The 57,671-nt window shown below is 52.0% G+C and carries 46 protein-coding genes and 2 tRNA genes (2 of these 48 only partly in view); 34 read left to right on the forward strand and 14 right to left on the reverse strand.

Going from position 1 to position 57,671, the window contains the following annotated elements:
• Positions 1 to 617, forward strand: the 3' portion of a protein-coding gene (locus tag C3F13_14310) for a quinolinate synthase NadA (protein PWB51603.1). It extends 436 nt beyond the left edge of the window; the window shows 617 of its 1,053 coding nt (coding positions 437-1,053); its start codon lies off the left edge, out of view; the stop codon is at positions 615 to 617.
• A 17-nt stretch (positions 618 to 634) separates the two neighbouring features.
• Positions 635 to 2,266 carry an L-aspartate oxidase gene (gene nadB / locus C3F13_14315; GenBank protein PWB51604.1) on the forward strand — a complete coding sequence of 544 codons (1,632 nt, stop codon included), beginning with the start codon at positions 635 to 637 and terminating at the stop codon, positions 2,264 to 2,266.
• 106 nt (positions 2,267 to 2,372) lie between these two features.
• Here nadB and C3F13_14320 read toward each other — a convergent pair whose 3' ends face one another.
• Together C3F13_14320 and C3F13_14325 are read right to left on the reverse strand one after the other, a co-directional pair.
• The gene (locus tag C3F13_14320; GenBank protein ID PWB51605.1) at positions 2,373 to 4,295 is read right to left on the reverse strand and encodes a glycosyl hydrolase family 35; all 1,923 of its coding nucleotides are present in this window, start codon (positions 4,293 to 4,295) and stop codon (positions 2,373 to 2,375) included.
• 163 nt (positions 4,296 to 4,458) lie between these two features.
• Positions 4,459 to 4,923 carry a hypothetical protein gene (locus C3F13_14325; protein ID PWB51606.1) on the reverse strand — a complete coding sequence of 155 codons (465 nt, stop codon included), beginning with the start codon at positions 4,921 to 4,923 and terminating at the stop codon, positions 4,459 to 4,461.
• A 131-nt stretch (positions 4,924 to 5,054) separates the two neighbouring features.
• Between C3F13_14325 and C3F13_14330 the strand changes: the two genes are divergently transcribed.
• The 8 genes from C3F13_14330 (at position 5,055) to C3F13_14365 (ending at position 15,703) form a co-directional block, all read left to right on the forward strand.
• Positions 5,055 to 5,342 (forward strand): hypothetical protein, encoded by a 288-nt coding sequence (locus C3F13_14330; GenBank protein ID PWB51607.1) that lies wholly within the window; start codon positions 5,055 to 5,057, stop codon positions 5,340 to 5,342.
• Positions 5,343 to 5,411: 69 nt separating this feature from the next.
• Entirely contained in the window at positions 5,412 to 5,795 is a 384-nt protein-coding gene (locus C3F13_14335; protein ID PWB51608.1) for a hypothetical protein, read from the forward strand.
• 146 nt (positions 5,796 to 5,941) lie between these two features.
• Positions 5,942 to 9,151 carry a 6-hydroxy-D-nicotine oxidase gene (locus tag C3F13_14340; GenBank protein PWB51609.1) on the forward strand — a complete coding sequence of 1,070 codons (3,210 nt, stop codon included), beginning with the start codon at positions 5,942 to 5,944 and terminating at the stop codon, positions 9,149 to 9,151.
• Between the two features lie 208 nt (positions 9,152 to 9,359).
• Positions 9,360 to 9,803, forward strand: a complete 444-nt coding sequence (locus C3F13_14345) for a hypothetical protein (protein PWB51610.1) — start codon at positions 9,360 to 9,362, stop codon at positions 9,801 to 9,803.
• Positions 9,804 to 9,997: 194 nt separating this feature from the next.
• Positions 9,998 to 10,900 carry a hypothetical protein gene (locus C3F13_14350; protein ID PWB51611.1) on the forward strand — a complete coding sequence of 301 codons (903 nt, stop codon included), beginning with the start codon at positions 9,998 to 10,000 and terminating at the stop codon, positions 10,898 to 10,900.
• Between the two features lie 15 nt (positions 10,901 to 10,915).
• Positions 10,916 to 11,128, forward strand: coding sequence for a hypothetical protein (locus C3F13_14355; protein ID PWB51612.1), 213 nt, complete (start codon positions 10,916 to 10,918; stop codon positions 11,126 to 11,128).
• A gap of 108 nt (positions 11,129 to 11,236) precedes the next feature.
• Complete coding sequence (locus tag C3F13_14360) at positions 11,237 to 11,719, forward strand: hypothetical protein (protein PWB51613.1); 483 nt, start codon at positions 11,237 to 11,239, stop codon at positions 11,717 to 11,719.
• A gap of 525 nt (positions 11,720 to 12,244) precedes the next feature.
• Entirely contained in the window at positions 12,245 to 15,703 is a 3,459-nt protein-coding gene (locus C3F13_14365; GenBank protein PWB51614.1) for a DUF3372 domain-containing protein, read from the forward strand.
• A 280-nt stretch (positions 15,704 to 15,983) separates the two neighbouring features.
• Here C3F13_14365 and C3F13_14370 read toward each other — a convergent pair whose 3' ends face one another.
• The 6 genes from C3F13_14370 to C3F13_14395 form a co-directional block, all read right to left on the reverse strand.
• Positions 15,984 to 17,225, reverse strand: a complete 1,242-nt coding sequence (locus C3F13_14370; GenBank protein PWB51615.1) for a hypothetical protein — start codon at positions 17,223 to 17,225, stop codon at positions 15,984 to 15,986.
• Between the two features lie 41 nt (positions 17,226 to 17,266).
• On the reverse strand, positions 17,267 to 18,412 hold the full coding sequence (locus C3F13_14375) for a hypothetical protein (protein PWB51616.1): 1,146 nt from the start codon (positions 18,410 to 18,412) through the stop codon (positions 17,267 to 17,269).
• A gap of 410 nt (positions 18,413 to 18,822) precedes the next feature.
• Positions 18,823 to 19,986 carry an RNA helicase gene (locus tag C3F13_14380; GenBank protein PWB51659.1) on the reverse strand — a complete coding sequence of 388 codons (1,164 nt, stop codon included), beginning with the start codon at positions 19,984 to 19,986 and terminating at the stop codon, positions 18,823 to 18,825.
• Positions 19,987 to 20,415: 429 nt separating this feature from the next.
• Positions 20,416 to 20,487, reverse strand: a tRNA-Met gene (locus C3F13_14385).
• 56 nt (positions 20,488 to 20,543) lie between these two features.
• Complete coding sequence (locus C3F13_14390) at positions 20,544 to 20,936, reverse strand: hypothetical protein (GenBank protein PWB51617.1); 393 nt, start codon at positions 20,934 to 20,936, stop codon at positions 20,544 to 20,546.
• A gap of 79 nt (positions 20,937 to 21,015) precedes the next feature.
• Positions 21,016 to 21,100: transfer RNA gene (locus C3F13_14395), tRNA-Leu, on the reverse strand.
• 82 nt (positions 21,101 to 21,182) lie between these two features.
• Between C3F13_14395 and C3F13_14400 the strand changes: the two genes are divergently transcribed.
• The 4 genes from C3F13_14400 to C3F13_14415 all read left to right on the forward strand — a co-directional run bounded on the left by C3F13_14400 (position 21,183) and on the right by C3F13_14415 (position 27,147).
• Positions 21,183 to 23,555 (forward strand): hypothetical protein, encoded by a 2,373-nt coding sequence (locus C3F13_14400; GenBank protein PWB51618.1) that lies wholly within the window; start codon positions 21,183 to 21,185, stop codon positions 23,553 to 23,555.
• 183 nt (positions 23,556 to 23,738) lie between these two features.
• Positions 23,739 to 24,845, forward strand: coding sequence for a hypothetical protein (locus tag C3F13_14405; protein PWB51619.1), 1,107 nt, complete (start codon positions 23,739 to 23,741; stop codon positions 24,843 to 24,845).
• Positions 24,846 to 24,884: 39 nt separating this feature from the next.
• The gene (locus C3F13_14410; protein ID PWB51620.1) at positions 24,885 to 26,006 is read left to right on the forward strand and encodes a hypothetical protein; all 1,122 of its coding nucleotides are present in this window, start codon (positions 24,885 to 24,887) and stop codon (positions 26,004 to 26,006) included.
• Positions 26,007 to 26,274: 268 nt separating this feature from the next.
• Positions 26,275 to 27,147: a hypothetical protein gene (locus C3F13_14415; protein PWB51621.1), complete on the forward strand. Its 873-nt coding sequence runs from the start codon at positions 26,275 to 26,277 to the stop codon at positions 27,145 to 27,147.
• A gap of 122 nt (positions 27,148 to 27,269) precedes the next feature.
• On the opposite strand, the gene C3F13_14420 is transcribed toward C3F13_14415, so the two are convergent.
• The 3 genes from C3F13_14420 to C3F13_14430 all read right to left on the reverse strand — a co-directional run bounded on the left by C3F13_14420 (position 27,270) and on the right by C3F13_14430 (position 33,767).
• Complete coding sequence (locus tag C3F13_14420; GenBank protein ID PWB51622.1) at positions 27,270 to 30,485, reverse strand: DNA gyrase subunit A; 3,216 nt, start codon at positions 30,483 to 30,485, stop codon at positions 27,270 to 27,272.
• A gap of 159 nt (positions 30,486 to 30,644) precedes the next feature.
• A complete protein-coding gene (locus C3F13_14425) occupies positions 30,645 to 32,372 on the reverse strand; it encodes an amidohydrolase (protein PWB51623.1) in 1,728 nt (575 codons plus the stop codon).
• An 18-nt stretch (positions 32,373 to 32,390) separates the two neighbouring features.
• A complete protein-coding gene (locus C3F13_14430; protein ID PWB51624.1) occupies positions 32,391 to 33,767 on the reverse strand; it encodes a tyrosine phenol-lyase in 1,377 nt (458 codons plus the stop codon).
• 164 nt (positions 33,768 to 33,931) lie between these two features.
• Between C3F13_14430 and C3F13_14435 the strand changes: the two genes are divergently transcribed.
• Both C3F13_14435 and C3F13_14440 read left to right on the forward strand, forming a co-directional pair.
• The gene (locus tag C3F13_14435) at positions 33,932 to 34,570 is read left to right on the forward strand and encodes a hypothetical protein (protein ID PWB51625.1); all 639 of its coding nucleotides are present in this window, start codon (positions 33,932 to 33,934) and stop codon (positions 34,568 to 34,570) included.
• A gap of 63 nt (positions 34,571 to 34,633) precedes the next feature.
• Positions 34,634 to 35,278, forward strand: coding sequence for a hydrolase (locus C3F13_14440; GenBank protein ID PWB51626.1), 645 nt, complete (start codon positions 34,634 to 34,636; stop codon positions 35,276 to 35,278).
• 75 nt (positions 35,279 to 35,353) lie between these two features.
• Here the strand turns inward: C3F13_14440 and rny are convergent, their stop codons facing one another.
• Together rny and C3F13_14450 are read right to left on the reverse strand one after the other, a co-directional pair.
• Positions 35,354 to 36,883, reverse strand: a complete 1,530-nt coding sequence (rny, locus tag C3F13_14445) for a ribonuclease Y (GenBank protein PWB51627.1) — start codon at positions 36,881 to 36,883, stop codon at positions 35,354 to 35,356.
• A 54-nt stretch (positions 36,884 to 36,937) separates the two neighbouring features.
• Positions 36,938 to 37,588 carry a RecX family transcriptional regulator gene (locus C3F13_14450; protein PWB51628.1) on the reverse strand — a complete coding sequence of 217 codons (651 nt, stop codon included), beginning with the start codon at positions 37,586 to 37,588 and terminating at the stop codon, positions 36,938 to 36,940.
• Between the two features lie 697 nt (positions 37,589 to 38,285).
• On the opposite strand from C3F13_14450, the gene C3F13_14455 reads away from it, so the two are divergent.
• The 5 genes from C3F13_14455 to C3F13_14475 all read left to right on the forward strand — a co-directional run bounded on the left by C3F13_14455 (position 38,286) and on the right by C3F13_14475 (position 43,393).
• The gene (locus tag C3F13_14455; GenBank protein PWB51629.1) at positions 38,286 to 38,855 is read left to right on the forward strand and encodes a hypothetical protein; all 570 of its coding nucleotides are present in this window, start codon (positions 38,286 to 38,288) and stop codon (positions 38,853 to 38,855) included.
• Entirely contained in the window at positions 38,848 to 39,714 is an 867-nt protein-coding gene (modA, locus tag C3F13_14460; GenBank protein PWB51630.1) for a molybdate ABC transporter substrate-binding protein, read from the forward strand. The genes C3F13_14455 and modA overlap by 8 nt, the downstream gene beginning before the upstream one ends.
• Before the next feature lie 3 nt (positions 39,715 to 39,717).
• Positions 39,718 to 40,533, forward strand: coding sequence for a molybdate ABC transporter permease subunit (modB, locus tag C3F13_14465; GenBank protein PWB51631.1), 816 nt, complete (start codon positions 39,718 to 39,720; stop codon positions 40,531 to 40,533).
• Between the two features lie 137 nt (positions 40,534 to 40,670).
• Positions 40,671 to 42,926, forward strand: coding sequence for an NADP-dependent malic enzyme (locus C3F13_14470; protein ID PWB51632.1), 2,256 nt, complete (start codon positions 40,671 to 40,673; stop codon positions 42,924 to 42,926).
• A 41-nt stretch (positions 42,927 to 42,967) separates the two neighbouring features.
• Positions 42,968 to 43,393 carry a hypothetical protein gene (locus tag C3F13_14475; protein PWB51633.1) on the forward strand — a complete coding sequence of 142 codons (426 nt, stop codon included), beginning with the start codon at positions 42,968 to 42,970 and terminating at the stop codon, positions 43,391 to 43,393.
• 153 nt (positions 43,394 to 43,546) lie between these two features.
• Here the strand turns inward: C3F13_14475 and C3F13_14480 are convergent, their stop codons facing one another.
• A complete protein-coding gene (locus C3F13_14480) occupies positions 43,547 to 44,950 on the reverse strand; it encodes an aminotransferase (GenBank protein ID PWB51634.1) in 1,404 nt (467 codons plus the stop codon).
• Positions 44,951 to 45,117: 167 nt separating this feature from the next.
• Between C3F13_14480 and mraZ the strand changes: the two genes are divergently transcribed.
• From mraZ to C3F13_14545, 13 genes are all read left to right on the forward strand, one after another.
• Positions 45,118 to 45,567 carry a division/cell wall cluster transcriptional repressor MraZ gene (gene mraZ, locus C3F13_14485; protein PWB51635.1) on the forward strand — a complete coding sequence of 150 codons (450 nt, stop codon included), beginning with the start codon at positions 45,118 to 45,120 and terminating at the stop codon, positions 45,565 to 45,567.
• Between the two features lie 51 nt (positions 45,568 to 45,618).
• Positions 45,619 to 46,545: a 16S rRNA (cytosine(1402)-N(4))-methyltransferase gene (locus tag C3F13_14490; GenBank protein ID PWB51636.1), complete on the forward strand. Its 927-nt coding sequence runs from the start codon at positions 45,619 to 45,621 to the stop codon at positions 46,543 to 46,545.
• A 145-nt stretch (positions 46,546 to 46,690) separates the two neighbouring features.
• On the forward strand, positions 46,691 to 47,221 hold the full coding sequence (locus C3F13_14495) for a hypothetical protein (GenBank protein PWB51637.1): 531 nt from the start codon (positions 46,691 to 46,693) through the stop codon (positions 47,219 to 47,221).
• Entirely contained in the window at positions 47,218 to 49,113 is a 1,896-nt protein-coding gene (locus tag C3F13_14500; GenBank protein PWB51638.1) for a hypothetical protein, read from the forward strand. Before C3F13_14495 ends, C3F13_14500 begins: the two co-directional genes overlap by 4 nt.
• Positions 48,974 to 50,569 (forward strand): UDP-N-acetylmuramoylalanyl-D-glutamyl-2, 6-diaminopimelate--D-alanyl-D-alanine ligase, encoded by a 1,596-nt coding sequence (locus tag C3F13_14505; protein ID PWB51639.1) that lies wholly within the window; start codon positions 48,974 to 48,976, stop codon positions 50,567 to 50,569. Before C3F13_14500 ends, C3F13_14505 begins: the two co-directional genes overlap by 140 nt.
• Positions 50,566 to 51,561 (forward strand): phospho-N-acetylmuramoyl-pentapeptide-transferase, encoded by a 996-nt coding sequence (locus C3F13_14510; protein PWB51640.1) that lies wholly within the window; start codon positions 50,566 to 50,568, stop codon positions 51,559 to 51,561. Before C3F13_14505 ends, C3F13_14510 begins: the two co-directional genes overlap by 4 nt.
• Positions 51,562 to 51,578: 17 nt before the next feature.
• On the forward strand, positions 51,579 to 53,021 hold the full coding sequence (gene murD, locus C3F13_14515; GenBank protein ID PWB51641.1) for a UDP-N-acetylmuramoyl-L-alanine--D-glutamate ligase: 1,443 nt from the start codon (positions 51,579 to 51,581) through the stop codon (positions 53,019 to 53,021).
• The gene (locus C3F13_14520) at positions 52,994 to 54,274 is read left to right on the forward strand and encodes a hypothetical protein (protein PWB51642.1); all 1,281 of its coding nucleotides are present in this window, start codon (positions 52,994 to 52,996) and stop codon (positions 54,272 to 54,274) included. Before murD ends, C3F13_14520 begins: the two co-directional genes overlap by 28 nt.
• 220 nt (positions 54,275 to 54,494) lie before the next feature.
• Positions 54,495 to 55,376 (forward strand): UDP-N-acetylglucosamine--N-acetylmuramyl-(pentapeptide) pyrophosphoryl-undecaprenol N-acetylglucosamine transferase, encoded by an 882-nt coding sequence (locus C3F13_14525; GenBank protein PWB51660.1) that lies wholly within the window; start codon positions 54,495 to 54,497, stop codon positions 55,374 to 55,376.
• 9 nt (positions 55,377 to 55,385) lie between these two features.
• On the forward strand, positions 55,386 to 55,925 hold the full coding sequence (locus C3F13_14530) for a hypothetical protein (GenBank protein PWB51643.1): 540 nt from the start codon (positions 55,386 to 55,388) through the stop codon (positions 55,923 to 55,925).
• Positions 55,922 to 57,355 (forward strand): UDP-N-acetylmuramate--L-alanine ligase, encoded by a 1,434-nt coding sequence (gene murC / locus C3F13_14535; protein ID PWB51644.1) that lies wholly within the window; start codon positions 55,922 to 55,924, stop codon positions 57,353 to 57,355. The genes C3F13_14530 and murC overlap by 4 nt, the downstream gene beginning before the upstream one ends.
• Positions 57,348 to 57,569 (forward strand): hypothetical protein, encoded by a 222-nt coding sequence (locus C3F13_14540; protein PWB51645.1) that lies wholly within the window; start codon positions 57,348 to 57,350, stop codon positions 57,567 to 57,569. Before murC ends, C3F13_14540 begins: the two co-directional genes overlap by 8 nt.
• A protein-coding gene (locus C3F13_14545) for a UDP-N-acetylenolpyruvoylglucosamine reductase (protein PWB51646.1) crosses the window boundary here: on the forward strand, positions 57,566 to 57,671 show its 5' end (the start). The gene runs 857 nt beyond the window's last position; the window shows 106 of its 963 coding nt (coding positions 1-106); the start codon lies at positions 57,566 to 57,568; the stop codon falls past the right edge of the window. The genes C3F13_14540 and C3F13_14545 overlap by 4 nt, the downstream gene beginning before the upstream one ends.

A 57,671-nucleotide genomic window follows, 5' to 3' on the forward strand; every position in this document is an offset into this window, starting at 1 on the left:
AAGTGGATATTTGCTGCACTTCCAGCAATGCCAAGGCAGTGGTTGAGTCACTCCATTCGGACACGGTCATCTTCCTTCCGGATGAATACCTGGCGCGCAATGTGGCCAAGGAAACTGGTCGACATATTGTTTTCCCCACCTTGCAGGACGGAAAAAACTCGACCACGCTGGATTACCAGCAGGTAGGCAACCATGACACGATGGTTGGCTGGCGTGGGCGCTGTGAGGTGCACGAGAAATTCACCGTCAAGGATATCGAAGCTGTGCGTAAGCAATTCCCCGAGGTGGTCATCCTTTCCCACCCAGAGTGCAGCCCGGAGGTCGTGGCAGCTTCCGATTTTTCAGGGGGCACGAATGCCATGATCCGCTATGTAAAGGAAACCAATGCACCCCAATATCTGGTGCTGACTGAATGTGCCATGGGCGATAATATCGCCGCGGCCAACCCGGAGAAAGATATGCTCAGGCTGTGCTCGGTACGCTGCCCGCATATGAACCAGATCACCCTGGAAGACACCTTGAAAAGCCTGCAACTTAACCAATATGTGATTTACATTCCTGAAGATATCCGAGTGAGGGCGGCGCAGGCTGTTGAGCGCATGATTGCCATCGGGTAGAGGGGGAGGTTGAGGAGATGCAAACCGATGTATTAATCATTGGCTGCGGTATCGCTGGTGCAACGGCAGCCATTCGTTTGTCGCGGGATACCCAACGCCAAATCACCGTAATCACGCGTGCCGAAGAGGCTCTCGACAGCAATTCGAGCTATGCCCAGGGAGGCATCGTCGGGAGGGGGACTGACGATAGTGTCGAGTTGCTTGAAGAAGATGTGCTTACGGCGGGGGCGGGGCTGTCATACCCGCCGGCTGTCCGACTGTTGGCTGAGCGTGGCCCCGAGCTGCTACAGGATGTGATCATCGGGCAAGCAGGCCTGGAATTTGACCATGATGAACAGGGTCACCTGGTTATGGGATTGGAAGCAGCCCACACGCGCCGGAGGATTCTGCATGTGGGAGACGGCACCGGTGAAGCCATCATGCAAGCGCTGCTAAAGAAGCTGGAAGGCATACCGAACATCACCTTGCTCACCAAGCATACCGTGGTAGACCTGATCACCTTCCCACACCATGCCACCGATCCCCAGGCAGTATACCAATCACTCACCTGCCACGGGGCGTATGTGTTCGACCAGGAAACCCGCAAGGTAATCCCAATCCTTGCCCGTAAAACCGTTCTGGCCACGGGTGGTGTGGGGCAGATCTACCTGAACACCACCAACCCGACCGGAGCACGCGGCGATGGTGTGGCAATGGCCTACCGGGCTGGGGCGAATATCATCAATTCTGAATATGTACAATTTCACCCCACCGCGCTGAGTAGCTCGGATGCTACAAAATTCCTGATCAGTGAAGCCGTGCGTGGTGAGGGGGGCATCCTGCTCACTCCACAGGGGAAGCCCTTCATGGCTAAATACGCCCCTGAATGGAAAGACCTGGCCCCGCGTGACATCGTAGCCCGGGGGATCTATTCGGAGATGGTGGATAAAGGCTACCCATACGTCTTGCTCGACATCGCCTCGCATAAACCTGCCAAGTTTATCCGCGAACGCTTCCCGCATATCTATGCTTTCTGCAAGAATCAGCGGATCGACATCACCCGCCAGCCAATCCCGGTGGTGCCAGCCGCACATTACTTCTGCGGCGGTGTGCAGGTGGACTTGACCGGTCGCACGAGCATTCCCAACCTGTATGCGGTGGGCGAAGTGAGCTGCACCGGCGTGCACGGAGCTAACCGGTTGGCGAGCACTTCCCTGCTGGAAGGATTGGTTTGGGGGGTGCAGGCAGCTGAAGATATCCGCGCTCAATCGCCAGCCTTGCTGCTAAATGACCAGGATGTACCGGAATGGAACGATAGCGGGCTGATCTACGAGCCTGATCCGAACCTGATCCACGCAGATATGTACAGCGTGCGGAACCTGATGTGGCATTATGTGGGTCTCGTGCGCAGTGAATATCGGCTGAACCGGGCGATACGTGATCTTCGCCAGCTCTGGCTGGACATCGAAGAGTTTTACCGGAAAACCCGCCTGAGCGACGAGCTGATCGGCTTGCGCAACAGCGTGCAAACAGCCTTGATCGTGGCATATGCTGCTCACCGAAACAGGTATAGTCGCGGTTGCCACTACCGCGAAGACAGCCACCCCCAGGCTAAAACCGCCACATCTCCCGAAGCAGCCAACGTCAAGCTCAGTGGCGGGCTGGGCTAGGAACCCAATCCACGCATAGAAACCCCGGACATCCCGATGCCCGGGTAGGTTGATCAGCAACCCTGAAGCAAGGTTGCTGGAATACCCGATATATTGAATCGGATCTTTATGGTTTTATTGTGATTCTCTCCACCGATTTTTTCTCACCTGGCCAATAGAGCAGGCGCTGGCTGGAGCGCTTTATTTCGTAGCGTCCATCACTCACCCGTACACTGTAACCGTGCGGGTATTGATAATTAGGCACGAAGATTTCGGTGGGGGCGGTGATCTGGGGATCAGGCCGGAAGGCCATATGGAAAACACGCCTGCGTGGGTTGAAACCTGAACTTATTAGCTTTCCCGCCGTGGCAACTGGATAGGGGCGTACCACGGCTTGTAAGGCACGACCGCCTGAGTTGATATCCCGCGGGTTACTGCGTTGGTCTGGGCTGTAGATCGACAGGTCTTCGTCGTTCCACTGGTCACCATGCAGGTTGGTATTATCGGGGGAGTAATTCCACAGGCTGTAATTGAGCAGGTTATCTTCCACCGCTTGCATGCTGCGTTGGAGAGCCTTCAGCTGGATGCTGAAGTCACCCGTCTGATAGGCGTGTTTCTCGTGCAGGTCGTAAGGGATGCCAAATTCACCCAAAACGAATGGCACGCCGCTCAGGCGTCCCTCAGCCTGCTGCTTGAGCGTGGCAAGCTGTGAACGATATGATCGGCGGATGCCTGGCGGTGTAAAAACTGCCCGCCGGCTCAGGCTGTTGACTCCAATCCAGGGGGTGTACTCCTTTTTTACCAGCACGAAGGCATCGTACCAATGCGGCGCGTAGACCACCTCCGTGGCTTCCTGGGCATCCATGACATACGGCGGCTGGTCCGGTTCGGTCTCGATGAAAATCAAAGCACCAGGGTGTACATCATGAATAGCTGCAGTGAATCGGCGGTTAAATGGCCGGTAGTAATCCTCCGCAAAGCTGACTGATTTGCCATTTACCTGGGCGAAGTAGTCAGGTCGCAGCAGGTGAGGCTCACCTGCTGCATCAAAGTCCCATACACCGTGTTGTTTCCAGATACAGTCGTATCCCGGAAGCCAGGCATGCGAGCCGAATTCGTTCAGGCGGCGCGTTCCTGTTTTCTTCAGGCTGGCCAGGCCGATCGACCAGACATCAACCTCTTGCGAGATGCCTGCAGCTAGAAGCATCGATTGGTAGGGAGTCGGAGATAGGTCAAGCGAAACCGATCCATCGAGCGAATTGAGGTCCTTCCAACCAATGAAGCCACTGGATGGCTCGTTCAAGCTATCGTAGCCAAGCACATTAGGCTGGTCTTTCACGCGCACAGCCACCTGGCTGATTGCATCGATGTAATGGCGTTGCAGGTACTCCTGTGCGGGCTCACCTTCGATCATGGTCTGGGGAGCAAAGTCATTCCCGGCGAAGAAGAGGGTGAACATGGTGGCGCAGGCGAGCTTTGATGTATTGGTATGCCAGGCCATGCGTGGGTAGGGCGAGGGATGGGTGGCGTGCACCAGCGCTGCGCCTGTTTCGGTGAAGTGGGTGATATCCAACCCCACGGCTTCGAGTGTCCAGCCTGGTGCGCCATCACCGCCCGAGAACCGGCTCCACACATCTTGGTGAGGGTCAATGAACAGGTAAAAACCGTATTGAGCGGCTTTTCTGACTACTTCAACCAGGTAGTCAAGGTAAGCGGAATCGTATATCCCTGGCCCCGCATGCTCGATGCCTTCCCAGGTGACCACCAGGCGTAGGAAATTAAAACCCCATTCACGCAAGCGTTCCAGGTGTTCATCTGCATGGGCTATAGGGAATGGACGGCCGATAAAAGACACCTGGCGATGATCAAAAAAACCTTCTTGAGTGTATGTAGCCCCAGGAGGCGTATAGGGCACTTTGCTGCTGCCTGCCAGGTTGACACCGCGCAGCATGACCTGGCGTCCGAAGTCATCATTAAAATCCGTCTTATTTACGAAGATACCCATAGCTGCTCCGGTCATCTTGATGAGAAGACTAAACCAGCCACACATCCTGGCAAGGTCAGTCTTTCCATCTCTTGATTGATTCAGTTGACATTTACTCGAGGAGATTATATACGAAGTTTTATTCTACATGGCGGATACAGGCGCGAAGACCTACCCCGAATACACGGAATTCTGCTGGGCAATAATGGAACTACTCAAGTTGTATCGGTTACGCTGGCTCGCGGATGAATAAGTGGGCGATGAACGATACCAGGCTGACAATGACCGATCCCCAAAATGCGCCCCATGGAACCTGGACAACCAGGCCAATTCCCAACAGGCTGCATATCCATGATGAAAACCACAACAAGAACGCGTTGATTACCAGCATGAATAAACCTAAAGTCAGGACGATGAACGCACAGGAGAGCAACTTCAGGATAGGCCGGATAAAGATATTCACCAAGCCCAACACTATCGCCATAACCGCAAAGGCCAGGTAAGCTGATGTACCTTCGATAGACATCAAGCCACGCGGGGCCAGTACCAGATAAGCTATAACCAGACCGATGACCGTGATTACCCAATGAATTAAGAATCTCATGATTATTATCCTTTCCCCGTCTTGTTCCATCCATGAACCCAGGATGGGTTTGCATATATGGTACTTGTGGGCAAGGGTTCTGTCAATCATTGGAAAATTATAGATTTATTAATGGTAAGGCGATGTTCGCTGTGATACATGGTCTACAGGATATTATGTATAATCAAATTGCAATCACCGCCAAGCAATGCGCAAGGTGATTGTCATGGAGGAAAGCTAGCATGGCATCTGAACGCGATCCTGAAGGCAATGAGCTGAGCCAACTGATAAATGCGTATCCGATTTCTGGCAAGAAAGCCCTTGAAATCGGTTGCGGAGATGGGAAGTTAACCTGCCAGTATTCAAACTTGCCAGACCACCTCATCGGAATTGATCCATGTATGGCTGACTTGCAGGCAGCGCAGAATAAAAGATCACCAGGCAAGCTGTATTTAGTCCAGGCTAAGGGCGAAGAGTTACCGTTTAGCAACCGCGTATTCGACCTGGTAATCTTCGCTTCATCGCTTTGATGAATTGAACCACAGGGCATGGTGCATGCCCTACAAGAATCCTGGCGAGTGTTGACACCTCATGGCAGCATGGTTGACGTGCGCCCCTTATGCGTCGATGTGCCCCTGGAAGTGGTTTTTGCGCAGAAGAGCCAATCTGCCGGAATGGTGGATCTTAGCCCGGATATCGGTCGCGACATTGCTGCTGATAAAGCATTGGCAACAGCATTCGCAACACAGCTCTTCCTCGAAACAAGTCTTGAATTTTTCGATTTTAGTTTTTACTGGCATTCTGTCGAGGAAATGAAGGCAGACCTCGATGAAAATTGGAAGGATGAGACAAAAATATCTGAAGATGTATGGCAGAGCGCGGATGAGTTGTTGGCTGAGCATTCCCCAGGTGCTAAACTCCGACTTGCAGTACAGATGAAATTAGGGTTGTATAAAAAGCTTATTATTTTATCAAACGACTGATAAAGAATTTAGTCGCTGGGGCTTATTTACTTCGACCAGCAATTGAAGTGAAGGAAATATATAACAAGTCATGCTAAAATAACGTTAGCGATGGGGTTTTTCTTAAAACGAGGAGGGGAAGGATAACCTCAATACTGAAAGTATCATTGCTTGGGGAGTTCCACATTAAATACGGCGAGACATCGCTGCATGATGTCAATACCCCGCGACTCCAATCACTGCTGGCATATTTACTCCTGCGCCGGGGGATTTCCCAATCACGGGCACACCTTGCCTACATCTTCTGGCCAGACACCACCGAAGCCCAAGCTCGTACGAATTTACGGAACTTGCTTCATCAATTACGGAAGGTCTTACCTGATGCAGATATTTACCTGGGAGCGGACGCTCAAAGCTTGACCTGGCGGGAGGATGCTCCATTTACTGTAGACGTTGCAGACTTCCAGGCTGCCATAAGCGTAGCTGATAAGGCAAGTAAGTTGGGCGACATCCGCGCTTCACGCCTGGAATACGAAAAAGCCACAGCACTCTACCACGGCGACCTGCTACCAAGCTGTTATGACGACTGGATCATCCCGCAGAGGGAAGGGCTGCGACAGGCGTTCCTGAACGCGCTGGATGAGCTGGTGCGCCTGCTCGAAGACCAGCGTGACTACCCGGCAGCGATCGAGAGCGCTCAGCGAATTTTGCGTGCTGATCCGCTGCATGAGGCCACTTACCGGCATCTGATCCGCCTGCATGCCCTCAATAATGATCGCGCCAGTGCCCTGCGCGCATACCATACCTGTGCTTCGATCTTGAAGCATGAGCTGGACGTCGAGCCCAGCGCAGCAACGAAGGAATTGTATGAGCAGCTACTAGGAGAGAAAATTACTCCCCGACTTTTGGTGCCAATTACAAGGGGTTATTTGCCCATGGTTGGACGTGATGCTGAATGGCTGCAGCTACTCCAGGCATGGAAAGCGGCTGCACAAAGTGCCGGCCAACGCCTAATGCTGATCTCTGGCGTGGCGGGGATTGGTAAAACTCGATTAGTGGAAGAACTACTCCAGTGGGCTAACCGACAGGGAATAACCACTGCCAATACCCGCTGTTATGCTGCAGAAGGTTCATTAGCCTATGGGCCAGTGATTGCATGGCTACGCAGCCATCCCTTAGAAATTCTTGACGATTCCTGGCTTTCAGAAATTTCCCGCCTTCTCCCTGAGGTATTGATCCCGCGACCAGACCTCCGGTCGCCCGCCCCTTTGACCGATGCCTGGCAGCGACAACAACTGTTTGAGGCGCTAGCGCGGGCTGTAATTGGATTGAGGCAGCCCTTCCTGTTGATTATCGATGACCTGCAATGGTGCGACCGTGACACTTTTGAATGGCTGCATTTCTTGCTGCGCTATGATCGAGAGGCGCGTTTTCTGGTAGTGGGTACGTATCGGCCAGAAGAAATCACCACTGAACACCCACTAACATCTTTGCTCTATTCACTGAGGAAGGATGAACAGGTTATCGAGCTGGAGCTGCAACCCCTGGATATGGATGCCACCATTAGCCTGGTGCGGCAGGCGGCAGGCACCGAAATAAATGTCGACCAGGCCCTAAAGTTGTTTGCTGAAACCGAAGGTAATCCTTTGTTTGTAGTCGAAACAGTCCGGGCAGGCATGAGCGATCCTCAACAGATGATAAGGGCAACCAGCATTGGAAAACCTGAACAACCAACATCGCCCGACGGTATAAGCCTTCCCCCCAAGGTGCAATCCGTGTTAATGACCCGCCTGGCGCAGCTTTCCACGCCTGCCCGAGAGCTTGCTGGACTGGCTGCCACCATTGGGCGAGAGTTCAGTTTTCCTTTATTGGCTGAGGCCAGTAACCGAGGCGAGGATACGCTAGTCCGCGAGCTAGATGAATTGTGGCAACGCAGGATTATCCGGGAGCATGGAGCTGATGGGTACGACTTCAGCCATGATAAGCTCCGGGAGGTAGCCTATCATAATTCCAGCATCGCCCGGCGAAGACTACTGCACCAGCAGGTTGGCAGGGCTTTGGAAACCTTGCATGCGGCCGACTTGGGATCATTCAGTCACCAGATCGCAGCTCACTATGAACAGGCGGGCTTGCCAGACCTGGCAGCACCTTTCTACCTGCGTTCTGCCCAGGTGGCGCGGCAGGTCTTTGCTAATGATGAAGCCGTATCATTATTAAAACGAGGTATCACGCTTATCGAAGGCATCCAACAAAAAGAGGCTGACCATCCATCAAAGCTGGCATTACAATTGTGGGAAGAGTTAGGTGATATCCACGAAATGCGGGCTGAGCATACGGAAGCAAAATATACCTATGCAGAAGCGCTAAAAAACGTGGCTGTGCCAGATCGAACAGACAGAGCCAGGCTGCACCGTAAGGTGGGCATTGCTTTGCGTGAAGAACGGCAATATGCTGAAGCACTATCAGCCTGTAATCAGGCCGAAGCCGAGTTAGGCATGCAAGCCGAGCGAGAACAAGCAGATTGGTGGAGAGAATGGACAGAAGTACAGGTGGAAAGGATTTGGGCATATTACTGGCTGGCCCATTGGCCCGAAATGGAGCTGCTGGTCGATAAAACCCAACCGGTTGTCCAGGAGCTTGGAGGTGCCAGGTTAAAGGCCAGGTTCTTGATGGCGACCTGCCTGATGCACCTGAGACGGGAAAGGTATGTTGTATCGGATGCAATGCTCGATGATGCGGTTGAAGCAGTGGCAGCCAGCCGTGAATGGGGTGACTTGAAAACGCGCATCGAATGCCGATTTGAGTTGGGGTTTCTACACTTATGGCGGCGAGAGCTGGATGAAGCTGAAGAAAATCTGCAGGCTGCCCTGGAGTTGATTGAGATTTCTGGCTTTGTCCCCATGCGTGTTCTCAGCCTGACTTACTTGACGGTGGTGAATCGATTTCGGGGAAAAGTGGATGAAACCTCTGACTTAGCGATACGCGCCCAGATTGGTGCTGAAACTGCGCATATGCCTGATTACATCGCTGCAGCAAAGGGAAACCTGGCCTGGGTCGCCTGGCGCAAGCAGGACCTGGATCTGGCCAGGGAATTATGCCTGGATGCCGTCCAGGTTTGGCAGCAGTCACCCATGCAGTACCCATTTCAGTGGCAAGCACTGTGGACATTGATCGGAGTAACCAGCGAACTTGGTAATTGGGACGAAGCCTGGTTCTACGTGAGTAAGCTGATTGAACCGACCCAACAATTATTACCAGAAGAGATAAATATGTCGTTGGAAGCAACAATAGAAGCAAAAACGCAGGGGAATGAAATTTTAGCTCGGTCTCACCTTGAGTGTACCATCACAGCTGCTCGCCAGCGGGGTTACTTGTAATTTTTTCAATCATTCTTTCTATATAGCAATAAATTAATAACCCAAAAAGATCAAGCTCGCATTATTTCGCGGGCGCGTATGTGATTAAGCTTCAGAAATCCCAAATAAACGCTGTATCAAACGTTTTTCAAACGCTGAAATTGCTATGATGAGTTTAGATCATGGAGAGAACCAAACAGTAAGCAAACAAAAAACAGTGGAGGAAGTAATGAAAATTCGGATTACGCTCATCGCATTATTTATCGCTGGTTGCATATTTCTAGCGTTTCCCAAAAGTGCAGCAGCCACACCCCCAGACACATTAACCATCGATGTAGATATGTGGGTAACAGGTGAAAATTCTGCAGCAGGTACATTCACCATAAGTGGCGTGGTAGCTGATTCGGGTGTTGCAACCGAGACATTTTTCATGGCAGACGATACCAGCCATGGAGTAAAAACACTGGTCAGTGCTCAGGGCACAATCACCATCAAGTACCAGGTGCAGCTGACCTGGACACCGGATATGGGCATCGCTCAGGGGAGATACACGATCATCAACGGAACAGGTGCATACGCGCGGCTGCATGGGGTTGGGACGACCTACGCTACCCTCGATTTAAGCACTGGCCACTTGCTGGCAAACTACACCGGTACTGCCCATTTCGATTAGGGTGGTGTAGGCGAGCACCGAAAGACGGTTTGGCTTTATGGAGAGGGAGCCGGTCTCCCTCTCCAGTGATGGCCAAAGGTGATTAAAACCAATAGATAGCAAGCCGGAAGCCCGCCAGGGTTCCTAAAGTCACACACATTTTGATTGAAATCGGAACCGGGGCATTGAAAAGAGTGAATGTTAAGGAGAAAGCCATGATACTCGTCGTTGGAGCAACAGGCATATTGGGAGGCATGATCACCAGGCAACTGCTTAGGGAAGGTAAGGAAGTTCGTATCCTGGTGCGGAAGAATTCACCCTCTGAACAGCTGGCCCTACAGGGAATGGCAACCACCGCAAAATCGTTGATTGAGGCAGGCGCTGAACCAATATATGGTGATATGAAGGAGCCTGCCACACTAGCCATCGCATGCAGGGGCATCGAGACGGTCATCACCACAGCCAATTCAGCGATGCGCGGTGGGGATGACACTGTGGATAGTGTCGACCGTAAGGGTAACCGAAACCTCATTGAAGCCGCTGAGGTAGCTGGTTTGGAACAGTTTATTTTCATCTCATTCTTTGGGGCTAGCCCCGATAACCCGCTGCCGCTATTACAGGCAAAAGCAGAGACGGAGCAGAGGCTGATGCAAAGCAAGATGAATTTCACCATTCTCAGCCCCAATTTCTTCATCGAAAGCTGGGCAGGGATGGTGGTGGGAATCCCGCTTCAAGCCAGGCAGCCCATCACATTAGTAGGGCAGGGCACGCGTTTACACTCGTTGATTTCTATGAAAGATGTTGCTGCATTTGCAGTAGCTGTGGTTGGAAATTCCTCAGCGATAAACCAAAAAATGATCCTTGGCGGGCCGGAGCCTCTGACCTGGCAAGGCATTGTTGGAGCATTTGGGAAGGTGTTGGGAAGTGAATTGCCTGTCCAGTACGTTGCACCGGGCACACCCATGCCTGGACTACCTGAGATGGTCCCCGCGGTCCTGGCTGGCATGGAAACATATGATTCACCCATCCCGATGGAGCAGACTGCCCTCAATTATGGTGTGAAAATGACCCCATTAATTACCACGATCCAGGCGATGCTCAATATTCCAGCAGCTTAGTGAGGGATTGACAGGATGACCGATAAAGAGGAAACAAGCCAGCCATCACAGTTATTCACCCTGCGTATGTGGCTGGAAGACCTGGGTGAAGGTCAGATGGATTGGCGAGGGAAAGTCCAGCACATCGGTAGTGGCGAGGTCCGCTATTTTCGGAGCTGGCAGATGCTCCGGGACTTTGTTGAAGATAAGCTGTTCTCGCCTGGCCATGAACCAGGCAACACGAGGTAAGAAGGGATGTATAGATTTACTCAACCAGGCTCAAGGGCATCTCTTGGTTTTAGAGGAAAAATATTTTGGTAGATTTTTATCCATTGGCATTTAAATAAGGAGGAAAAAATGACAATTAATTGGTTATCACTTGTTATTGGGGTAGTGATCGGTTTATTGATCATGGGGGCGCTTGTCTGGCTCATGATGCCTTCAATGATGCTGGTCAGGCACAAGACGGGGCAGGGGTATGGCGATGTCCTCGCCAAATTGAACGAAATTCTGTCGAAGAAAGGAGACTGGAAAGTAGTGCACACCAACGATTACCAGCAAACCACAGCAAATTTTGCTGCACTTGAGAAGGTGTGTAGTGTGAATGTATGCAACCTTCGTTATGCTGCTAGAATTTTAGATGAGGATGGTAACCGAGGTGTCACCGCGTTCATGCCCCTGTCTCTCGGAGTATATGAAGATAAACATGGGAAAGTCTACATTTCACAGCTCAATGTTGGCTTGCTGGGCATGATGTTTGGCGGGACGATCGCAAAAGTCATGAAAATGGCAGGTAAAGATATCAACGAGGTGGTTGGTTCAATTATTGCCCTTAAGTAAGCCGACTCATTAGGATGCCTTCTTTCTCGTTCAGAAATCCATTTCAAGCATTGATGGATTTCTATCATAGGCGCAGAAATTATACGTAAGGCAAGGAATAGGTCATCGACATGCATTCGTAGATTTAATGAAATAGCTAACTTAATTCTGAAGAAACGAGCGTGTGCTCTTGCCTTGTGATGGAATGCTGTATTATTAATTAAAAGATAACTCCTGAAGAATATTTGTGTTTTTAAAAATCCGCCATTTCAGCGGATTTTTTAAAGCCTGCTTTCATTGAGCCAATAACCTGAGATATCGAAATCACTGATTGTTCTTTCCCACTCGAGCGATGGATGAACTATTTGTTGAAGCCATAAGAGGGGTGAAAATCAGCACCTGGACCAACCAGCAATATAAAATCGGTGATGTGCAGGAGATTGGCAGAGCGCAGTGTCAAAAATATCAGAGGTCATTGAAATCCCGATATAATAGCGATAACCATTGGCAACACGAATAAGTCAATTGCTGGCTGAGGAGTATGTAATGCATAGAAAAACCATATTTCACTGGGTCCTGTCCATCGGATTCATTATTGGCATGTTGGTTTCAACCGCAGGTACCCTGCCGGTGCTTGCTCAGGATAATGCCACGCCCGATACCGCTACCATCGCCGGTACCATGCAGTCGGAGCTGGGCTGCAGCGGTGATTGGATGCCCGGTTGTGAAGTGACCAACCTCACCTATGATGCAAATTCCGATGTGTGGAAAGGAATATTCAATGTTACGCCTGGGAACGACCAGGATAAAAATGGGCCGCGCTATAAGGTGGCATTGAACGGCACCTGGGATTGGAATTATGGCAAAAATGCCAGCCGGGGAGGGACGGATATCCCATTGGTGGTGGATGCGCCGATCGAGGTGAGCTTCTATTATGATAATAAAACCCACCTCGTCGCCGACGATTACAACATTCCCATCATTGTGGCGGTTGGTAATTTCCAAACTCAGCTGGGGTGCAGCCAGAATGATGATCTTAACTGCCTGCGCGCCTGGTTGGAAGACCCGGAGGGGGATGGAAGCTATGCCTTCGTGACAAAGTCCCTCAAAGCCGGGAACTACTCCGTTTCGTTGAGCATCAGTCAAAAGGCAGTCGCCAGCAATACTGAACCGCTGAGTTTCACCGTCGCTAAACATAATGATGAAATCTACTTTGGCTACGATATGGTTAAAAACGAGCTGGTTATCAGCACGACGGGTGCCCCCAAGGGCAGCCTGGCCAAGCAAAAAGCCGTGTGGGTCAACCAGGACACGGTGATGTGGAACGTGGTTGGTTCCCCGAAATATTCCTATGCCTTATACTATTCACCCGATGCATCGCTGCAGCTGACCTCAGATGGTATTTCAGGTGGGATCGAGATCCCCCTCACGTATAGTAAATCTGGTCCGGGAGGTGATGTATTCGAACTGCACCCCAACCTGGCAGGCTACTCTGCTTTTAAGATTGACAAAACGGATTTTGAAAAGATCCCTGCTGCGATAAGATCACAGCTGGCGGTGATTGTCAGGAGCGATGCGGGAAAGGTGGTTGATTCAACCGGCCTGCAAACTGCGGGAGTGCTGGACGCTTTATTCAAGTATGACGGTGCCTTAGGAGTGACTGTTGAAGATGGTGTTCCAACCCTGCGCGTATGGGCACCCGCGGCTATCTCGTTAGCGCTCAAGCTGTACGATTCTCCCACGGTGGCAGTCGGCAAGACCATCCCCATGAACCGGGATGAGAGCACTGGAGTGTGGAGCATCACCGGTGATAGCACCTGGATGAACCAGTATTACCTGTACCAGGTTGAGGTTTTCGTCCCTAAAACCGGGAAGATTGAAACCAACCTGGTTACCGACCCCTATTCCATCAGCTTATCCATGAACAGCCTGCGCAGCCAGATTGTGGACCTGGGTGATGCAGCACTCAAGCCCGATGGTTGGGATAAACTAACAAAGCCCAGCCTGGCGGCACCAGAAGACGGTGTGATCTACGAGCTGCACATCCGCGACTTCAGCATAAAAGACGAAACCGTGCCTGAGGACTTGCGCGGAACCTTCCTGGCTTTCACGGTGGAAGATTCATTGGGGATGCAACACCTGACCAGCCTGGCAGAAGCTGGTATGACCACCATACATCTGTTACCAGCCTTCGATATTGCTAGTGTAGATGAGGACAAATCCAAATGGTCAAGCGTGGATGCAGCCCTCCTCGGCACTTATCCTCCCGATTCAGATCAGCAGGCCCAGGCTGTGGCCCTGATCAAGGGGACCGATGGTTTCAATTGGGGCTACGACCCCTATCACTACACCACACCGGAGGGCAGCTATGCCACCAACCCGGAAGGCTCAGGGCGTATCCTGGAATTCCGCCAGATGGTGCAGGCTCTCAATAAGGTTAATCTGCGGGTGGTCATGGATGTGGTCTACAACCACACCTCCCAAAGCGGGCAGGATCCAAAATCGGTGCTGGACAAGCTTGTCCCGGGATATTATTACCGGCTGGATGCTGACGGGAATGTGACGACCAGTACGTGTTGCCAGAATACCGCTACCGAAAATGCCATGATGGAGAAGCTGATGGTCGATTCAGTGCTCACCTGGGCCAGGGACTACAAGGTGGATGGCTTTCGCTTCGACCTGATGGGGCATCACATGCTGCGTAACATGCAGGCAGTAAGAACCGCTCTAGATAGCCTGACGCTGGAAAAGGATGGCGTGGATGGTAAATCAATTTATATCTATGGCGAAGGTTGGGATTTTGGGGAGGTAGCTAATAATGCCCGGGGAGTAAATGCCACCCAATTGAATATCGCTGGGACGGGCATCGGGGTGTTCAATGACCGTCTACGCGATGGCACGCGCGGTGGGAACCCGTTCGAGGATCCACGCCTGCAAGGTTTCAGCACCGGGTTGTTCCTCGATCCGAACGAGGCAGAAGTGCTTACTCCCGAACAGCAGCTGTCAAAATTATTGGATTACACTGATTGGATCAGGATCGGCATGGCTGGCAACTTGCAAGATTTTCAGATCCTACGCTCTGATGGCACACAGGTGGCAGGCAGCCAGGTGCTGTATGGTGGAAAACCAGCCGGGTATACCCTCGATCCACAGGAGAATGTGATCTACGTCTCAGCGCATGACAATGAAACGATCTTTGATGCGGTGCAGGCGAAAAGTGCTGCGAGTGTTAGCCTGGCAGATCGTATCCGTGAAAACCTACTGGCACTCAGCATCCCCATGCTAAGCCAGGGAGTGCCGTTCTTCCACGCTGGTGATGACATCCTGCGCTCGAAATCGCTTGACCGTAATTCATACGACTCGGGTGACTGGTACAACGCCATCGACTGGAGTTATGCCAGCAACAACTGGGGTGTCGGTTTACCCATCGAAGGCTCCAGCTATTATGAGATCTTCAAGCCTCTGTTGGCCAACCCCGCATTAAAACCTCAGAGCACGGACCTTGAGTTTGCCTCCATGATATTCAACGAATTCCTGCAGATTCGTAAGGGCTCGGCACTCTTCCGCCTACAGACTGGCGATCAGATCAAGCGCATGCTAACCTTCCTGAATAATGGCTCGCAGGCCATGCCTGGATTGATCGTGATGCATCTGGAAGATATTGACAAACTCGATCCCAACTTTAGTGATGTGCTGGTTTTGGTCAATGCCAACCCCCAGGCGATCCAATTCAATGATCCATCGCTGGTGGGAAAGGCTTACACGCTGCACCCCATTCAGCAAAAATCAGTCGATTCAAAGGTTAAGGAAGCCACCTTTGATACTGTCAGTGGAATAATCAGCATCCCTGCGATTACCACGGCAGTGTTCGTGGTGGAGCAGAAGGGGTTGCAGTTGAGCGGGCCCGCCGCTCTGGCAGTGGGAACCGTGCTGATCCTGATGATTGCAGGCGTTGTATTCCTGGTGGTGCGAAAGGTATTACCAGGGAGGAAGCCTAACCGATAATTTTCACACCGATCATTTTGATATCACTGTATGGGAATATACAGGATATTCGAAGAAAGTCCGTCCGAGAATCCGACGGATTTTCTTCGTATATGGATATCGATTTACGCCAGGAAGCACAGTCCCTTGGCTGTCTCTAGCTATAGGAATGACCTAAATTTTTTCTTTCTGCTTTATCGGTATCTGCTGTGTGATCATCGACATGTACCTTTTCATGTTGCCTGACACTCCAACACCACTCAATGCAGGTTATTCATAAGACCAACTTTCCTGGTTTCTTCTATTCACCCGAATAGAAACCCCAGGCCAGGTCTGGAAACTGCGAGATAAAGTCTTCAGAGAAGTATTCCTTATATTCTTCTATACCTTGTAGATAATAACCGAAATAAGCGACTGCAAAATGCTTTAACTGGGCAGCTTGGGGTGGATCAAAAACCATCATATGGGTTTTATCGATGAAAGAGATCATTGATTTTTCAGCGGCTCCCAAATTTTCGAAGATAAATTTGGTTTCAACCTGGTAGGGGATGTATTCGTCGTTCGTCGGGGCAATCAACGACACCGGCCTGTCTGCTGCAGCCAAACCTTGTTCCCCATATAACCAGGCGCCATCCGGCGCCATAGGCAATACAGCACGGATGCGTTCGTCGGTGACAGGCTGCCACAGGCCATCGCTACTCGCAGTGATTTCTTCACCCACATGCTGAGTAAATTCATCCCAGTTATCTGCCAGGCTACATGTCATCGCCAGATAGCGATCGGTACCCATTGCAGGTTCAATGAGCGGAGGATTTGCACAGTGTGCCAGGTAATATACCGGATCGATACGCACCCCGCTGAGGACAAGCGAGAAGAAGCCATCCCAGGAATAACCTGTAACACCGGTATGGTCTGTATCGATCACGCCCACTAATCCTTCAGGCTGATTGGTAGCAATTTGGTCCAACGCAAAGAGCATATCGAGAGGGTGATCGATGACGCCAAAATCCCAATTGCTTCCGTAATCCATATCAGGGAAGCGGATGATTGCTGTCACGAAACCATATGAAGCGAGGTGGGCTATGAATAATTTATCACCAGAATTTGGTCCGGTAAGGATCAATGGATAGGGAGCACCACTCATGTCCGCCTTGGCATTGTGGCGAATTGTTCGGCCATCGGCATCTTTTTCCTCTAAAGCGGGGTACCAGATCGTGACGGTAACTTCTCTCCCACCACGAGCTTGATCGACAAGTTTAATTTCACGGTTGCCGGTGTAATATGGTCCAGGTTCCGATAGGGGGAAGCTGGCTGATAATGGCATGTCTTGGGGTGTTTCAGCCTTAATCGGTGCACTGGTAGGGGTTGCTATTTGCGGTTCCTGTGTATCGGTTGGTGGAGTTTCTCGATGAACTACATCTGTCGGATTAATTAAAGTCGAGGTTGCGGTGGGTAAGGAATCGGTGCTGGTGGTACAGGCTGTCAGCACTAATGCCAGGCAAAGGATGCTGGCTGATAATGTTACAAATCGCTTTTTGTTCATCGTTGCCTCCCATTTGCTTTATTGGTTGATTACGGAAATGATCAATGATATCGACTTGTAGACTCTTGACATCCACAGCTCTGTCGAATCACTAAATTGGTGGGCAATACTGCATGGTGTACGGAAGGTTTCTTCCCAACTATCAGGTCTTTGAGCATTTTCATAGCTCTCAATCCCATGAGATATGCTGGGGCAGATACAGTGGTTAATGCTGGGCTGACCATCTCTGCGAGGGGGATGTCATTGAAGCCAACAATAGCAATATCCTTCGGGACATGCAGACCAGCTTGTTGAAGGGTGCGCATAGCGCCGGACGCTAACAGGTCAGAAATCGCAAAGATCGCTGTAGGTGGTGGCTTATTTGCCAGCAACATGCGCGCACCTTCAGAGCCAGCGGATGTATCGAATCCATGGATGAGGGCGATTAAATCAGGGCTGCCAGAGATTCCCCATTCATGCAGTGCGCGATGATACCCCTGATTGACCGGAGTTACATTTTTCAGGTCTATTGCATAGGTAATCAGCCCTACCCGGCGATGGCCATGTTCAAGTAGGTGGCGAGTGGCTAGGTAGCCGGCATTTTCCAGGTCAAATGTAACCGAATACCTGGATCCGCCAAGCCAATCAGCGACGACAAGCGGCAGACTATTGGTTTGACTTTCTCTAATCGATGGATTATGCTCGCTGAATGGGCTGTCATCCTGTGAGGCTAACAAAATGCCATCCACGTTTTTTGCTACCAGCTGTGCATAAGAACGTTGCACCTCGTCAGGATCATCATGAGAAACGCATATGAACAGCATGGTGAAGCTTTTTTTTGCGACTGACTCGATCCCCTGAAGGAATGGATGATAGAACGGGTTGGTTAGGGAGGGGATGATTACACCTACAGTATGGCTGGACAAGGTATTAGCAATTTTTTCGAGGTGCTCGGCATTGTAGGGGAGGACTTTGGTTGCCATTCCCTGGCGAATTTCAACCAATCCGCTGGCTTCCATCTTATGATAAGCGCTGCGTACGGTATGGAGGTTAATCCCCAGGCGGTTGGCGGCTTGGCGAGCCGAAGGAAGGTGCTCGCCTGGTTGTATCTGCCCACTGGCAATCAACCAGATCAGCTGCTCTTTAAGCTGGAGCACCAGAGGTGTATCTAAAGAAGGGTTGAGATGAATTTTAGCAAGGATATCCATGTGAGTGACGGATACGCATAAATAGTTATACTGTTATATTACAATATAAGAGTTGGCAAGTCAAGTATCAGTGAGGCAGCAATTCATTAGTGCTTACAGCGAGGCTCTTCCTCGCTTTTATGCGATATGCCGCCAAATATTATTCGTGTCAGCGACGGGGACCAGGGATATTAAAAAGAAAGACGCCTGGTTAGGCGCCTTTCTCAGGTAGCAGGGCTTGGATTCCAGTGCTTCATGCAGGAACATCCAGGTTTTGAGCGAGATACCCTTTTCCGCAAGTTCTGACCTTCAATCCCGCCTTTTTGAGCCAGCCCGACGAAGAGTGGTTTCTGAAGGCTTGAGTGGGAGAGAATGGTTGATTGAGGTGGTTTTCAAATGACCATCAATATTCGTCAGCCTATTGAGGATAATCAGTTGTGAATGCGTGCTGCTGGAGCAACCCTAGGGATTGTCTGTATGGCTTCAAAACCAGCTAATTTTCGCCTCTCCACGGCACGCCCCAATAAGCGCTCAATCGTTTTTACCATCGGCAGGTCATCCTGTGTAACAAGGGTGAGGGCAGTTCCTTGCCGGGCCATACGTCCGGTTCGGCCGATGCGATGGGTATAAGCATCGAGCGTATCGGGCATATCAAAGTTAATTACATGTGAGATTTGCGTTACATCGATCCCGCGTGCTGCAATATCTGTGGCAACCAATATCTTGATCCTTCCGGAACGGAAACTGTCCATCGCTTGCTGCCGCCGGTTTTGAGATAGATTTCCTTGCAGCGAGGTGGCTGGTAGACCTGCCTTGACGATCTGCTCGGCCAGCTTTTTTGCGCGGTGTTTCGTCCGGGTAAAGACCAACACCTGACCACTGCCCGACTTACGCAGCAAAGCCAGCAGCAGCTCTGTTTTATTGGTCTGATCCACTGAGTACATCGCGTGTCCAATCGTCTCTACCGGGCGGGTGACTCCCAGATCAACCTTCACCGGATGGTCCAATAGCTCATCTGCTAATGAGCGGATTTCAGTCGGCATAGTGGCTGAGAACAATAAAGTTTGGCGTTGTTTGGGTAAGGCGGAAAGGATCCGGCGAATATCGGGTAAAAATCCCATATCGAACATCCGGTCGGCTTCATCAATGACCAGGATCTCAACTCGGCTAAGGTTGACCACATTCTGGCCCATCAGGTCCAGCAAACGACCGGGGCATGCGACCACAATTTCCGTCCCTGCCCGTAACCCCTTGATCTGGGGTTGGTTGCTGACGCCGCCATATATGGTCATACTATGAAAACCGGTCTGGCGTCCCAGCATCGCAATGGTGGTGTGGGTCTGTTCAGCTAGCTCGCGGGTGGGAGAAAGGATGAGCACACGCAGCTTTCCCCGCGGTCCGCTAAGTAATTGCTGCAACATGGGCAAGACAAAAGCGGCGGTCTTCCCCGTTCCCGTCTGGGCTAAGCCCAATACATCACGACCCTCCAGGATAGGAGGTATGGTATGAAGTTGAATAGGTGTAGGTGTGGAATAACCAGCACTGGAAATTCCCGCATTGATCTGCGGGTGAAAAGCAAATGAAGAAAAGTTCACAAAAAGGTCCTTTTTGGCGTAGTTTGAGCCAAGGCGAACCTTAGCCCGTCCGTGTCCATTACGGATATATTTTATCCATTTCAGGAGGGAACGTGGGATTATACCACAAAAAAATATAAAAACACCGAGACTCAGACTTTGCATACAGGAAGTGATCTTACCAATATCTCACCTTTGGACCAAATAAAAAAAACCATAGCCCGACGAGCTATGGTTTGAGATGAGTAGCGGTGTTTCGGTCAAAAATCGCCCTCCAGATTCCAGTGCTGTGCTGCAAGGACCTCAAATAAAAATCCGTCTAGTGGATAGACGGATTTCGTTGATGAGTAGCGGTGTTTCGGTCAAAAATCGCCCTCTAGATTCCAGTGCTGTGCTGCAAGGGCCTCAAATAAAAATCCGTCTAGTGGTTAGACGGATTTCTTTGATGAGTAGCGGGGCTTGGATTCGAACCAAGGACCTTCGGGTTATGAGCCCGACGAGCTGCCACTGCTCCACCCCGCATCATTTATCTGCCCTTCTCAGAGCGGGCGGAATTATAGCACGCCCCCTGCATGACGTCAAGGAGACTTATCTGTCTGATCCACAAATAAGGAGAGCCACACCTGCCAGTTCTGGATCACCTGCGGAGTAACCACAGGCGTAGGGGTAGGCTCAGGAGTATAACCAGGCTGTTGGATGGGTACGACGACAATATCCCCTTCCTTACCGAGATGGCCGTAGTTGTAAGCCCAATAATATACTGCAGCTTCAGAGGTGGCATAGGCCACCTGGGTTTTCAAGGCTTGCTGTGTATCCACCAGGCTGGTCACGCGCGCGCTCACGCTTTCTTTTTCAGCGGTAAGGCGGCGAAGCTCAGCCATGCGGCTGTTAAAATCGGTCACCAGTAGGATTAAAACAACGAATCCACCAAGGATCAAAATGGGTTTCAATCCTTTTCGGGGAATTTTCATAGCTCCATCTTACTCCAGCCAAAGACTTCGCGCAAGGGAAATAAAAAACCCTGCCAAAATGATGCAGGGAGTGTGCCAGTGCCGAAGGAGGGATTTGAACCCTCACGAGCGTGATGCCCACTACGCCCTGAACGTAGCGCGTCTGCCAATTCCGCCACTTCGGCAATAAAACAAGAACCAGGGGTGAAGCGAATTTTACCTGGATTTTTTGTTTTGTCAACCTCGAGTAGCATGCTATAATCTTTAATGGTCAAGAACATGGCTCCATTATTTGAGCAAGCCATCCTGCTGCTTTCGGCACCCACCGGAAACCTGGTATATGCACTGATCCTGGGATTTTGTGTATTTACTGCCCTGATCGCCTTCCTGTACGCCACAGGAAACCAGTCTTCTCCCACCAGCAAACGCATGCAGTTTGGTCTCGTCATGCTGTTTGCGATCCAGTTGGTATTGGGGATCTCTGTCTTGTTGGGCTGGTTGGGGGTGATTGACGAGCATAATTTCCTGCCACCCATCGACCGTATGCTAGCCTTGCTAAGCTTATTGCTGATCATCTGGTTGTGGGTCTTTCCCGATCCCCATCCAAGGGAGGATTGGCTAGCCACACTGATTGGTGCGATCTTGGTTGTGTTTGGTCTGGGTAGCCTGTTCTTATGGATATACCTGGGTCCGCAGGGGAGTTATAATTCCACACTTTATGCAACACTGGCCAATGTTATTGGATCCGCCCTGCTAATTGCTGGCATCATTCTGCTAGCATTCCGCCGGCCAGCTTATTGGAGTTTCGGTATCCTGATGCTGGTAATTTTACTGGCCGGATATAGTTACCAGATAATCTTTGGAGATGTAGAAGCAGATTATGGCTGGTATATCCACCTGGGTCAGATACTAGCATATATCGTGTTGTTGGCATTGCCCCAACGCCTGGTGGACTTAAGGCCAGTCAGCAAGGCCAAACCTGAATTACGTGTCTCTCAGGCTGGAGCAATCTTGATCAGCCCCGCGCTGATCCAATCACTTACGAGCTTACTGACCGAGACCTCGCCTCAGGAGTATTACCAGGAAATTACCAGGCTGGTCGCATACTCCATGGATGCCGATTATTGCTTGCTGATGCTTCCTCCCAAAAGCGGTGATCAGATTATTGTGCCTGTTGGGTATAACCGGCTGGAGGATAAATTAATCGAGGGGCTTTCTAGCGAGGGGCAGGTCATCCCGACCATCGTAGAAGCAGTCCGCAATGGAAAAACGCTGCTGCTTTTCCGCGAAAAAGAGCCTGAGCTAAAGGTTCTATCACACGGGTTTGGTCTACAACAGGTTGACCAGCTCTTAACCATCCCGTTTCAGCCCAAGGGTACCAATGCCGTTTTGGGATTGGCTATCCTTTCCGGTTCGGCTGGTCGAAAATGGAATAACGAGGATGCTGATCGAATGATTGCGATTGCCCAGGAATACTTATCCCTGGCAGGGCAATATACGAAGGGCGTGGGGTTACAGTCTGATCAAACGGAATTGTTACTGAAGCTGAAGAAAGCCGAAGCATATGCTGACCAGGTTCGCCTGGAGTATGCGCAGTTGAAGGCCAAGTACGATTCGGTCAATGCAAGTGGGGCCGTCGCGGTACCCCTGGCTGTGGAAATGGCTGCATTGGCGGAAAATCAGAAAAACCTGCAGGAAACCATCGCTGAACTGGAAAAGCGCAATCGTGCGCTGGAAACCAGCCTGACTACAAGTAGGCCATCGGTGGAGGAGGTTGAGCAGCTCAGGCAAGAGCTACGCTCGGCACTGGTTGACCTGGCACGTATTCCAACCACGCTTTCTAAATCTGACCAGAAGATGCTGGAAATGCAGCTGTCTGCTGTGAAGCGACTCGATGACATGCAACCAGTGGAGTTGATCAGCTCGATTGCCCAGGAATTCCGGCAGCCGTTGTCTTCGATTATTGGCTATACCGACTTGCTGCTGGGTGAATCAGTGGGTTTACTGGGTGCCGTGCAGCGCAAATTTGTCGAAAGGGTGAAAGCCTCTGCAGAGCGTCTGAATATCCTGTTAAATGAAATTGTGCAGGTGATTTCTATTGATGGTGGAAAAGTCGATCAGACCCAGGTTAGCGTGGACCTGAAGAAAGTAGTCGAGGAAGCTGTCAGCAATGTCGCGGCACAGATCAGTGAGAAAAGTATCAACCTGCGCGTTGAGCTCCCTGATGACCCACCAGCCGTTCTGGTTAATCAAGATGCACTCATCCAGATCCTGGAAAATCTGATCGAAAATGCCTGTTTGGTCACGCCAGCGGGAGGCCTGATCAGGCTGCTGGCCAGGGAAGAAGCCCCGGAAAACATGGGGAGGTATATGCATATCTCTGTGACCGACCAGGGGGGAGGCATCGAAAAATCAGATATTTCCAGGGTTTTCATGCGTCGCTATAAAATGGAGAACCCACACATCCAGGGCATCGGTGATATTGGTGTTGGGCTTTCAATCGTAAAATCACTGGTTGAGTTGAATAAAGGCCGTGTGTGGGTGGATAGCTCTGAAGGGGTAGGGTCAACCTTCAGTGTGCTATTGCCCCTGACTGTAAACCAATCTGCAACAGGAAATCTTTCCACCTCTTCCGGGTAATACTTTAAATTCACTGGAAACCTTTTTCGAGATGGCACCGTTAAAAGGTAGTTAGCGGCTATCCCCAGTATTTCAATTGTAAAAATGATCGCCCGGCATGAAAATTGCAACTATTACTGGGAATTCGGATAGCGATCGCATGGACTACATCAAGACACACCAACAAACACTTCGGGCATTCAAATGAAAAAAGCTGGTTTCTTAATCATTGTCATGCTCCTGCTGACAGCCGGAATTTGCACCTTACCCGGGAAGTTGGCTGTCCCGAGTGCTAGCCTGATTGGGCGTAACGATTATGCACTGGTCGCGCCGATCAGCATAAGCCCGACTCCTACCCCGTTTCAACCCATCCCCCCGACCCAGGTGATCATCCCGACTTCGATTGCACCGGAGCCAACTGCAACTGCAGCCCCACCCACACCTCTGCCAGAAATCAGATTTATCTCAGATGAAGGGCGTAGCTGGGCAGATTATCCCGGCCCGAGTGTCTGGCCTGATATTGACATCCCTGCTCCAGCGGGTCTGTTTTCCCATCCCGAAGGACAGGTGAATATCCTCTTGTTGGGCTCAGATCAGAGGCCAAATGATGAAGGATTCCGGACCGATACCATCCAGCTGCTTACCATAAACCCCCAAGGTGCTACAGTCAAGCTGACTGCTTTTCCACGTGACCTATATGTCTACATCCCAGGCTACACTGTTCAACGGATCAATACCGCCATGGGTTGGGGCGGATTCGATGCCCTGGCCGATACGATGGAGTATAACTTTGGAGTTCGACCCGACTACTATGTACTGGTCAACCTTTGGTCATTCAAAGATTTTATCGATTCCATCGGAGGCATCCGCATCAATATTGGCCGTGACCTGTGCGACCAGCGCGATGCGTTTGGCTGGTATTGCGTGTCTGCAAGTGAAATGTGGATGGATGGCGAATCGACGTTGTGGTATGTTCGCAGCCGCTACACAACTAGCGACCTTGATCGCGGCAGGCGGCAGCAAGAAGTGCTAGATGCGATTTTTGACCAGCTGATGAAAATGGATTGGCTATCACAAGCCCCAGAGATATACGAAACATATAAAGATAGCATAAATACCAATATGACTTTCGATGAAATTTCCAGCTTATTCCCCATCGCCTACCGTGTGGCAGATACCCATGGTGTTGATGGCCGGACGATCGGCTCAGGAATGGTTTCCAGCTGGACGAATACCTATGGGGCAATGGTGTTGGTACCCTTGCGGGACCTGGTGTTGGATACGATGCGCCAGGTGATCAGTGAGCCGTAAAAGCATTGGATCAAGTTACTGGTATGAGGTGTGCGGATAATGGTTCTTGAAGGTAAAGGTTTTTTCACCTGGAAAATCCCTAACTGTGAGAACGGAGACGCTGTCCGCATCGCCACCCGTGCCAGAGAAGCGGGGTTATCGCACCTGCTCGTAAAAATCGCCGATGGCCCAACAGTCTATAACGGTAATTGGGGGGATCCCAAGGATTACACCACCCCGGTGGTTAAAGCTTTGCGCGAGAAAGGGATCGATGTGTGGGGTTGGCACTATATCTACGGCGACAACCCGCTCGGAGAAGCCAACGTGGCCATCACGCGTATCCGCCAGTATGACCTGGATGGCTATGTGATTGATGTTGAGAAAGAATACAAAGCCAGCGGCAAAAAAACTTCTGCTAGGCAGTTTATGGATCGGATACGGTCTGCTCTACCCAACCTGACCATCGCCCTCAGTTCATACCGCTATCCTTCCCTGCATCCTCAGGTTCCCTGGACCGAATTCCTGGAGCACTGCGACCTTAACATGCCCCAGGTATACTGGATGAAAGCCCATAATCCAGGCGACCAGCTGGCAAAATGCGTGCGTGAATTTCAGGAAAAAACCCCTGTTCGACCGATCGTCCCTACAGGTGCCGCCTTTCGAGAGTCCGGCTGGAAACCGACCGATACCGAAGTGCTAGAATTCTGCCGCAAGGCGAGGGAGCTAAATCTGAATGCGGTAAATTTCTGGGAATGGTCGGATGCACGCTCTGGGAACCTGCCTGGCGTGTGGGAGACCATCCAGGAATACAAGTGGAGACAGAAAGACGAGCCCAAGGATATCTGCGAGAACCTGATCGATGCGATGAATGCTCACGATATCGATAAAATCCTGGGACTGTACAGCCTGCCGGCCATCCATATCAATTCCATTCGCACCACGGCAGGGTTTGAGAATTTACGAGCCTGGTATCAGCGACTGTTCAACGAGCTCCTGCCAGAAAGCAAATTTATCCTGAGCAGCTATTCAGGGAAGGGTAGCGCCCGCCATATGACCTGGGCTGCTTCTTCCACCAAAGGGATTGTCCGCAACGGAAATGACACATTAGGCTTAGTTAAGGGTAAAATCAGTTACCACTATTCTTTCTTCTATGTCACACCCTTAAATGCCATTCCTGGATAAAGCCTTACTCAAATTTATCTGTGCAATTCTCGTTCTGAGTGGTGGCGTCAGTATATGCGGCTTGCCTGTCTCTGCACCTCCATCTGCCACCCCGACAAGCACATCTAGCCAAACGAGTACGTCGACCATCACGCCGACCTATACCCTAACCCCTACTCGTACAGTCACATCCAGCCCGAGTGCCACTGCCACGCGCACCAGCACCCCTACACTAACACCAACCCTGGCTCCCCTGGCTGGTTTTTCATCGCGTGTTTTACGAGAAGGTGTGCAGCCTGAATCGTACATCGATGACCAGTGTTTCTACCTGAAAATGCGCTGGTCGGGGGAGGGGAGTGCCCCAGGTACTGTAGTGGTGCCGATCATGTTCCACAGCATAGCCCAAGATGGCACCCAGCTGGCGGATCCTAACAAGGACATCACCGGGGAGCAGTTCCTTTACTTTGTTGATTATGCCCGATACCTGGGATTTGAGACCATCACTACCCAGCAATTACTGGACTTCCTGACGCAGAATGCCCCCATACCCAGGCGCTCGATGATGCTAATCGTGGATGACCGTCGCCCAGGGATGATCAACGAATGGCTGATGCCGATCCTAGAGCAATATCAATGGACTGCCACCCCGGCATACATTGCTGACCCAAACAGTATGCAGTGGGCGTGGGACCTGATGGATCAGCTGAACGCAACAGGTAAGCTGGATGTGCAATCGCATGGCTATACGGGCCAACTGTATATCTTGCCAGAGACACCCCTGCAAGAGATCCAAAACGAGATCTGGAATTCCACCCCTGTGCTGGAGCAGCATTTTGGGAAGCGACCTATCGCTTTTATCTGGCCGGGAGGAAATTTTACCCCCCTCAGCGCTGAAGTAGCTCGAGAGGGAGGTTATGAGTTGGGATTTTCCGCATATTCACGTGGTCCATTATTGTTCAACTGGATACCCCTGGGAGCGGAAGAACGGGCCGTCACCGACCCGCTCATGGTGCTACCCCGGGCATGGAGCAGTGCAGCCAACATTAACCTGGATGAAGCAGTTAAGATCAGTGAGCAAGCCACGGCCTTCGCTGAGGAATACTTTAGCACTGAAGCTGACTGGTTTGCAACCTACTGTGGGGGCGAGCTGACCAGGCCGTAAAATCATTTATCATTGAAGTTTTCAACTATCAACACGGTCTTATCGAATATCAAGATTAGAGACCATAATCATCAAAAACGCCAGCCTGGAAGACTGGCGTTTTTCACATGTTGATTTGTAAACTAAGGTTTTGGCTTCCGTTTTGACTGTGGGTTCTTTTTCGTAAGCGGTTTCCAGCCGGGTGGGAGCACGATATTGGGGATCACAACATCCGTTGATTTCACTGTGAAACTGGATTTTCGAGGTTTCGAGGCTTTAGTTGCTTTACCACCAGTCTTTTTGATCGGCTTGGATTTTTGAGCCGTGGATTTCTGCGGTTTTTTCCCGGCAGCTGCTGGAGGAGTGGATTTCGTTTTAACGGTTGCTTCCTTCTTTACTGACTTTGTTTTTGTGGTGGCTTTTGTTTTTGTGTCCCCAACCGCGACTTTCACCTTGGCCTGTGATTGAGACCCGGTTTTCACCTTTGATGGGCTGGTTTTGGTTTCAGGTATACCTTCTTCCTTCAACAAGGATTTTTTTACAGGTTTCGCTTTCTTGCCCGTGGCTACCGTTGGAGTCGTTTTTATGCCACGCGGCTTCGGAGGGGCTTTTGCTTGCGCAGGTGGTTTCACCTGGGTTGGTTTTGACTGACTGGAAAGGTTGGCTTTCGCCTTCACAGGTTCAGGTTTGGGTTTAGGTACAGGGGCTGCCTTGGCCTGTTTTATCTTTGCCGGTGATGGTTTTCCGTCGCTGGTCTTCGCAGTGATTGATCTGCCTTTCTTCACCGCCGCTGCAGCAAGAGCAGTTTTGACTGCAGGTCCGGCCATCCCAAAGGATAGCTGTTCAACTTCAGGCTGATCCTGCCCTTCAATTTCTTCAGGTACTTGAATTTCCTTATCTCCAACGGCTTTCTCGCCCGCAACCGGGCGTGGCACGGCCCAGGGAATGCTCAAGCCGAGCACCTGGTAACCGGCTTTCAAGTCAAGCACCGCCTTGCCTGATGCAGACCGCGTTTGCAGGGGAGCTTCGTCAAGGCGCATGGCTTTTGGGGCAAGTTTATCAATGAGCACAGTAATACGCGTGGTAGGCCTACCGAGTGCTACACCCACCAGCTGGGAGGTGCGCGGCAGTTTCCAGGCGATTACGCCCTGGCCATAGCGCCCCTGGAGGGGGAATTGCCCGATTTCAACCCGTTTGGCTTTGCCGTCGGAGGTGATGAGCAAGACCTCGCCCCGGCGTGGGAATAATTCCATACCAATGACCAGATCGCGCACCCCAAGTTTGATCCCGTTTACACCTGCAGCCACCAGGCCCATCGGGCGAACATCATTTTCGTGGAAACGAATCGCCATGCCATCTGCGGTGGCCAGCAGGATCTCCGATTGCCCATCGGTCAAGCGCACCCAACCCAACCGATCCTCATCATTCACCTTGACCAGAGTGAAGCTGTGACCAGTTGGCCCAGGCAGCTCTTCCAACGGTGTTTTCTTAAGCATTCCTTGTTGGGTTGCGGTGAAAACAAACCAGCCTTCCAGGCGTTCATCCTTGGGTGGGAGGGTAAATAATGCGGCCAGATTATCGCTATCCGACAGGGCTGACACCTTGTGTTTGGGAGATCCATCCTGGGGGTTGGGTGCTTCGGGAAGGGTCTGGACGGGAATACCTGCAGCTTCCCCTTTTTCAGAAACGAGAAACAGGGTATCACGGGTATTCACCTGCAGCAAGAAACGTGGTGCCAGGTTACCGCTGATACGCGGCGGTTTATCATCCAGTGTCCGGGAGATCAGTCCATCAATCGTGGCTGAAACCCACACGGTTTGCTCAGGCAGCAAGTCGGTGGCGGTGAGCACAGGCAGGACCGATTTCGCACTTGCGCCTAGGCGGGTGATCTGTGTCCGGCGACGGTCACCATAAGCTTCCTTCACCTGCTGAAGCTCGCTAGCGACAACCTGGCGCATCTTGAGCGGAGATTTCAGGAGCGTCTCCAGGTCTTTAATCTGTGCAAGGAGCTCCTTATACTCGTCCTCGATCTTCTTTCGCTCAAGCGCCGCCAGGCGGCGTAGTTGCATATCCAAAATTGCCTGAGCCTGGATATCCGACAGGCGATAGCGCTTCATCAGCCTGTCACGGGCGACATCGGCATCAGGGGCTTTCTTGATCAGGTCGATGATCTCATCCAGATGTTTCAACGCCACGCGCAGCCCTTCCAGGATGTGCAGGCGGGCGCGTGCTCTTGCAAGCTCATATTCGGTGCGCCGGCGGATGACCACCAAACGGTGATCCAAATAGTGTCGCAAGGCTTGCTTGAGGGATAACATGCGCGGTTCACCTTCTACCAGGGCGAGCATGATGATACCGAAGGTAGACCGCATGGCGGTGCGTTTATATAAGTCCTGCAACACCTTTTCAGGCTCAGCTGTGCGGGTGAGCTCGATGACGATCCGCAAGCCATGGCGATCAGACTCATCCCGCAAGTCTGCGATACCCTCCAGGTTGCCATCCCGGGCCAGCTGAGCGATGTGCTCGATAAGGGATGACTTGTTGGTCATGTAAGGGAGCTCAGTCACGATGATGCGGCTACGACCGCGCGTGATCTCCTCGATATGGCAGCGGGATTGCACTGTCACCCTGCCCCGGCCGGTGCCATAGGCGGCGGTCAAGTCGTCTTCGTGGGTATCCTGGACGATCACACCACCGGTTGGGAAGTCGGGACCCTGGATAAACTTCATCAGGTCCTCGATATTAACATCATCCAGTCGTTCCCAATTTCCCAGCATATACACCAGCGCACCGACCACCTCAGCCAGGTTGTGAGGGGGGATATTGGTAGACATTCCCACTGCAATACCCGTAGCGCCATTCACCAGCAGATTCGGTAGGGCCGAGGGAAGGACATCGGGCTCCTGAAGTGAGCCATCGAAGTTATCCGAAAAATCTACGGTTTCCTTGCGGATATCCGCCAGCATCTCCATGGCCGAGGCGGTAAGGCGGGCTTCGGTATAACGCATGGCAGCCGGGGGGTCACCATCCACGCTGCCGAAGTTGCCCTGCCCCTCCACCAGCAAGCAACGCATGGAAAAATCCTGAGCCATACGAGCCATCGATTCATATACAGCCATATCACCGTGCGGGTGATACTTGCCGAGTACTTCACCGACAATCCGGGCAGATTTCTTGTAGGCTGTATCGGGGCGCAGGCCCATATCGAACATGGCGTACAGGATGCGCCGGTGCACTGGCTTGAGACCATCGCGAGCATCCGGCAGAGCGCGTGCCACAATGACGCTCATGGCGTAATCCAGGTAGGCCTGCTGCATGGTTTGATCAATATCGATTGAACGGACGAGGCCGACTTCCATATGAACTCCGGGGAAAACCTAAATTTCGCAATACGATCGGAATAATTTGCAAAGGTATATTAAGGGTAAACGAAAGAAACGTCAAGCCATATTCGTGCTGGTAGAAAATGCAGCCAGGCATTGCCTGGCTGCATGGTGACCGAGAAGAATACGTCTCTCTTATTCGGAATAATCTTCGCTACGGTATACTTCATTTCCTTCAAAGAAGGTCAACAAGACGGAAGTATTGTGGATCTGGGACGGATCGATCTGCAAGATATTCTGATCGAGAACGATGAAATCAGCTTTCTTACCCACTTCAAGCGAGCCGATCTGGTTTTCCATGAAGGCAGAATAAGCCCCATTGATGGTAAAGCTGGTGATCATCTGCTCCACGGTAACCTTCTCTGACGGCACGAGCGCCTGATCGAAGCTAGGATCAACATAAGCTTCGCTTCCTTCCGGTACTGTGCGGGTCACGCCCATTTCGATAGCATCCATCGGGTTAGGTGGGACGGTAACCGGGTAGTCACTGGCTGAAGCAACGGTAGCGCCCACATCAAAGAAGCTCTTCATGGGATACTGCTGGTCTGCCAGCTCCTGGCCCACGTATTCAACCGCCTGGGTGTAGTAGGTATCAATAACAAACCAGTACGGTTGGGGAACTGGAATAGCTTTTAATTTTGCGAAACGGGTAATATCGGCAGGATTGACCAGCTGGACATGCGTGACCATATTGCGAGAGTCACGCGCCCCGTTCTGCTGCTGGGCATACGCGAAACCATCCAAGGTGATGCGGGTGGCAGCATTGCCGATCGAGTGGACATGGATCTGGATGCCAGCCTTGTCGAGAGCAGCGCACATCTCGTTATATTTTTGTGGATCCCAGAGCAACTCGCCCTGGTTAGAGGGATCGTACACGTAAGGCTCTTCCATATAAGCTGTCCCGCCTTCCAACACCCCGTCCATAAAGATCTTGGCAGCAGGGATCCAGAAGTTGCCCCCCTTTTCCTGCGCTTGTAGAGCGAGAAGCTCAGTGATGCGAGACAGGTCATCGTCGGGATTGACCACGACGGCGGTTGGGAAGCGAATCGCCATCTCTCCGGACGCCTCAAAATCATGCAAAGCCTTAAGCTCGCCCTCGGAGGCACTGGGGATGTAGACGGTGGTCATCCCCAAAGAATGGGCCATCTCCTGGAAGTAGCGCAGCCCTTCTAGCAGCTGGTCATTGCTGTAGGGGGGAATCACATCAGCAACCAGATCCGCCGCTGATTCACGCAAAGTGCCGGAAGGGTTTCCATCCGCATCGCGTTCGATGATCCCGCCTTCGGGGTCCGGGGTCTCCTTGGTGACGCCAGCCAGCTCGAGCGCTTTTGAATTCACCCATACGCTGTGGTAATCTTCGGAGTAGAGGACAGCAGGGATATCGGCGACTGCGACATCCAGCTCGGCTGCAGTAGGCCCAGATGGGCCAAACACGGCATTGATCCAGCCACCGCCCTGCACACCTTGCAAGTCGGTTTTACCAGACGTAAAATCCGTGAGAGCCTGCTGGTATTCTTCGACACTGCCTATCCCGTACAGCCAGACCTCATAGAGCTCAGAAACCGCAGATGGGACATGGGCGTGGCTGTCGATCAAGCCAGGAAGGACCAACTTGCCTTGCAGGTCAATCACGCGGGTAATTTCGGCGATATAGTTTTCGACACCTTTGTCATCACCGATATAGACAATACTATCCCCCTTGATCGCCATCGCCTGTGCGACAGTCCGATCCTTGTCCACGGTATAGATCGTGGCATTCTTGATCACCAGATCAGCTTCAACTTTCGGGGTAGCGGGCTGACAGGCGGACAACATGACCAGAACGGTACTGCATAAGACCAGAAACACTCTATTTGCTTTCATGGCATTCTCCTTTTATAACTAAATGGTTTCAAATCTGGCAGTAAAATGACGTAGCAGCTCTGGGGCATAAATGAACTTGTAGCCTGGAACGAATTCTTTTCTCCTGGATATCTTGGCGAGAATTTCCACCACGTAATCTAAGTGAGCCTGGGTATACACCCTGCGGGGGATAGCAAGCCTGACCATCTCAAGTGCTGGATGTTTCATAACCCCTGTGACGGGATCAGGGTGAGCAAACATGACGCTACCAATTTCGCTGGTGCGAATGCCTCCCTGGCGATACAGCTCAATCGATAAAGCCTGACCCGGGAAATGGGCAGGTGGAATGTGGGCCAAAAAATGTCCAGCATCCACATACACTGCGTGCCCACCGGGAGGCTCAATGATAGGGATACCTGGCTGCTTCAGGCTAGCTGCCAGATAAGCAGTCTGCCCAAGCCGGTATGCCAGGTAGTTTTCGTCTAATCCCTCGCGCAAACCGGTAGCGATGGCATCCAGATCACGCCCCGCCAGACCGCCGTAAGTTGGGAAGCCCTCGCGGACGATCAGCTCATTGCATAAGCGCCTGAAGAGGTCTTCATCGTTAACGCACAGGAATCCACCGATATTCACGATGGCATCCTTCTTGGCGCTCATCGTGCAGCCATCGGCTAACGAAAATATCTCCCGGGCGATTTCCAAGGTAGTCTTATCAGCATAACCGGGTTCCCGCAGCTTGATGAAGTAGGCATTCTCGGCGAAACGGCAGGCATCGATAAAAAAGGGGATATTATATTGATGATACGTCTCCGAAACCTGGTGTAAATTTTCCATTGAAACTGGCTGCCCACCACCAGCATTATTGGTGATGGTGACCATGCCGAAGGGGATGTTCTCTGGCCCGGTTTGTTGTATGAATTGCTCCAATTTATGAATGTCCATATTACCTTTGAATGGCAGTATGGCAACAGGGTCATTGGCTTCATCGATGATCAGGTTGACCGGGTAGCCTCCGCGGGCGCTGATATTGGCAAAGGTGGTGTCAAAGTGCATATTGGATGGGATAGAGCGCCCTTTGTTCACCAGCACGCTACACAGGATATTTTCAGCGGCGCGACCTTGATGGGTGGGGACGAAGAAACGAAATCCAAAGATGTCCTGGATAGCCTCCTTCAAGCGGAAGTATGAGCGCGCCCCGGCATACGATTCATCTCCGCTGAGCATCGCAGACCATTGCTCCTGGCTCATGGCACCCGTACCTGAGTCAGTCAGCAAGTCTATATAAATATCTTCAGCGTGCAGGTTAAAGACGTTATACCCTGCTTGCTGCAGGGCGAGCTCGCGTGCAGGTTGATCGATTAAGCGGATTGGTTCGATCATCTTGATCCGGAACGGTTCGGGGGGATAGATTGGCATATGCACCTCCTGGGATTCATCAAGTTTAGCATGAAAGCCGATTTACTAAAAACCTAATCACAATAAATATAATCGACACTCAGGCGGACAGGTATAATTTGAGCTTGATGCTCAGGCACATTCGGCGTGCATTTGCAATTCTTATATTTTTGGTGTCCCTATCTATGGTCTTCTGGGCATCTGTGCCTAATCAGCATGTGACCATAGAACAAAGCCTCTCACCGTCCATGATGGGGCTTCCACCAGAAGGAAGCGAAGCTCAGCAGGTGAGCATCCCGGGGCGAAAGATCATGCTGGAGTGGCCATCCGCAATGCGCATAGGCGACCAAGAAGAGATCAAGCTACGCTTTCTACCGGATACCGAGAACGCTGGGCAGGGCGTACCGGTAAACTTCAGGGATGCTTACCTCAAGTACAACATCATGGCTGAGGGTAGGTATGAGGTGGCTGGTATGCAGGTGAGCCCGGCCAATCCGACCAGGGAATCGATGCCAGCTGGAGAGCCAATTAAATTCACCTGGAAGATTACCAGCACCGAGATGGGTGCTTTTGATGGCAAAGTGTGGTTATCGCTACGCTACCTGCCGCTGGATGGCTCAGCCCCGATCAAGGTCCCCATCTACGCCAGGGAGATCACCATCCGCACCTCAGGCCTGTTTGGGTTGGGCAAAAGCGCTGCATTCCTGCTGGCTGGGCTGGGAATCGTAGCCGGCGCCGCGCTGGTCTATGACGATATTATCGGCGGATTCTCATCATATATGAAGAAAAACTGGTATGGCAAAAAAATGGTTGAGTCTGAATGAATATATAATGCTAAGCATTTATGCATCGCAATCCGATAATTGAAGTAATGATGGAATAATGATATGGAAAAATCAACGCTAGAGATCATTCCACTTGTTTTAGGGCCGGTAGCTACCAATGCTTATCTGATGGGTGAGAAGAATAGCCATTCAGCGGTGGTGATCGACCCGGCATGGGACGGAGAGCTGATTGCGGGCGAAGCTAAACGGCGGGGTTGGCAGATCGAACAAATCTGGCTAACGCATGCCCACTTCGACCATATCGGCGGGGTGGCGGCTTTGATAAGAAGCGTACAGCCTGCTCCATCCATCGCCTTGAACCCCGCAGACCTGGCTTTATACCGCGCCCAGGGTGGGGCGGCATTGTTTGGCATACGGGTTGAACAGGGTTCTGAGCCAAGCGTGCATCTTAAACACGGGCAGACGTTGAGGCTGGGTGACCGCACCTTTGAAGTACGCCATACCCCTGGGCATACCCCCGGGCATGTGATTTTTTATTGTGCGGCAGAGAAGGTTGTGTTCTGCGGGGATGTGATCTTTTGGGGGAGCATTGGACGCACTGACTTACCCGGTGGCAGTTATGATACGCTCATACAAAGCATTCGCACGCAAATCCTCAGCCTGTCAAATGACACACGCCTGCTCTCGGGGCATGGGGGCGAGACGACGGTGGGGGTGGAGCGCCGCGAGAACCCGTTTTTATCTTGAGTATATAAGAAAAACAAAACACCAAGGAATTTTATGGTAATACCTTGGTGTACTTAGTGCCCTTTGGTTTTCTTTTTATTTGGCGTAATCGACGGCGCGCGTCTCGCGGATGACAGTCACCTTGATTTGACCAGGATAATGCATGGTTTCTTCGATGTTCTTGGCGATGTCACGCGCCAGGCGGATCGATTCCAGGTCATCGATATCTTCAGGCTTGACAAAGATACGCACTTCACGCCCCGCTTGCAAGGCGAAACTCTGGCTGACTCCCTTGAATGAATTAGCCAGATCTTCGAGGGCGCGCACGCGCTGGATGTACTGCTCCAGGCTCTCACGACGGGCTCCGGGGCGCGCCCCTGAGATGGCGTCGGCGGCTTCGGCGATGGCTGCTTCAACCGATTCCTGCTCAATTTCGTGGTGGTGTGCGGCAATAGCATTGACGACCAACGGGTCGACACCATAACGTTTGGCAAATTCTGCGCCAAGCATGGCGTGTGTGCCTTCCATGTTGTGGTCCATGGCTTTGCCCAGGTCGTGCAATAAGCCGGCAGCCTTGGCTAATTCAACGTTAGCCCCCAGCTCAGAGGCAATGACGGCGGAAAGCCGGGCGACTTCTACGGCATGGTCGAGCTGGTTTTGCCCATAGGATGTGCGAAACTTCAGTCGCCCAAGCATCTTGGTGATCTCAGGATGCAGTCCGGGTACGCCTGCATCGAAGGCTGCTTGCTCGCCAGCCTCGACAATGATGTGATCTACTTCTTTTTGCTCATTCTTTAATACCTTTTCAACATGGGCAGGGTGGATGCGACCATCCAGCACCAGCTTGGCCAGGGAGCGGCGAGCCACTTCACGACGCACCGGGTCGAAACAAGAGATCGTCACCGCCTCAGGTGTGTCGTCAACAATCACGTCCACACCTGCCGCCTGTTCAAAGGCATGGATGTTGCGGCCATTCCGTCCGATGATGCGGCCTTTCATTTCGTCGGATGGGATGGTCACCGTCGAAGTAGTCACTTCACTGACATGGTCAGAAGCGACGCGTTGGATGGCAGTAGTGATGATCTCGCGCGCCCGTCTATCACCGTCTTCCTGGGCTTCAGCTTCTACCTGGCGGATGATGCGCGCCATATCATCACGAGCATCCTTTTCCACTTCAGATAGCAAGACACCTCGGGCATCTTCCTGGGACATCTGGGAGATGCGCTCCAGCTCAGCCATCTCATCTTCATACATCTTTTCAATTTCATTCGCTCGTTTGTCGACCGCACTCTGGCGTTTGTTCAGGGCCGCTTCACGTTTTTCCAGGCGATCGGTACGGTTGTCAAACTCTTCTCGGCGCTTTTGCTGACGGTCTTCTTCACGGCTGATCTCAGAACGCCGACGCGAGACTTCTCCGTCAGCTTGCTGACGGATTTGGAGCGCCTTATCCTTGGCCTGCAACTCGATTTCTTTAGCCTTTTCTTCAGCATCCGTGAGGATATTTTCTGCTTTTATCTGCAAGCGCGCTTTCTGCTGCTTGGCAAGGTAGTAATACAAACCATAACCGATGGCAATCCCAGCAACCATGGTTATCAAAGCAATAACGATGACCATTCCTGTGTTCATGGACGAACCTCACTCATATCTTTAGTCTTAGTAAAGACGGTCTTAATCATGATTTCACTCTTCAGGCGATTCCTGGTTTTCTTCCCAAACCCTGCTCACTACCTGTTTGATGACATCGTAAGAGAAACCTCGCCTGGCCAGGTAGCTGCCTAGCTTATTGCGAAAATCACGCATATCCAAACCCTGGTAACGGCGTGACTGCTTGATTGCCGCCTGGTATGCCAGGGCTTCCTCGTTCAGGCTCTCGAGGGCCTTTTCGATCGCGGAATCATTTAAACCGCGCTGATGCAGCTCAAAAGCCAGCGCCCGGCGGCTGCGGGGTCGGAATTCACTACGGTTCTCAACCCAATCCTTGGCGAAGCGTTCGTCGTTCACGAGGCCGCTACGCTCCAATCTTTTAAATACATCGGTGATGACCTCAGGGGGGATTTGGTGTTTTTCTAAATTCCGGCGGACTTCAGCCCGAGAACGCGGCCGGTAATCCAAATAGCGCAAGGCGTGAATATAGGCAACTTCGCGCTCATCTTCAGCTTGCAATTTGGCAATTTTGGTAGGGCTCAGATCCTGGCCGACCCGCAGCCAGGCTGCGGTTATGCGAGATAATCCAAAGGAGAATTGATTATCCAGGTATACATTAACGCGATCAGGATGTTTCTTCTGAACTTTGAGGGCCGTCACCTTACCGCCAATCACACTATCATTCATAAAACTCTCCAAAATAATAGCCGCGCCCTTCCTCCTCGGGTCACGGCTATGAATGAAGCCTGGTGAGTCTTATCGATTGTTCGGTGTCAGCGGAGGAGCGCCATGCTCCTCAATGCGAGTTGGGATTAAATCCCAAATCACCCATTCAGGGCGAAATTGGATAGGTGCGAGTCCTTATGTATATAACAGGAGGCTTATGAGGGTATAGTCGTCTTATTGCAACCTTCACATGTTACATCCATACTATCCGATTTTCACCAACCTGGATCGCCAGGCCCTATTATTGTCAGGAAATGCGATCCAGATGTTACAGACACAAAACGTTTCAACTTACTCAATTCAGTATCAAGTCAAAGTCGCGGCCGTCAGGATAATAGTCAAAGAAGAGTCTGCGCAGCCACAAGCATATTGTTGGGTTACAGGTCAGTAGAGAAGGATGGTCAACCAATCAACTCTCTAATAAATCCCGATCACCAACGGTTGGTAATTACTTTTTACAATGAAATGTAAAAAGTAGATAATTCATCTTACGATTCGTCTATTATACATGAAATTATATATTCCATCGCGTTTTGGAGGTTTATTTTCATCGTGGATTAACCATTTGTCTGTTTTTCGATAGAATACTCCCCGAGTTTACATAATATTTCTACCACTTGTTTAATTTGTAGTTTGTATATATACTCACTAAGTGAGTATGAACCCTCAAGCCAGGAACCGATTTTCGCCAGAATATGCCATCCTTGGATTTCTGTATCGCTCCCCAGATCACGGTTATGATCTTCATAAGCGTATCTCCAGCGAGTTGGGCACTATCTGGCATGCCAGCCAAAGCCAAACGTACAACATACTCAACCGGCTGGAAGCTAAAGGATTTATTGAGGCGACTTATATCGATCAGGAGAAGCTACCCGCCAGGCAACTCCTGGACATTACTGAGTCTGGTAGGCAACGCTTTGAAGAATGGCTGGATAAGCCGACAAATAATAGCGTGCATGCCATTCGAGTGGAGTTCATCACCAGGCTTTATTTTTTGAAGCTGTATTTCCCCGGCAAGGTGAAGCAGGCAATCGACATGCAGCTTGAGGTGGTAAAAGCTGGGCTTGACCAATTAAACCTGCATCGGGAAAATATTCCTGAGGAACAAGCCATTGAACAACTGGCGCTTGACCTGCGCATCAAACTGCTTGCCTCCCTGCTGGATTGGCTAAATGAATGTTATCAGCTGGTGGAGAATAGACCTGACGTAGGAGTGGGCCATGCATAGGCGTTTGGTGATGCTCAGTTTATGGTTGGTAATTGTGCTATCAGGCTGTTCTGGTCTGAAGGTTGTTCAAGGGTCAGTGACTGATAACACTCAAGTGGATTCAGCGGCGACTCATGGTGCATCCCAGAACGCTCTATCGTCGTCCTCGTCACTCACGGTGTTCGCTGCCGCCTCACTCACCGGAGCATTCCAGGAGATGGCAGCTAATTTTGAAAAAGCTAACCCAGGCGTAAACATCCAATTGAATCTGGCAGGTTCGCAAATCCTGAGTACACAGATTGCCCAGGGTGCCCCGGCCGATATCTTCGCCTCGGCTGATCACAAGAACATGGATCGCCTGGTGGAAGCTGGCCTGGTGATGACTGATACCATCAAAGACTTTGCTATCAACCAGCTGGTGGTCATCCTGCCCGAGGGAAATCCTGCGAATGTGGTCACACTGAGCGACCTTGTAAGACCCAACTTGAAAATCGTGCTGGCAGATGAAACCGTCCCCGCAGGTAAATATGCCCGACAGGTCCTCGCAAATCTGGGCGCCGACCCAGCTTATGGGCCAGATTTTGACACCAGAGTGCTCGCGAACGTCGTATCGAATGAAACGGATGTGAAGCAGGTGGTGACCAAGGTTGAATTAGGAGAAGCAGACGTGGGGATCGTTTACACCAGTGATGCCATCGCAGCATCCAACCTGCCTACCATCCCAATTCCGGATGCATATAACATCACGGCCAGGTACCCAATCGCCGTCCTGGCAGAATCCCAGCACCAGAACCTGGCTGAGGCTTTTATTGAGTATATCCTCTCTGCTGAAGGGCAGGCAGTCTTGAACAGGTGGGGCTTCAACCAACCCAGGCCATAAACGATGCGACAGGAAGATTTCCACACTGAAAAGAGTCCGAAGAGCAACCGACCTGGATGGGAGTTTATCCTTCCCAGCCTGCTGCTGGTTAGCCTGATTGGGTTGCCGATCCTGGCATTGATCTGGCGGTCAGCAGGCATAAAATTTTTCAATTATGCGCTCTCCGAAAGTGCACTCAATGCCCTTAAATTAAGCCTGCTGACCAGTATGATCTGTGTAGCCATCACCCTGGTTACAGGAACGCCGCTGGCTTACGTGCTGGCCCATTGGAAATTCCGGGGTAAAGCACTGCTCGACATCCTGGTCCACCTGCCGATTGTTCTACCTCCATCGCTGGCAGGCATTGCCCTGCTGCTGGCCTTCGGACGCGAAGGGCTGTTCGGACCCTGGTTGAATGCCGTAGGCATCAACCTGCCATTCACCACGGCCGCGGTAGTGATTGCCCAGATATTTGTTTCCGCTCCTTTCCTGGTGCTCTCGGCACGCATAGGATTCGCGGCGATCGACCCCCAATTAGACGAAGCTGCCAATGTTGAAGGGGCGAGCAGCTGGCATATCTTCCAGCATATCATGATACCCATGGCCAGCCGGGGCATCCTGACCGGCGTTATCCTCACCTGGGCACGGGCTTTGGGGGAGTTCGGGGCGACCTTATTATTTGCAGGTAACCTGCAAGGCACCACGCAAACCATGCCACTGGCGATCTATGTTGGGTTTGAGCAGGACCTAGGGATCGCCATCGTGCTTTCGATCCTTTTGCTGATCGTCTCATTGATCCTGCTCATATTATTGCGGAAGCTTGAATTCGGTTCCCAATAATCCATCCGCACGGGTAACCGACGGGTTAATCGAAATCTAGCCAAGTGTAACCCTTGTAGGTACGGTTGCGGGGTAAAATACAAGGTGTTTATTCCGGGTTTGAAATCCGGCAGCCAAATCTCACGGGAGGAATCAAGATGACCAGAGTCACACGAGAAGAAGCACTTGAATACCACCACCTGGATGGAAAACCAGGCAAAATATCAGTTGTTCCCACCAAACCGATGGAAACCCAGCGCGACCTAAGCCTGGCTTACACGCCAGGAGTAGCAGTCCCGGTTTTGGATATCGAGAAAGCCCCTGAGCTGGCTTACGAGTACACCTCGAAGGGGAACCTGGTAGCCGTCATCACCAATGGGACGGCGATCCTGGGTTTGGGTGACCGGGGTGCCCTGGCATCAAAACCTGTGATGGAAGGTAAGGGGGTACTGTTCAAGCGCTTTGCGGATGTAGATGTCTTTGACATTGAGGTGAACTCGCACGACCCGGAGGTAGTCATCCAGACAGCGGCTGCTATCGCACCCACCTTTGGTGGGATCAATCTCGAAGACATCAAGGCACCCGAATGTTTTTATATAGAAGAAACCCTGAAGGGCATGCTGGATATCCCGGTTTTCCACGATGACCAGCACGGCACGGCGATCATATCCGGAGCAGCCCTGGTCAATGGCCTGGAAATTGTGGGTAAGAAACTCGGTGAAGTCCATATCACCATCTCCGGAGCGGGTGCATCTGCCATCTCCTGTGCTGAGCTGATGATCCGCCTAGGCGCCAGGCGGGAAAATATCGTGTTGGTGGATACGCGTGGGGTGGTTTATAAAGGCCGCACAGATGGAATGAATAAGTATAAGGAACTCCTGGCTAATGATACAGATAAGCGGACTTTAGCTGAAGCTGTGCGGGATGCAGATGTTTTTTATGGGCTGTCGATCGCTGATATCCTCACCCCAGAGATGGTCAAGACTATGGCAGAGCGGCCGCTGATCTTCGCCATGGCGAACCCTGACCCTGAAATCAAGTATGAGCTGGCCAAGGAAGCCCGAGCGGATGCCATTGTCGCCACCGGAAGGTCAGATTACCCCAACCAGATCAATAATGTGCTTGGGTTCCCGTTCATTTTCCGGGGAGCATTGGATGTACGTGCCAAAGCAATTAATGAGGAAATGAAGGTGGCTGCTTCGAAAGCCCTTGCAGGTCTGACTAAGGAGGACGTCCCTGACAGTGTTTTAAGAGCCTATGGGCTCGACTCACTCAAGTTCGGCCCTGAGTATATCATTCCCAAGCCGCTCGACCCGCGCGTGATGCTGTGGGAGAGCCCTGCAGTGGCCGAGGCAGCCATGCAGAGCGGGGTGGCTCGCAAACCGATCGACCTGCAGGAATACCGCCAGCAGCTGACCTACCGGCAAGGCATGGGTGAACAGGTACGCTACTACATCATGAGCACTGCCAAAGCAGCCTCACCTAAAAAGCGCATCGTCTTCGCTGAAGGTGAGGAGACTAAAATCATCCGGGCTGCCGCCCAGATCCTGGATGAAGGCATCGGCATACCCATCCTGGTGGGTCGAGAATGGGTCATCCGCGGTAAACTCCAGTCCTTGGGGTTGGATGACGATATGCTGATCGTAGACCCAGAGAACTTCCCTCGCTCTGAAATATATGCCGAGGCTTATAGCAAAATCCGCCAGCGGAAGGGGGTTACGATCTGGCATGCTCGGCGTCGTATCCTCGAGCCGAATGTGTTTACCGCCATGATGGTCAAGATGGGGGATGCAGATGCGTCAGTATCAGGCCTGACGTTCGATTACCCGGATGTCATCCGACCTGCGCTGCGCATCCACCACACCCAACCTGGGAAGCGCATTACTGCTGGTGTTTATATTATGATCATTGGCAAGCGTACCTACCTGTTTACTGATGCAACCGTCAATATCGATCCAAGCGCTGAAGACCTGGCAGATATCGCCTTCCTGGTGGCAGACTTTGCCCGGCAGCTGCAGATTGAGCCGCGCGTAGCGCTATTATCTTTTTCCAATTTCGGCAGCACACCTCACCCATTCTCCGAGAAAGTCCGCCAGGCAGTCGAAATGATCAAGCAGCGTGGGGCGGATTTCCCCGTGGACGGTGAGATGCAAGCGGATACAGCCGTGGTGCCTGAGCTGATCGACCAGCGCTACCCTTTCAGCCAGGTGAAGGACGCCAACATCCTGGTGTTCCCCTCGCTGGAGGCTGCCAACATCGCCTATAAGCTGTTAGCCAGGTTGGGCAATGCCCAGGCGATCGGCCCCATTTTGCTGGGGGTGGGGGCGCCGGTCCATGTGCTTCAGACGGGTGATGATGTGAGAAATATCGTCAACATCGCGGCTGTAGCTGTGATGGATGCAGCCAGCCGGTAGCTGCCATATACGCCCGCAGCTAAGTGGTAGTTCAGGCTTCAATGGAATACCAGGACGATACCCTCAACCAGATCGCAGCTACTCAAAAACTTGCGATTCAGAAGATCAAAAGCGGTGGGCTTATCGAATTATCCGTTCGTGGAGATTTTGTCTGCCAACTCAATATAGGGCCAGATGCGCTTGATTGGTATGCGATCGTGCATGACCGAGAAAATAGCAAAGAGGTGTGGCAAGACTGGATGGATTATCTTGGTTACAACGACGGGAAAACTCAAGCAGAGCTTATTGATGACAAACGACGTGACATGTCAACCTTTATAGAAGCCTGGCTCCGGGCATCTGATGCCCGAATTACTCAGACAAAAACAAAATTCTTATTCGGCACCATTTCTTTCAGGTCGACCGAACTTGAGTTATGTCTTGGTGGACAATGGCAAGTTGCACCAATCTATGACCCAAGCCGTTGAATGGCTCCCGAAAAAGGCACCATCGCTGGCTGATTGGTCGATTAACCCGATACACACCCAAGCACGGACCTCAGCAAGGGAACTATGCAGGCAACGTTACTACTCAATTTTTAATAAGTGGTTTGCTTAGTTATTGATGCACTTGCCAGGTAATCAGAGCCGGTAATAATCCGAATAGTCGATCTTCCAGTCCACGGGTGAGTATTCACCAGTGGACTTGTCTTGTGTGTACTTACCCTTGTAGTCACCTCGGGATATGCGCTCAAGTGCGTCAATGAGGATGTCAACTTCTTCGAGCGTGTTGTACAAGCCAAAGGAAGCGCGGATCAATCCGGGCATCTCCGATTTATCACCAGCGAGCATACGCAGGCGGACCTGGGCGGCTTGTTCAGGGCTTAACCCCAGCAGGTGAAGGATATAGGGATGGGCGCAGAAACAGCCGCTGCGCACTCCTATGCCGAATTCATAACCAAGCACTGCTGCAGCCAGGAAATGGGGGATATTTTTTAACTGTAGGGGAATCACGCCCAACCGATCAATGGCGTGCAAAGGATCGGTATCGCCGAAGACCAGGCAATCTTCCAGGGAGTTTAGTTTTTGAAGGGTATATCGGGTAAGGTCGGCTTCATGGGCTGCCACAGCATCCATCCCCACAGATTCCAGCTGGCGAATGGCCGCGGCGAGGGCCACGGCACCCACGACATTGGGGCTACCCGCTTCGTCGCGCTCGGGTGGTGAGGTCCAGACGACGCTGTCGAGGGTGACGATTTCGACGGTGCCACCTCCGGTCAGGTCGGGATCACCCTGCTCGAAAACATCTTTGCGGCCGATCAAAGCCCCGGTGCCAAACGGGGCGTACAACTTATGCGCAGAGATGGTAATGAAATCCAGGTGGGTTGGATCATCCAGAGACCGCATATCGATTTTACGGTGGGGAGCCAGCTGGGCGCAATCCACCATGAACAATGCTCCCACAGCATGGACCTTCTCTGCCAGGGCGTGTATCGGATTCAAAAATCCGGTGACGTTGCTGGCCCCGGTGAGGGTGACCAGCGCAATCTCATCCGCGTAGCGGAAGAGTTGCTGGTCAAAGTCCTGCTCATCCAAGCGCCCGTCCGGGGTTAGCTTGACGTGAATGACCTGAGAGGCTGCCCGCCAGGGAAGGTCATTGGAGTGATGCTCCATCCCGGTGGTCAGGATGATCCGGCGTTTGCCCTCAAGTGGTAGCCTGCGGGCCAGCTTGTTGATTGCTTCGGTAGTGTTCTTGCCGAATATACAGGTATGATCAGTCGCGTTCACCCCCACAAAATCCATGATGATAGCCCGTGCTTGTTCATATGAATATGTCGATAGCAGGCTTTTGAAGCCTGTGCCGCGGTGCACGCTGCTGTAATAAACCAAAAAGTCGTCCACAGCATGCTGGACGGCTTTCAGGGGCGGTGTGGAAGCCGCATTATCCAGGTTGATATAACAGCGATGGGTGCCATCCAGCAGAGGGATGATGGCATCAAGGCCAACGAAAAGCGGACTGAAATTGTGGGTGTGAGAGGTGGACATTAATCTTTCCTGGTCTATAAAATAAATTTGTTATTAAATTGGGCTTAAAAGTCCTTGATTTTTTTATTAGTCTATACTATACTGTGGGTAATTGTGTTATAAAGTGGGTCAAAGTGGGAGCGCTGGGTATTCCAGCGCTTCGTGCAAACAAAGGATAACTAGAACATATGTTTTTGGGTGAGTACCGACACAGCATTGACAATAAAGATCGCCTGACTATCCCCGCTCGGTACCGCGAGCTATTAGATGAAGGGGCATTCATTTTGCGCGGGTTCGATCGCAACCTGATGGTACTCACCACGAAAGCATTTGAAGCTATCACCAACCACATCAACCAGATGAGCGTGACCGACCCCTTAGCGCGTTCATTGCGCAGGTTGATCATTGGGTCAGCCTCACGGGTCGATATCGATAAGGCTGGCCGTATCCTGATCCCCGATTTTCTGTGCCAGAAAACCGGGATATCCTGTGAGAAGGAAGTAGTGCTTGTTGGCCAGGGTAATTATTTTGAAGTATGGTCATCAGATGAATGGGCACTCCAACAACAAGCGCTAGATGAAGCTGAAGCCAATACCGAGCGATTTAAAGTGTTAGATCTATCGACTAGTTCCGGATAATGCTTGATAGCTAAAGGGACCTATCAGGGTTAAAATCCGGTTTTCCTGGTGATGACACACCAACCAGTACTTTACAATGAAATTATACACGCGATGCAACCTCAGAGGGGAGGTCTGTACGTGGATGGTACCCTTGGGGCTGGTGGGCATGCCTGGGGTCTCCTCCAACAAAGCAGCCCGGATGGCCAGCTTCTCGGTCTCGACCTGGACCCGCACGCACTGCGGCTGGCGGCAGACAGGTTAGCCGGATACGGTGATCGGGTTCATCTGGTGCAGGCTTCCTACGCAACCCTCGGAGATCAGCTGAAAGCCCTGGGATGGGTGCAAGTAGATGGGATCCTGCTTGACCTGGGCTTATCATCCATGCAGCTGGATACGCCGGAGCGGGGTTTCTCGTTCCAGGTGGATGCTCCCCTTGACATGCGTTTTGACCCCCTGGGCAGCACGACCGCTGCGGACCTGGTGAACCAGCTGGACGAGAATGAATTGGCGAGCATCCTCTACCAGTATGGTGAAGAGCGGAATGCCCACCAGGTTGCCAGAGCAATCGTCAAGGCCAGGCCGGTCACTACCACCGCCCAGCTGGCGAACCTGGTGAGCCGGGTGACAGGTGGCGGGAAAAGTGGCATCCATCCAGCCACTCGAACATTCCAGGCCTTACGCATCGCAGTGAATGGAGAGCTGGATGCACTCGAAGCGTTCTTGCCACAGACGCTCAGCGTGCTGAAGCCGGGAGGCAGGCTGGCGATTATCGCCTTCCACTCACTGGAGGACCGCCTGGTCAAGCAGTTCATGCGGACGGAGAGCAAGGATTGTATTTGCCCACCCCGTCAACCGATTTGTACCTGCGGTCATAAGGCAGCCTTGCGGGAAATTTACAAGAAACCTGTTCGTCCGCAAGATGATGAAATCCGAGAAAACCCTCGCTCCCGCAGTGCCCGATTAAGGGTCGCGGAAAGGTTAGAAAGAAAAATTTAAAAAATTATTGGCATAAGACTTGCAAGCCTGCACTAGAAACCCGTTTACTTTTGATGATGGTTGAGGTTCTCAGGAAGGTCGGTAGATTAACAAAGCTAGATCACGAATTATCAAAAGCGGACGGGTTTTTAGATAGGTATAGGACATGGAAAATATTCAACACCTGACACAGGCATACTCACAAGCACCCTGGCGGAAGCAAATGTACATGATCGGGGTGATTTTATTGTTTCTGGTATGTGCCGCGATCGTTGCTGGTATCTACCTGAATGTCACTGCCAGAGCTGCAGCAGTAGGCAGGGAGATCCAGGAGATGCAGGTGCGGGTATATGGCTACCATAATCTCACAAGTGATAGTGTTGATGATTACGTGCCGATCGAGGAATTGGACCAGCAGATTGCCAATCTCACCAGCCAGCTAGCCTATCTCACTTCTTATTCCAACATGCAGGAGAGAGTGAAAGATCTCAATCTTGCTTCAATCCCTGCCGAAAATATCCAGTATATGGAGGTACCAGGGTATATAGACAGGCAGACCACCTCGCTGGCACCACCCCCTGTGCCGGTAGTGGTCAACGCCAGCTTGATCGATCCGCAGTTCAAAGAATCGTTGTTTGATTGGATCACGGAGCAGATCAAGAAAACCAGCCGGCTTGTGAATGAGGCAGTCCCATGAGCAGGGTCATAGCCGATCAAACGGTTCCCGTGGATCGCTTCCGCAGGCAGGAACCTGTCAGGGAAACCCCTGAAACAAAACATATAGCAGGTGATGGAGCCGGTCAGAAACTGACCGGTTGGCGATTTAATTTATTAGGAATCATCTTTGCCTTGCTTGGCTTCATGATCATCGTCCAGCTGGTGCGGCTTCAGTTTAGCCCCGAGAGGACAGAATTCGTTTCACAGGGTGAACAGTACAACCGGACCCTGCATATCTTCTACCCACCTCGGGGTGATATTTACGACCGCTACGGGCGGCTGCTGGCGGGCAGCACACTGGTCTACGAAGTAGGCGCCCAGGTGGATAGTGTGGATAATCCTGATTCCATCGCATTCGCCCTTAACAGAGTATTGGCGGATCATGCCGAATATGACTACGTGGGGTACTCGGATGAGGTCTTTTCTGCCATCCACAATGCGCAACTATCGGGAAATTCGTATGTCCAGCTGGCAGATTTTGTAACGCCTGATGAGCTGAAACAATTAAAGGACTGGGCGCGAAATTACACCAACCTGCCAGACGTTGATTATGGTGAAGCAGGGAAACCCAGCTTGAATGGCCTGGTTTACCGGCCACGCTTGCAGCGTTACTACCCTGAAAACCAAATTGGGGCGAATATCCTCGGGTTTGTCAACCGTGAAGGCACGGGTATGTTCGGCGTGGAAGAGGAATTCAATGACCTGCTGGCAGGCGAGCCTCAGTCGGTATGGATGACTCTCGACCCGTATGAAGTAACCGAGATTCCACAGCTCAAAGCTGGTGCAGACATCATCCTGACCATCGACCGCGAGATCCAGGCTGCAGCCGAGGATGTGCTGGATCAGGCATTGGAAGCCAGTGGTGCGGATGGCGGTGTGATCCTGGTGATGGATCCCAACAGCGGTGAAATGCTGGCCATTGCCACAACACCCCGTTTGAACCCCAACGAATATTGGAATTATGCAGATGTCTTTACCGATAACACACCTTACAACCGGGCCGTCAGCCAGGACTACGAGCCGGGTTCGGTGTTCAAGGTCTTGACGATGGCTTCAGCACTGGATGCTGGTGCGGTCACACCGGAAACACAATTTGTTGATACGGGAGCGATCCAAATTGGAGGTATCACCATCCACAACTGGGATTGGGGTGCCTGGGGTGCCCAGGATATGCAGGGGTGCATGGCCCACTCGCTTAATGTTTGCCTCACCTGGGTAGCTTCGCAGCTAGGAGCGACCTCTTTTTACCAGTATTTACAGAGTTTTGGTTTTGGCAGACTGACCGGGATTGACCTGGCCAGCGAAGCACCCGGCCGACTGAAAGTGCCAGGTGATACGGATTGGTATGAAGCCGAGCTGGGAACCAATTCGTTCGGGCAAGGTGTGGCTGTCACACCCATCCAAATGGCGATGGCGATCTCTTCCGTTGCAAATGCAAAGGGTGAGATGATGGTGCCTCACGTTATGCGCTCGATGGTCAGGGATGGATTCCAGTACACTCCCACACCGCAGGTTGTGGGCCGGCCTATCCAGGCAGAAACAGCCCGCCACCTTACCTCTCTGCTCGCCCAGTCGCTCGAAGGTGAATCGTCGGATGCCCTGGTGGAAGGTTACCGGGTGGCAGGCAAGACCGGCACTGCAGAAATTGCCACACCGACTGGATATTCCAGTAATATGACCAATGCTTCCTTCGTTGGGTGGGGACCGGTCGGCGATCCACGCTTCCTGGTGTATGTGTGGCTGGAGAAGCCCACCAGCTCACAATGGGGTTCAGTTGTGGCTGCACCTGTCTTTCGCGATATGGTTCAACGCCTGGTGGTTCTCATGGATATCCCACCGGACAGCGTCAGGGAAAGCCTGGCAAATCACTAAGGATCTACTTGTGATCTTATTGGCTGATGTTCTCGAAGCTTTGACAGGTATACGGCCTGCGAACGCCGCCATTGAAATCCCCGCTGCGGAGATCGACTCACGCCAGGCAGTGCCGGGATGCCTGTTTGTGGCTCTTCCCGGAGAACATCATGATGGGCATGATTTTGTTGCTGAGGCGTTTGAGTCAGGTGCCAGGGTTGCCCTGGTAAAGCGTGACTTACGCGGCCAATTCAATACGATTGACCTGAGGCAAACACCCAGCCAGGAAGAGCTTGAGAAGAAACTGAGTGAGCTGGATGGCTCGTTCTGCCTGCTGGTGGATGAGCCCCTAACGGCGCTGCAAGAAGCGGCAAGGTTCTGGCGGAAAAAGCTCCCTGTTGAAGTGATCGGCATCACGGGCAGTGTGGGTAAATCCACCACCAAGGAAGTTGTGGCGGAAGTCCTGAGCCAGCGTTATGTCACCTTGAAGAACAAGGGTAATTTGAACAACGAAATCGGCTTGCCGCTGACAATGCTCAGCCTGACCGAGCAGCATGAGCGGGCGGTGTTGGAGATGGGGTTCTACATCCCCGGTGAGATCAACTTTCTTTGTGACCTGGCATCACCCCACATAGGAGTGGTGACGAATATTGGTACCGTACATGCCTCCCGGGCTGGGAGCCAGGAGGACATCGCCAGGGGTAAGGCAGAGCTGGTTGAAGCCCTCCCTGAAGATGGGCATGCCATCCTGAACTATGACGACCTGCTGGTGAGAGCGATGGCAAGCAATACAAAGGCGCACGTCTTTTTCTATGGGATGGACAGCTCGATTGACCTTTGGGCTGACAACGTGGAAAGCCTGGGGCTGGAAGGCATCCGCTTTCTCCTGCATTATCGCCAGCAGGTAAATCGCCCCGCGGAAGTTTTGCAGCTGCGCGTGCCGTTGATTGGCCGGCATTCGGTGCAGACTGCCCTGCGCGCGGCTGCAGTTGGGTTGGTGGACGGATTGACCTGGCAAGAGATCGTCAGCGGCTTACGCTCAGCCAGCACTGAGCTGAGTCTTATGGCGGTCCGGACAGAGAACGGTGCCCTGATCCTGGATGATACCTACAATGCCTCGCCTGAATCGATGCTGGCAGCCCTCAATCTGCTGCATGACCTGGAAGGACGGAGGGTGGCTGTGCTGGGTGATATGCTTGAGCTGGGGCAGTACGAGCGGCATGGGCACCAGATGGTGGGTATCCGCGCGGCAGAAGTGGTGGATGAGCTGATCACCTTAGGAGAGCGTGCCAAGATCATCGCGGAAGCAGCCCTGGATGCAGGATTACCTGCTGAAAAAATCACCATCCTGGAAAGTGCCGAGCAGGTCATCCAGTACCTGCAACCCAACTTGAATTCAGGCGATATCGTGCTTGTAAAAGGTTCAAACTTGATGAGAATGGACCGCATTGTTTCTGCTTTGGAGTACCCTGTATGAGAGAAAGCGCTTATGCATTAGCCCTGGCGGGGTTCTCCTTCATGCTGACAATTATTTGGGGTGAACCGTTGCTGCGCATCCTGCGCCACCTGAAAATTGGCGAATCGATCCGCGTGGATGGTCCGCAGAGACACATTTCCAAATCTGGCACGCCTACGATGGGTGGAGTTCTATTCATCTTGCCGGTGTTACTTATCACACTGCTATTCAACGGTGCTTCGCTACTCGGTTTTACCATGCTGGGTAAATCGATCTTCCTGCCCATGGGGACGATGATCGCGTTTGGGTTGTTAGGATCGTTCGATGATTGGAAAAAGCTACGTGGAAATCACAGTGATGTGCGTGGCTTACGCGCCAGGGATAAGTTTATAATTCAAATTTTCATGGGGGTTGTTATCTCGATTGGCCTACGTTATGTGCTGCAGGCACCGGAGGTTTACCTGCCCTGGATGAATCGTGAATTTTCGCTCGGGTATTGGTATATTCCCTTAGCGACGTTCCTTATTGTCGGGTTCTGCAATGCGGTGAATTTTACTGATGGCCTGGACGGCCTGGCTGGAATGATCTCGGCGACCTGTTTCGCTGCCTTCGGGATGATCGCCCTGCTGCAAGGCCAGCTATTCCTGGCACGCTTCTGTTTCACCCTGGTAGGCGCATTATTCGGTTTTTTGTGGTTCAATGTCCACCCGGCCCTACTGATCATGGGCGATGTGGGGGCCCTGGCACTTGGTGCCACCCTGGCCGTGGTGGCTCTCATGACTGGCCAATGGATTTTATTACCCATTATTGCCATCATCCCCTTGAGCGAGATGGTCAGCGTGGTGTTGCAAGTGAGTTATTTTAAGCTTACCAAGGGTAAGCGGTTATTTAAGATGACACCTCTTCACCACCATTTTGAACTGCTGGGATGGAGTGAAACCCAGGTTGTGCAGCGCTTTTGGTTAATCGGTTTGTTGGCTGCGATTATTGGAGCAGCTATAGCGATCGGATAAAGGTAATCAAAACAGACATGACTGGCTGGTTGGATAAACGCGTGATCGTCATCGGGGCAGCCCGGCAAGGAGTGGCAGTGGGCCGCTACCTGGCATTGCACGGCGCGCGTGTGGTGATGAACGACCATAAATCGGATGACCAGCTCAAGCCTGTCAGGCAGTCATTGGATGAATCATTGGGCGACCAATCGTCCCAGGTTGAGTGGTCTTTCGGTGGCCATCCGCTTTCACTGCTGGATGGTGCAGATGTCGTGTGCGTCTCAGGTGGTGTACCACTGAGCTTGCCCCTGGTTGAAGAAGCCCAGAAACGAGGCATCCAGCTCACCAACGATTCGCAGATATTTCTGGAAGCCTGTCCATGCCGGACAATTGGGATCACCGGATCAGCTGGGAAAACCACCACCACCAGCTTGGTGGGAAAAATAGCCGAAGCGGCTGTATCTACCTCGGGCGGGAATACCCCATATCAAAAAATCTGGGTAGGCGGGAATATCGGCTCCCCCCTGCTTGGCGCAGTGGAAGAAATGCAGCCGAATGACCTGGTGGTTTTGGAGTTGTCCAGCTTTCAGTTGGAGCTAATGACCACGAGCGTGAATATCGCCTGCATCCTGAATATCACCCCCAATCATTTGGACCGGCATGCGACTATGGAGGCCTACACGGCTGCTAAAGCCCGCATCCTGGAGTACCAGGATGCCACCGACATGGCGGTCTTGGGCTATGACGACCCTGGTGCGTGGGCATTGTTGGGCCGGGTGCGGGGCACGAAGGTTTCGTTCGGAAGCCATAAGCCAATTACGATTGGCCAGGGTGCATTTATCGATGGTGACTGGGTGTGCCTATGGACTGGTCAGGTGGTTATCCGTGTGCTTCGCCAAGTCGAGATCCCGCTGCGGGGCTGGCACAACGTGGAGAATGTATTAGCAGCCCTGGCAGTGAGCCAGGCTGCGGGGTTGCCTGTAGAAGCTATGCGCGAAGCTGTTACCGCCTTTACAGGTGTGCCGCATCGCCTGGAATGGGTTGCCAGCTGGAAAGGAGCGGATTGGTATAACGATTCAATCGCTACTGCTCCCGAGCGTGTGATGGCAGCCATCCATTCATTTGAATCACCAGCTGATGTAAACCGCCCGATCGTGCTCCTGGCTGGTGGGCGTGACAAAAAACTACCCTGGTATGAGCTGGCAAAGCTGATTCACGACCGGGTGGATCACCTGATCGTGTTTGGTGAAGCAGCAGACATCATCTCAGCTGCGGTCGGCCCGGCAAGAAATGGATATAGGCCTTTTTCGATGGATAAGTGTACCGGTTTGCAACAAGCAGTGGATATTGCAGCCCAGGTGGTTGAGACAGATGATATCGTCCTGCTCTCACCTGGCGGCACGAGCTTTGATGAATTCCGCGATTTCGAGGAGCGCGGGGAGGCATTTAAACGATGGGTGCTCAATCTGTCATGCAAGTGAAGCCTGACGGCGGTTCTGTCGTGGCACGGGTGCATGGGAAAACACACCGCCCAGCCCACCTGGGCTTCGATGTGACATTTTTACTGGTAGTCATTGCCCTCATCCTCTTTGGTATGTTGATGGTTTACTCTGCCAGTGCAGATTATTCTTTCCAGGTATATGGTTCACCGGCTTATATTTTCATGCGCCAGCTCCGCTGGCTGGGGTTGGGAAGCCTGGTGATGATCTTCCTGGCGTTGATGGATTATCACTATTGGAAAAAACTGGCCCTGCCATTGATGGGTTTGGCTATATTTGCCCTGGTGGCTGTCTTAATCGTCCAGGATACACGCCTGGGTTCGGTGCGTAGTTTGTTCCGCGGCTCGATCCAACCCAGCGAGCTGGCGAAATTTGGCATTGTCATTTATTTATCGGTTTGGCTACATAACCGGCGAGACCTGCTTAAGAATATGTATCTGGCAACGATCCCTCTGGCAGTAATCATGGGTTTCGTGGGCGGTTTGATTGCCCTGCAGCCGGACCTGAGCGCAGTGATCACGATTGGCTTGCTAGGTACTTTGATGTTCTTCCTGGCGGGTGGCTCATTAAAACATTTCCTATTCATGATGGCGATTGGGGTCCTGGTGGGAGTATTCGTCATGAAGTCAGGTTTATTCCCGACCGGCCCTGACCGTATGAACAGTTTTATAGCGGGTTTGAAGGATCCCCTGCAGTACTCCGAGCACGTACGACGCTCATTGGAAGCCTTCATGCGTGGAGGTTGGCTCGGGGTGGGTATTGGTAAATCGCAAACCAAGCTCAACGGGCTACCGTTCCCCCATACTGACAGCGTTTTTGCGGTTGTCGGAGAAGAAACTGGCGTGCTGGGGGCGGCAATCCTGGTCATCCTTTATGTTGTTTTTATGTGGCGTGGGTGGTCGATCAGCCGGAAAGCCCCCGATGGCCTTGGCATGTTGTTAGCTGGTGGCTTGTCTTTCTGGATTGCCCTGGAAGCCCTGGTAAACATGCTGGTTATGGTCGGGCTGTTGCCTTTCGCTGGCAATGCCTTACCATTTGTGAGCTCAGGAGGCTCCAACTTGATCGTGGTGATGGCCTCCATCGGAATTATCCTGAATGTGTCCAGATTGTCTGACAAATCACGCAGAAATGAGGAGAAGGGATTCAATGCGGTTGTTAATCTGCGCAGGGGGGACCGGCGGCGGCGTGTATCCCGCCCTGTCAGTCCTCAAGCAGCTGATGAGCATGCAGCCTGAGCAATTGACAGGCGTTCCTGCAGCCAGCAGCCAGACTCACACCCAAGAGCTGCAAGTGCTATGGGTGGGAGGGGCTGGTGGTATGGAAGCTGACCTGGTTAAGCGCGAAGGCCTGCGGTTTGAAGCCATTCCAGCCGCGGGATTGCACGGTGTAGGACTGCGTGCCCTGCCAGGCAACCTGTGGCAGCTGAGTAAAGGTTTCTTTGCTTCCCGGCGAATCATGCGCAAGTTTCGACCGGAGGTCTTATTTTTTACGGGCGGTTATGTGGCTGTCCCCATGGCCTTGTCTGCCCGGTTATCAGGCGGATCAAAAAGCCTGCTCTACGTGCCCGATATCGAGCCAGGCCAAGCGATCAAGACAATCGCCCGATTCAGTGACTGCCTGGCACTGACCGTCGAGGAATCGGGTGACTTTTTCCCCAAACACCCCTGTAAGGAGGTCACCGGGTATCCATTGCGCCCAGACCTGGACCGCTGGACCGAGGCGGATGCCCGCAACTTTTTTGCCTTGCAGGAGCAGTTACCCGTATTGTTGGTTTTCGGTGGTAGCAAGGGAGCGCGTTCGATTAATCAGGCTGTGGCTGGGATTTTGCCGGACCTCTTAAAGGAGATGCAGATCATCCACATCACGGGTAGGCTGGATTGGCAGATGATGGAAGAGACACGCCTTGGGCTATCGACCGAACAGCTCAATCGTTACCGGCCGTACCCTTACCTGTATGAGGAAATCGGGGCTGCAATGCGGCTGGCGGACCTGGCTGTTACCCGCGGGGGAGCCTCAACCCTTGGCGAACTACCATTGTTTGGCCTGCCAGCTGTCCTGGTGCCGTATCCCTATGCCTGGCGCTACCAGCGGGTGAATGCCAGCTACCTGGTGAGGCACGGGGCCGCTGAAGTGATCGATGACGCGCAGCTAAAAGACCAGCTCCTGCAAAAGGTGCTTGAGCTGATGCGAGACCATGCCAAACGTGAGCAGATGTCTCAGGCGATGAAGTCGCTTGCCAGGCCGGAAGCTTCAGCCAGGATAGCGGCAATGCTCTTTGATCTGGGCCAGCCGTCAGCTCGGAAAGCCAATAACCATGATCGAGATCAGGCTACTTAGGAGCCACAGATGGTTTATTTGAACTTTATTTTCATCTGCTTCGTGATCTTGTTCGCAGTGATTGGCGCCATGCGCGGCTGGGCGAAGGAGATGATGGTGACTGCAAGTGCCATACTGGCGTTGTTCATCATCACCGTGCTGGAGACCTACGTCAAGGGCTTGACGCAAAGTTTTGCCGAGCCAGGCTCAACCGCACAATTTTGGATGCGTGTAGCCATAATTTCACTCCTGGCATTTTTTGGGTACCAGACCCCGAACTTGCCGAAAATCGGCGGAGACCGTTTCGCTCGTGAACGGTTCCAGGATTCGCTCCTGGGAGTCTTCCTGGGAGCTTTGAATGGCTATCTCATCATGGGTTCGATTTGGTACTTCCTGGCTCAGGCGAATTACCAGGCAATCCAATATATTATCCCGCCCGACGCGGGCACTCCCCAGGGACAGGCAGCCATCAAACTGCTTGCCTACATGGCTCCCGCCTGGCTAGGGGTACCGCTGATTTATTTCGCAATTGCCCTGGCTTTTATTTTTGTGATTGTGGTCTTCTTATGACTGAAAGAAAATCTGTGCATTTCATCGGGATTGGAGGAACGGGGTTGTCAGCGATCGCCCGGGTGCTGCTGGAAAGTGGCTACCTGGTCACTGGCTCTGACCGGGCAATGTCACCTATGGCGAAAAGTCTGCAGGCAGATGGCGTGCGCATCGAGATTGGCCACCGGGCTGAAAACCTGACTGGTGCCCAGATTGTGGTGCGCTCATCGGCAGTTCCCGATGACAATGTGGAAGTCATCGAAGCCCAAAAATTGGGCATCCCGGTGGTGAAACGCAGCGAGTTCCTGTCAGGCTTGATGGAAGGACGATTTGGGATCGCTGTCGCCGGGACGCATGGGAAGACCACTACAACCGCCATGATCGCATGGATGTTGACATACCTTGGGCAGGATCCAACCTTCATCGTGGGCGGTATCCTGACCAATACTGGGACGAATGCCCATGCCGGCAAAGGTCAGGTTTTCGTGATTGAAGCCGATGAATATGATCACATGTTCCTCGGCTTGAGGCCCAAATTGGCCGTGATCACCAATATTGAGCATGATCACCCGGATTGCTACCCCACTGAAGCCGATTTCTTTACCGCATTTGATCAGTTTGCTGGGCAGATTGGCCATGATGGCACACTATTGGTGTGTATGAATGATCGAGGGGCCAGCCGGTTAGGTGAGCTTGCCCGGCAACGCGGGCAAAGAGTCTTTTCATACCGCATGAGAGACACGAAAAACGGTGAGGTGAACCATCCGGCGGATTACATTGCTCAATCACCCGTCCTGAATCAGATGGGTGGTATGAGTTTTACTGTTATGTGCACACTGGATAATCAGCCATTTGAGATGGCCCAGCCAGTAAACCTGCGCCTGCCAGGCAAGCACAATGTTCAAAATGCACTGGCAGCCCTGGCTATTGCCCACCAGCTGCAGCTACCCCTTGACAATGCCAGTAAGGCATTGTCCGAATTCAAGGGCACCAGCCGCAGGTTTGATGTGCGAGGAAATATCGGAGGGATCGTGATCATCGACGATTATGCCCACCACCCGACGGAAATCAGGGCTACCATCGCTGCTGCCCGTGTTCGTTATCCCCATAAAAAAATGTGGGTGGTCTGGCAGCCACATACCTATTCACGTACACGGCTGCTGTTCAATGATTTCGTCAATGCATTTGAGCAAGCTGATCACGTGATTGTGACCGATATCTATGCCGCCCGTGAGAAGCAACCCGAGGATGGTTTTTCATCCCGACAGGTGGTGGCAGCCATGACCTACCCGGACGCCAGGCATATCTCAGGATTTTTACCAGCATCTGAATACCTGGTTAATCACCTGGAAGCTGGAGACATATTGCTCGTTCTTTCTGCAGGTGATGCCGACCAGATCAGTGTAAAGGTCCAGGAGCTCTTAAAGGAAAGGAGTGGCAAGCATGAATAATCCAACAGCAGCGTATCGGCCAGGATATTCAACGGATTTGAAGGATGATCTTGACTACGATGTTGAACTCCAGCCCTATGCATCTTTATTCTTGAGACCGTTCGCCCAAAACAAGAGCCAGTTCACACACAAGGAGCTTGAGGCGATGTGTAAGGACCCCCTGCACTCACCCAGGCTGATCATGTACCTTATTGAGATGGTGAAGACAATATAGCATTAGAGATAGATACTGTGACCCTGACCCAGACTCAACTCGATCAATTACGCAGTACTTTCGGCAGCCACCTGCAGGAGCATGTCTCCCTGAAGCGCTATA

The organism is Anaerolineales bacterium, from assembly GCA_003105035.1.
Classification (GTDB): domain Bacteria; phylum Chloroflexota; class Anaerolineae; order Anaerolineales; family UBA4823; genus FEB-25.

Bases quoted from the DNA above. Each gene is read 5' to 3' on its own strand.
- C3F13_14410 (PWB51620.1), top strand. From the start codon at position 24,885: ATGGTTCTTGAAGGTAAAGGTTTTTTCACCTGGAAAATCCCTAACTGT.
- modB (PWB51631.1), top strand. From the start codon at position 39,718: ATGCGACAGGAAGATTTCCACACTGAAAAGAGTCCGAAGAGCAACCGA.
- murC (PWB51644.1), top strand. From the start codon at position 55,922: ATGACTGAAAGAAAATCTGTGCATTTCATCGGGATTGGAGGAACGGGG.
- C3F13_14520 (PWB51642.1), top strand. From the start codon at position 52,994: ATGGGTGCTCAATCTGTCATGCAAGTGAAGCCTGACGGCGGTTCTGTC.
- murD (PWB51641.1), top strand. From the start codon at position 51,579: ATGACTGGCTGGTTGGATAAACGCGTGATCGTCATCGGGGCAGCCCGG.
- C3F13_14335 (PWB51608.1), top strand. From the start codon at position 5,412: ATGGTTGACGTGCGCCCCTTATGCGTCGATGTGCCCCTGGAAGTGGTT.
- C3F13_14500 (PWB51638.1), top strand. From the start codon at position 47,218: ATGAGCAGGGTCATAGCCGATCAAACGGTTCCCGTGGATCGCTTCCGC.
- C3F13_14425 (PWB51623.1), bottom strand. From the start codon at position 32,372: ATGAAAGCAAATAGAGTGTTTCTGGTCTTATGCAGTACCGTTCTGGTC.
- C3F13_14430 (PWB51624.1), bottom strand. From the start codon at position 33,767: ATGCCAATCTATCCCCCCGAACCGTTCCGGATCAAGATGATCGAACCA.
- C3F13_14405 (PWB51619.1), top strand. From the start codon at position 23,739: ATGAAAAAAGCTGGTTTCTTAATCATTGTCATGCTCCTGCTGACAGCC.
- C3F13_14530 (PWB51643.1), top strand. From the start codon at position 55,386: ATGGTTTATTTGAACTTTATTTTCATCTGCTTCGTGATCTTGTTCGCA.
- C3F13_14325 (PWB51606.1), bottom strand. From the start codon at position 4,923: ATGATTGACAGAACCCTTGCCCACAAGTACCATATATGCAAACCCATC.
- C3F13_14540 (PWB51645.1), top strand. From the start codon at position 57,348: ATGAATAATCCAACAGCAGCGTATCGGCCAGGATATTCAACGGATTTG.
- C3F13_14455 (PWB51629.1), top strand. From the start codon at position 38,286: ATGAACCCTCAAGCCAGGAACCGATTTTCGCCAGAATATGCCATCCTT.
- C3F13_14400 (PWB51618.1), top strand. From the start codon at position 21,183: ATGGTCAAGAACATGGCTCCATTATTTGAGCAAGCCATCCTGCTGCTT.
- C3F13_14355 (PWB51612.1), top strand. From the start codon at position 10,916: ATGACCGATAAAGAGGAAACAAGCCAGCCATCACAGTTATTCACCCTG.
- C3F13_14475 (PWB51633.1), top strand. From the start codon at position 42,968: ATGGAATACCAGGACGATACCCTCAACCAGATCGCAGCTACTCAAAAA.
- C3F13_14480 (PWB51634.1), bottom strand. From the start codon at position 44,950: ATGTCCACCTCTCACACCCACAATTTCAGTCCGCTTTTCGTTGGCCTT.
- C3F13_14320 (PWB51605.1), bottom strand. From the start codon at position 4,295: ATGTGTGGCTGGTTTAGTCTTCTCATCAAGATGACCGGAGCAGCTATG.
- C3F13_14505 (PWB51639.1), top strand. From the start codon at position 48,974: ATGTGTGGCTGGAGAAGCCCACCAGCTCACAATGGGGTTCAGTTGTGG.
- C3F13_14495 (PWB51637.1), top strand. From the start codon at position 46,691: ATGGAAAATATTCAACACCTGACACAGGCATACTCACAAGCACCCTGG.
- C3F13_14375 (PWB51616.1), bottom strand. From the start codon at position 18,412: ATGGATATCCTTGCTAAAATTCATCTCAACCCTTCTTTAGATACACCT.
- modA (PWB51630.1), top strand. From the start codon at position 38,848: ATGCATAGGCGTTTGGTGATGCTCAGTTTATGGTTGGTAATTGTGCTA.
- C3F13_14450 (PWB51628.1), bottom strand. From the start codon at position 37,588: ATGAATGATAGTGTGATTGGCGGTAAGGTGACGGCCCTCAAAGTTCAG.
- C3F13_14360 (PWB51613.1), top strand. From the start codon at position 11,237: ATGACAATTAATTGGTTATCACTTGTTATTGGGGTAGTGATCGGTTTA.
- C3F13_14470 (PWB51632.1), top strand. From the start codon at position 40,671: ATGACCAGAGTCACACGAGAAGAAGCACTTGAATACCACCACCTGGAT.
- rny (PWB51627.1), bottom strand. From the start codon at position 36,883: ATGAACACAGGAATGGTCATCGTTATTGCTTTGATAACCATGGTTGCT.
- C3F13_14390 (PWB51617.1), bottom strand. From the start codon at position 20,936: ATGAAAATTCCCCGAAAAGGATTGAAACCCATTTTGATCCTTGGTGGA.
- C3F13_14365 (PWB51614.1), top strand. From the start codon at position 12,245: ATGCATAGAAAAACCATATTTCACTGGGTCCTGTCCATCGGATTCATT.
- C3F13_14440 (PWB51626.1), top strand. From the start codon at position 34,634: ATGGAAAAATCAACGCTAGAGATCATTCCACTTGTTTTAGGGCCGGTA.
- C3F13_14350 (PWB51611.1), top strand. From the start codon at position 9,998: ATGATACTCGTCGTTGGAGCAACAGGCATATTGGGAGGCATGATCACC.
- mraZ (PWB51635.1), top strand. From the start codon at position 45,118: ATGTTTTTGGGTGAGTACCGACACAGCATTGACAATAAAGATCGCCTG.
- C3F13_14490 (PWB51636.1), top strand. From the start codon at position 45,619: ATGACACACCAACCAGTACTTTACAATGAAATTATACACGCGATGCAA.
- C3F13_14420 (PWB51622.1), bottom strand. From the start codon at position 30,485: ATGGAAGTCGGCCTCGTCCGTTCAATCGATATTGATCAAACCATGCAG.
- C3F13_14345 (PWB51610.1), top strand. From the start codon at position 9,360: ATGAAAATTCGGATTACGCTCATCGCATTATTTATCGCTGGTTGCATA.
- C3F13_14330 (PWB51607.1), top strand. From the start codon at position 5,055: ATGGCATCTGAACGCGATCCTGAAGGCAATGAGCTGAGCCAACTGATA.
- C3F13_14370 (PWB51615.1), bottom strand. From the start codon at position 17,225: ATGAACAAAAAGCGATTTGTAACATTATCAGCCAGCATCCTTTGCCTG.
- C3F13_14435 (PWB51625.1), top strand. From the start codon at position 33,932: ATGGTCTTCTGGGCATCTGTGCCTAATCAGCATGTGACCATAGAACAA.
- C3F13_14510 (PWB51640.1), top strand. From the start codon at position 50,566: ATGAGAGAAAGCGCTTATGCATTAGCCCTGGCGGGGTTCTCCTTCATG.
- C3F13_14525 (PWB51660.1), top strand. From the start codon at position 54,495: ATGCGCAAGTTTCGACCGGAGGTCTTATTTTTTACGGGCGGTTATGTG.
- nadB (PWB51604.1), top strand. From the start codon at position 635: ATGCAAACCGATGTATTAATCATTGGCTGCGGTATCGCTGGTGCAACG.